The 55,992-nt window shown below is 72.5% G+C and carries 53 protein-coding genes (2 of these 53 only partly in view); 32 read left to right on the forward strand and 21 right to left on the reverse strand.

The genetic code is table 11. From position 1 onward, the window contains the following. From FB563_RS16530 to FB563_RS16545, 4 genes are all read left to right on the forward strand, one after another. On the forward strand, positions 1–298 hold the 3' portion of the coding sequence (locus tag FB563_RS16530) for a 4-coumarate--CoA ligase family protein (protein ID WP_142218743.1). It extends 1,274 nt beyond the left edge of the window; 298 of the gene's 1,572 nt are visible here — the last part of the coding sequence; the start codon falls outside the window, past its left edge; its stop codon occupies positions 296–298. Next, entirely contained in the window at positions 295–1,029 is a 735-nt protein-coding gene (locus FB563_RS16535) for an enoyl-CoA hydratase family protein (RefSeq protein WP_055710649.1), read from the forward strand. Before FB563_RS16530 ends, FB563_RS16535 begins: the two co-directional genes overlap by 4 nt. Positions 1,030–1,033: 4 nt before the next feature. After that, positions 1,034–1,660: a TetR/AcrR family transcriptional regulator gene (locus FB563_RS16540; RefSeq protein WP_055710648.1), complete on the forward strand. Its 627-nt coding sequence runs from the start codon at positions 1,034–1,036 to the stop codon at positions 1,658–1,660. 232 nt (positions 1,661–1,892) lie between these two features. Further along, positions 1,893–2,942, forward strand: a complete 1,050-nt coding sequence (locus FB563_RS16545) for an isopenicillin N synthase family dioxygenase (RefSeq protein ID WP_142218744.1) — start codon at positions 1,893–1,895, stop codon at positions 2,940–2,942. Between the two features lie 108 nt (positions 2,943–3,050). Here the strand turns inward: FB563_RS16545 and FB563_RS16550 are convergent, their stop codons facing one another. Further along, positions 3,051–4,151: a citrate synthase 2 gene (locus FB563_RS16550; protein WP_055710348.1), complete on the reverse strand. Its 1,101-nt coding sequence runs from the start codon at positions 4,149–4,151 to the stop codon at positions 3,051–3,053. A gap of 166 nt (positions 4,152–4,317) precedes the next feature. Between FB563_RS16550 and pdxH the strand changes: the two genes are divergently transcribed. Continuing rightward, positions 4,318–5,004 (forward strand): pyridoxamine 5'-phosphate oxidase, encoded by a 687-nt coding sequence (gene pdxH, locus FB563_RS16555; protein WP_055710349.1) that lies wholly within the window; start codon positions 4,318–4,320, stop codon positions 5,002–5,004. Positions 5,005–5,465: 461 nt separating this feature from the next. Beyond that, a complete protein-coding gene (locus tag FB563_RS16560) occupies positions 5,466–6,221 on the forward strand; it encodes an SIS domain-containing protein (RefSeq protein ID WP_055710350.1) in 756 nt (251 codons plus the stop codon). 15 nt (positions 6,222–6,236) lie between these two features. Here FB563_RS16560 and FB563_RS16565 read toward each other — a convergent pair whose 3' ends face one another. Further along, positions 6,237–7,670 carry a PAS domain-containing protein gene (locus tag FB563_RS16565; protein ID WP_055710353.1) on the reverse strand — a complete coding sequence of 478 codons (1,434 nt, stop codon included), beginning with the start codon at positions 7,668–7,670 and terminating at the stop codon, positions 6,237–6,239. A gap of 273 nt (positions 7,671–7,943) precedes the next feature. Here FB563_RS16565 and FB563_RS16570 point away from each other — a divergent pair, with 273 nt between their 5' ends. Then, the gene (locus tag FB563_RS16570) at positions 7,944–8,636 is read left to right on the forward strand and encodes an iron-dependent transcriptional repressor DtxR (RefSeq protein ID WP_055710351.1); all 693 of its coding nucleotides are present in this window, start codon (positions 7,944–7,946) and stop codon (positions 8,634–8,636) included. Positions 8,637–8,968: 332 nt separating this feature from the next. After that, positions 8,969–9,868, forward strand: coding sequence for an alpha/beta fold hydrolase (locus FB563_RS16575; protein ID WP_167528491.1), 900 nt, complete (start codon positions 8,969–8,971; stop codon positions 9,866–9,868). A gap of 152 nt (positions 9,869–10,020) precedes the next feature. Here FB563_RS16575 and FB563_RS16580 read toward each other — a convergent pair whose 3' ends face one another. The 3 genes from FB563_RS16580 to FB563_RS16590 all read right to left on the reverse strand — a co-directional run bounded on the left by FB563_RS16580 (position 10,021) and on the right by FB563_RS16590 (position 13,178). Continuing rightward, the gene (locus tag FB563_RS16580) at positions 10,021–11,607 is read right to left on the reverse strand and encodes a hypothetical protein (protein ID WP_055710611.1); all 1,587 of its coding nucleotides are present in this window, start codon (positions 11,605–11,607) and stop codon (positions 10,021–10,023) included. Continuing rightward, positions 11,604–12,380, reverse strand: a complete 777-nt coding sequence (locus FB563_RS16585) for an ABC transporter ATP-binding protein (protein WP_055710612.1) — start codon at positions 12,378–12,380, stop codon at positions 11,604–11,606. The genes FB563_RS16580 and FB563_RS16585 overlap by 4 nt, the downstream gene beginning before the upstream one ends. Positions 12,381–12,512: 132 nt before the next feature. Then, positions 12,513–13,178: a bifunctional DNA primase/polymerase gene (locus FB563_RS16590; protein ID WP_055710613.1), complete on the reverse strand. Its 666-nt coding sequence runs from the start codon at positions 13,176–13,178 to the stop codon at positions 12,513–12,515. A gap of 262 nt (positions 13,179–13,440) precedes the next feature. On the opposite strand from FB563_RS16590, the gene FB563_RS16595 reads away from it, so the two are divergent. Continuing rightward, the gene (locus tag FB563_RS16595) at positions 13,441–14,826 is read left to right on the forward strand and encodes an NsdA family TPR-like regulatory protein (protein WP_142218745.1); all 1,386 of its coding nucleotides are present in this window, start codon (positions 13,441–13,443) and stop codon (positions 14,824–14,826) included. 199 nt (positions 14,827–15,025) lie between these two features. Further along, positions 15,026–16,666: a hypothetical protein gene (locus tag FB563_RS16600; protein ID WP_142218746.1), complete on the forward strand. Its 1,641-nt coding sequence runs from the start codon at positions 15,026–15,028 to the stop codon at positions 16,664–16,666. Between the two features lie 29 nt (positions 16,667–16,695). Here FB563_RS16600 and FB563_RS16605 read toward each other — a convergent pair whose 3' ends face one another. Then, positions 16,696–18,021, reverse strand: coding sequence for an ABC transporter substrate-binding protein (locus FB563_RS16605; RefSeq protein WP_055709800.1), 1,326 nt, complete (start codon positions 18,019–18,021; stop codon positions 16,696–16,698). A gap of 117 nt (positions 18,022–18,138) precedes the next feature. On the opposite strand from FB563_RS16605, the gene FB563_RS16610 reads away from it, so the two are divergent. Then, positions 18,139–18,639 carry an SCO4402 family protein gene (locus tag FB563_RS16610; RefSeq protein ID WP_079049082.1) on the forward strand — a complete coding sequence of 167 codons (501 nt, stop codon included), beginning with the start codon at positions 18,139–18,141 and terminating at the stop codon, positions 18,637–18,639. Positions 18,640–18,772: 133 nt separating this feature from the next. Further along, a complete protein-coding gene (purU, locus tag FB563_RS16615; RefSeq protein WP_055709798.1) occupies positions 18,773–19,651 on the forward strand; it encodes a formyltetrahydrofolate deformylase in 879 nt (292 codons plus the stop codon). Positions 19,652–19,689: 38 nt separating this feature from the next. Here purU and FB563_RS16620 read toward each other — a convergent pair whose 3' ends face one another. After that, the gene (locus FB563_RS16620) at positions 19,690–21,120 is read right to left on the reverse strand and encodes a zf-HC2 domain-containing protein (protein ID WP_107100775.1); all 1,431 of its coding nucleotides are present in this window, start codon (positions 21,118–21,120) and stop codon (positions 19,690–19,692) included. Beyond that, positions 21,117–21,686, reverse strand: a complete 570-nt coding sequence (locus tag FB563_RS16625; protein WP_055709797.1) for a sigma-70 family RNA polymerase sigma factor — start codon at positions 21,684–21,686, stop codon at positions 21,117–21,119. Before FB563_RS16625 ends, FB563_RS16620 begins: the two co-directional genes overlap by 4 nt. A 342-nt stretch (positions 21,687–22,028) precedes the next feature. Here FB563_RS16625 and FB563_RS16630 point away from each other — a divergent pair, with 342 nt between their 5' ends. The 3 genes from FB563_RS16630 (at position 22,029) to FB563_RS16640 (ending at position 24,054) form a co-directional block, all read left to right on the forward strand. Then, entirely contained in the window at positions 22,029–22,403 is a 375-nt protein-coding gene (locus FB563_RS16630) for an STAS domain-containing protein (RefSeq protein WP_055709796.1), read from the forward strand. A gap of 186 nt (positions 22,404–22,589) precedes the next feature. Further along, positions 22,590–23,132, forward strand: coding sequence for an EF-hand domain-containing protein (locus FB563_RS16635; protein ID WP_055709795.1), 543 nt, complete (start codon positions 22,590–22,592; stop codon positions 23,130–23,132). 172 nt (positions 23,133–23,304) lie between these two features. After that, positions 23,305–24,054, forward strand: a complete 750-nt coding sequence (locus tag FB563_RS16640) for an alpha/beta hydrolase family protein (protein ID WP_055709794.1) — start codon at positions 23,305–23,307, stop codon at positions 24,052–24,054. Here the strand turns inward: FB563_RS16640 and FB563_RS16645 are convergent. Beyond that, positions 24,051–25,559, reverse strand: coding sequence for a class I adenylate-forming enzyme family protein (locus FB563_RS16645; protein ID WP_142218747.1), 1,509 nt, complete (start codon positions 25,557–25,559; stop codon positions 24,051–24,053). The two genes, FB563_RS16640 and FB563_RS16645, sit on opposite strands and share 4 nt — an antisense overlap. Before the next feature lie 118 nt (positions 25,560–25,677). Between FB563_RS16645 and FB563_RS16650 the strand changes: the two genes are divergently transcribed. From FB563_RS16650 to FB563_RS16670, 4 genes are all read left to right on the forward strand, one after another. Continuing rightward, positions 25,678–26,871 carry an amidohydrolase family protein gene (locus FB563_RS16650; protein WP_055709433.1) on the forward strand — a complete coding sequence of 398 codons (1,194 nt, stop codon included), beginning with the start codon at positions 25,678–25,680 and terminating at the stop codon, positions 26,869–26,871. Beyond that, positions 26,871–28,004: an acyl-CoA dehydrogenase family protein gene (locus FB563_RS16655; RefSeq protein WP_055709432.1), complete on the forward strand. Its 1,134-nt coding sequence runs from the start codon at positions 26,871–26,873 to the stop codon at positions 28,002–28,004. Before FB563_RS16650 ends, FB563_RS16655 begins: the two co-directional genes overlap by 1 nt. Before the next feature lie 3 nt (positions 28,005–28,007). After that, on the forward strand, positions 28,008–28,883 hold the full coding sequence (locus tag FB563_RS16660) for an acyl-CoA dehydrogenase family protein (protein ID WP_055709431.1): 876 nt from the start codon (positions 28,008–28,010) through the stop codon (positions 28,881–28,883). Between the two features lie 553 nt (positions 28,884–29,436). Next, entirely contained in the window at positions 29,437–30,030 is a 594-nt protein-coding gene (locus FB563_RS16670; RefSeq protein ID WP_055709430.1) for an ATP-binding protein, read from the forward strand. 252 nt (positions 30,031–30,282) lie between these two features. On the opposite strand, the gene FB563_RS16675 is transcribed toward FB563_RS16670, so the two are convergent. Beyond that, entirely contained in the window at positions 30,283–31,209 is a 927-nt protein-coding gene (locus FB563_RS16675) for a cyclase family protein (protein WP_055709429.1), read from the reverse strand. Between the two features lie 86 nt (positions 31,210–31,295). Between FB563_RS16675 and FB563_RS16680 the strand changes: the two genes are divergently transcribed. From FB563_RS16680 to FB563_RS16690, 3 genes are read left to right on the forward strand one after another with little or no spacing between them, the layout of a single operon-like run. Further along, entirely contained in the window at positions 31,296–32,210 is a 915-nt protein-coding gene (locus tag FB563_RS16680) for an SDR family NAD(P)-dependent oxidoreductase (RefSeq protein WP_055709428.1), read from the forward strand. A 31-nt stretch (positions 32,211–32,241) separates the two neighbouring features. Beyond that, positions 32,242–33,390: an acyl-CoA dehydrogenase family protein gene (locus FB563_RS16685; protein ID WP_055709427.1), complete on the forward strand. Its 1,149-nt coding sequence runs from the start codon at positions 32,242–32,244 to the stop codon at positions 33,388–33,390. Next, positions 33,390–34,439: a Zn-dependent alcohol dehydrogenase gene (locus tag FB563_RS16690; protein ID WP_055709426.1), complete on the forward strand. Its 1,050-nt coding sequence runs from the start codon at positions 33,390–33,392 to the stop codon at positions 34,437–34,439. The genes FB563_RS16685 and FB563_RS16690 overlap by 1 nt, the downstream gene beginning before the upstream one ends. Here the strand turns inward: FB563_RS16690 and FB563_RS16695 are convergent. Beyond that, positions 34,429–35,427: a GlxA family transcriptional regulator gene (locus FB563_RS16695; protein WP_055709425.1), complete on the reverse strand. Its 999-nt coding sequence runs from the start codon at positions 35,425–35,427 to the stop codon at positions 34,429–34,431. The genes FB563_RS16690 and FB563_RS16695 overlap by 11 nt on opposite strands. 71 nt (positions 35,428–35,498) lie before the next feature. Here FB563_RS16695 and FB563_RS16700 point away from each other — a divergent pair, with 71 nt between their 5' ends. Further along, positions 35,499–36,806 (forward strand): MFS transporter, encoded by a 1,308-nt coding sequence (locus FB563_RS16700; protein ID WP_199832988.1) that lies wholly within the window; start codon positions 35,499–35,501, stop codon positions 36,804–36,806. 68 nt (positions 36,807–36,874) lie between these two features. Here FB563_RS16700 and FB563_RS16705 read toward each other — a convergent pair whose 3' ends face one another. From FB563_RS16705 to FB563_RS16725, 5 genes are all read right to left on the reverse strand, one after another. Continuing rightward, entirely contained in the window at positions 36,875–37,468 is a 594-nt protein-coding gene (locus tag FB563_RS16705; RefSeq protein WP_055709423.1) for a flavin reductase family protein, read from the reverse strand. A 186-nt stretch (positions 37,469–37,654) separates the two neighbouring features. After that, entirely contained in the window at positions 37,655–38,158 is a 504-nt protein-coding gene (locus tag FB563_RS16710; protein ID WP_055709422.1) for a nucleoside deaminase, read from the reverse strand. Between the two features lie 224 nt (positions 38,159–38,382). Continuing rightward, positions 38,383–39,390 (reverse strand): enoyl-CoA hydratase/isomerase family protein, encoded by a 1,008-nt coding sequence (locus tag FB563_RS16715; RefSeq protein ID WP_244329022.1) that lies wholly within the window; start codon positions 39,388–39,390, stop codon positions 38,383–38,385. Beyond that, complete coding sequence (locus FB563_RS16720; protein WP_055708416.1) at positions 39,387–41,609, reverse strand: acetate--CoA ligase family protein; 2,223 nt, start codon at positions 41,607–41,609, stop codon at positions 39,387–39,389. The genes FB563_RS16715 and FB563_RS16720 overlap by 4 nt, the downstream gene beginning before the upstream one ends. A 95-nt stretch (positions 41,610–41,704) precedes the next feature. Next, entirely contained in the window at positions 41,705–42,892 is a 1,188-nt protein-coding gene (locus FB563_RS16725) for a flavin-containing monooxygenase (RefSeq protein WP_055708415.1), read from the reverse strand. 371 nt (positions 42,893–43,263) lie between these two features. Between FB563_RS16725 and FB563_RS16730 the strand changes: the two genes are divergently transcribed. Genes FB563_RS16730 through FB563_RS16740 form a run of 3 tightly spaced genes read left to right on the forward strand, consistent with a single transcriptional unit; the run spans position 43,264 to position 45,036 of the window. Beyond that, positions 43,264–43,716 (forward strand): DoxX family membrane protein, encoded by a 453-nt coding sequence (locus FB563_RS16730; protein WP_055708414.1) that lies wholly within the window; start codon positions 43,264–43,266, stop codon positions 43,714–43,716. Then, a complete protein-coding gene (locus FB563_RS16735) occupies positions 43,695–44,111 on the forward strand; it encodes a Zn-ribbon domain-containing OB-fold protein (protein ID WP_055708413.1) in 417 nt (138 codons plus the stop codon). Before FB563_RS16730 ends, FB563_RS16735 begins: the two co-directional genes overlap by 22 nt. 55 nt (positions 44,112–44,166) lie before the next feature. After that, the gene (locus FB563_RS16740; protein WP_055708412.1) at positions 44,167–45,036 is read left to right on the forward strand and encodes a GNAT family N-acetyltransferase; all 870 of its coding nucleotides are present in this window, start codon (positions 44,167–44,169) and stop codon (positions 45,034–45,036) included. A 42-nt stretch (positions 45,037–45,078) separates the two neighbouring features. Here the strand turns inward: FB563_RS16740 and FB563_RS16745 are convergent, their stop codons facing one another. After that, positions 45,079–45,744 carry a pyridoxine/pyridoxamine 5'-phosphate oxidase gene (locus FB563_RS16745; protein WP_055708411.1) on the reverse strand — a complete coding sequence of 222 codons (666 nt, stop codon included), beginning with the start codon at positions 45,742–45,744 and terminating at the stop codon, positions 45,079–45,081. Between the two features lie 136 nt (positions 45,745–45,880). Here FB563_RS16745 and FB563_RS16750 point away from each other — a divergent pair, with 136 nt between their 5' ends. Next, entirely contained in the window at positions 45,881–46,855 is a 975-nt protein-coding gene (locus tag FB563_RS16750; protein WP_234357883.1) for a magnesium transporter CorA family protein, read from the forward strand. Between the two features lie 10 nt (positions 46,856–46,865). Here FB563_RS16750 and FB563_RS16755 read toward each other — a convergent pair whose 3' ends face one another. Beyond that, entirely contained in the window at positions 46,866–48,035 is a 1,170-nt protein-coding gene (locus FB563_RS16755; protein WP_142218749.1) for a thiolase C-terminal domain-containing protein, read from the reverse strand. Between the two features lie 75 nt (positions 48,036–48,110). On the opposite strand from FB563_RS16755, the gene FB563_RS16760 reads away from it, so the two are divergent. Together FB563_RS16760 and FB563_RS16765 are read left to right on the forward strand one after the other, a co-directional pair. Further along, a complete protein-coding gene (locus FB563_RS16760) occupies positions 48,111–49,316 on the forward strand; it encodes an acyl-CoA dehydrogenase family protein (RefSeq protein WP_055710015.1) in 1,206 nt (401 codons plus the stop codon). Next, entirely contained in the window at positions 49,313–49,786 is a 474-nt protein-coding gene (locus tag FB563_RS16765) for a nitroreductase family deazaflavin-dependent oxidoreductase (RefSeq protein WP_055710014.1), read from the forward strand. The genes FB563_RS16760 and FB563_RS16765 overlap by 4 nt, the downstream gene beginning before the upstream one ends. A 78-nt stretch (positions 49,787–49,864) precedes the next feature. Here the strand turns inward: FB563_RS16765 and FB563_RS16770 are convergent, their stop codons facing one another. Then, positions 49,865–50,482, reverse strand: a complete 618-nt coding sequence (locus tag FB563_RS16770) for a LysE family translocator (RefSeq protein WP_055710013.1) — start codon at positions 50,480–50,482, stop codon at positions 49,865–49,867. Positions 50,483–50,564: 82 nt separating this feature from the next. Between FB563_RS16770 and FB563_RS16775 the strand changes: the two genes are divergently transcribed. Next, entirely contained in the window at positions 50,565–51,017 is a 453-nt protein-coding gene (locus FB563_RS16775) for an Lrp/AsnC family transcriptional regulator (RefSeq protein WP_055710012.1), read from the forward strand. Positions 51,018–51,113: 96 nt separating this feature from the next. Here FB563_RS16775 and FB563_RS16780 read toward each other — a convergent pair whose 3' ends face one another. After that, positions 51,114–51,761, reverse strand: coding sequence for a TetR/AcrR family transcriptional regulator (locus tag FB563_RS16780; RefSeq protein ID WP_199833022.1), 648 nt, complete (start codon positions 51,759–51,761; stop codon positions 51,114–51,116). A 122-nt stretch (positions 51,762–51,883) separates the two neighbouring features. Here FB563_RS16780 and kbpA point away from each other — a divergent pair, with 122 nt between their 5' ends. Both kbpA and afsK read left to right on the forward strand, forming a co-directional pair. After that, entirely contained in the window at positions 51,884–52,678 is a 795-nt protein-coding gene (kbpA, locus tag FB563_RS16785) for an AfsK-binding protein KbpA (RefSeq protein ID WP_167528492.1), read from the forward strand. 179 nt (positions 52,679–52,857) lie between these two features. Beyond that, positions 52,858–55,224, forward strand: coding sequence for a protein serine/threonine kinase AfsK (gene afsK / locus FB563_RS16790; protein WP_142218750.1), 2,367 nt, complete (start codon positions 52,858–52,860; stop codon positions 55,222–55,224). A gap of 186 nt (positions 55,225–55,410) precedes the next feature. Here afsK and FB563_RS16795 read toward each other — a convergent pair whose 3' ends face one another. Continuing rightward, on the reverse strand, positions 55,411–55,992 hold the 3' portion of the coding sequence (locus FB563_RS16795; protein ID WP_055710636.1) for an enoyl-CoA hydratase/isomerase family protein. 195 nt of this gene lie beyond the right edge of the window; only the last 582 of its 777 coding nucleotides appear in the window; the start codon falls outside the window, past its right edge; the stop codon is at positions 55,411–55,413.

Below are 55,992 nucleotides of genomic sequence, written 5' to 3' on the forward strand. Positions count from 1 at the left end.
CAAGTACAAGGGCTTCCAGGTGGCCCCCGCCGAACTGGAGGCCCTGCTGCTCACCCACCCCGGCATAGCCGACGCCGCCGTCATCGGCTCCTGCGACGACGACGGCAACGAGATCCCGCACGCCTTCGTCGTCCCCCGCGCGGATACCGCCGAGGAGCTGACGGAGAAAGAGATCATGCTGTACGTCGCGGAGCGCGTGGCACCCTACAAACGAATCCGCCGGGTCACCTTCATCGACACCGTCCCCCGCGCCGCCTCCGGCAAGATCCTGCGCCGCGAACTGAGGGAGCTGCCGTGACACTGATCAGCCGCACACGCGCGCGTGCCGTCGAAACCCTCAGCCTCGACGCCACCGCCACCCGCAACGCCCTCTCGGCGGCCCTCGTCTCCGAACTCGCCGGTGCCCTCACCGACTGCTGCAAGGACCCGGACGTACGCGCCGTCGTCCTCACCCACACCGGCTCCACCTTCTGCGCCGGCGCCGACCTGCGCGACCCGCCGCACCCCGACGCGCTCACCGGCCTGCTCCGCCAGATCCTCGAACTGCGCAAACCCGTCGTCGCCCGCGTCACCGGCCACGTCCGCGCCGGCGGCCTCGGCCTCCTCGCCGCCTGCGACATCACCGCCGCCTCCCTCGATGCCACCTTCGCCTTCACCGAGGTCCGCATCGGCGTCGCCCCCGCCGTGATCTCCCTCCCCGTGATCCCGCGCGCCGACCCCCGCGCCCTCGCCCGCTACTTCCTCACCGGCGAACGCTTCGACGCGCGAGAAGCCGTACGCGTCGGGCTCCTCACCGTCACCGGCGACGACGTGGACCACGCCCTCGCCCCGATCCTCGACGGCCTGCGCCGCTCCTCGCCCCAGGGCCTGGCCGAGACGAAACAGCTGCTCACAGCTAGGGTGCTGGAAACATTCGACCGGGACGCGGCGGACCTGACCGCGCTCTCGGCCCGGCTGTTCTCCTCCGCCCAGGCCCAGGAGGGGATGACGGCCTTCCTGGAAAGACGGGACGCGGCATGGGTGGTGTGACCGGATGAGCACGACGGCGGAAAGCGACCGCGCGACCAGGGAACGTGACCGGGCGCCCAAGCAGGACCGCAGCCGTGCCACCCGGCAGCGACTCCTGGAGGCCGCCGTGGCCTGCCTGGCCGAACACGGCTGGGCGGGCTCCACCGTCGCCGTCGTCGCCGAACGCGCCGGAGTCTCCCGCGGCGCCGCCCAGCACCACTTCCCGACCCGCGAGGACCTGTTCACCGCCGCCGTCGAATACGTCGCCGAAGAACGCTCCACCGCCCTGCGCGCACTCTTCCCGGCCGGCCCCGCCGACCGCCACGCCGTCGTCGCCGCCCTCGTCGACCTCTACACCGGCCCCCTCTTCCGCGCCGCCCTGCACCTGTGGGTCGCCGCCTCCAACGAGGACCAGCTGCGCACCCGCGTGACCGAGCTGGAGGCCCGCGTCGGCCGCGAGACCCACCGCATCGCCGTCGACCTCCTCGGCGCCGACGAGACCCGCCCCGGCGTCCGCGAAACCGTCCAGGGCCTCCTGGACATGGCCCGCGGCCTCGGCCTCGCCAACCTCCTCACCGACGACACCGCCCGCCGCGAGAAAGTCGTCGCCCAGTGGGCCGACCTGCTGGAACAGGCGCTTCCGGCCAAGTAAACCGCACCACAGGCGTTTCCCACGGCACCCAGTACCCTTGCCGCATGCCTCCGATGCTCGTCCGCCGCCGCCACGTGGACTACGTGCGCGTCACGAGCATGAGCTGTCGGCCTTCGGCCTGATTCAGCCTCTTTTCTCCTGCCTTCTTACGGCATCTTCTTACGGCATCCGGGGCGACGCCGCCCACACCCGCGGCGGCCTGCCCATGGCCCACACACCCCGTGGACGCACCATGACGACGCACACCGCATCGACGTACCAGCCCACGACGACCCCGTCGTACGACCAGCTTCCCGTCATCGACCTCTCGGCCGCCGACCACGGCCCCCAGGCCCGCGCCCTCCTGCACGCCCAGCTGCACAGCGCCGCCCACGACGTCGGCTTCTTCCAGCTCGTCGGCCACGGCGTGACCCGGACCGAGACCGACGCGCTGCTCACCGCCATGCGCGCCTTCTTCGCCCTCCCCGAAGCCGACCGCCTCGCCCTGGACAACATCAACTCGCCCCACTTCCGCGGCTACACCCGCACCGGCGACGAGCGCACCGCCGGCGCCCGCGACTGGCGCGACCAGCTCGACATAGGCGCCGAACGCCCCGCCCGCGTCCCCGCCCCCGGCGAACCCCCGTACTGGTGGCTCCAGGGCCCCAACCAGTGGCCCACCGCCCTGCCCGAACTGCGCACGGCCGCCCTGGCCTGGATCGACAAGCTCAGCACGGTGGCCGACCGCCTCCTGCACGAGCTCCTCGCCGCCATCGGCGCCCCCGCCGACTTCTACGACCCGATCTTCGGCACCCACGCCCACCCGCACCTCAAACTCGTCCGCTACCCCGGCAGCGCGGGCGACGGCACCGACCAGGGCGTCGGCGCCCACAAGGACTACGGCTTCCTGACCCTGCTCCTGCAGGACACCGTCGGCGGCCTCCAGGTCCAGCGCGAGGACGGCCTCTTCCACGACGTCCCGCCCATCGAGGGAGCCTTCGTCGTCAACCTCGGCGAACTCCTCGAGGTCGCCACCAACGGCTACCTCCTCGCCACCAACCACCGCGTGGTCAGCCCACCCGGAGCCACCGAACGCTTCTCCGTCCCGTTCTTCTACAACCCCCGCCTGGACGCCAGGGTCGAGCCCCTCCCCTTCCCCCACGCGTCGAAGGCCCCCGGCATCACCACCGACCCGGCGAACCCCCTGCACGCCGAGTACGGCTACAACGAGCTGAAGGGCAAGCTCAGGGCGCATCCGCTGGTGGCGGAGAGGCACCATGCGGAGTTGCTGACGCCTGCGTGAAAAAACTGGCCCGAAGGGCCGTTTTTTTCAGGGGCGCGGGGAACTGCGCGAGCAACCACACACGGCCCGCAGTCGCCACGCGCCCCTGGCCACCCCTCTCAGTGGGCGTCAGTGGGTGATCTCTCCGTACCCCTCGATGTCCTCCGGCCTTCGCGGCCCCGGCCCCACATACCGCGCAGAAGGCCGCACAAGCCGCCCCGTCCGCTTCTGCTCCAGAATGTGCGCCGACCACCCAGCCGTCCGCGCACACGTGAACATCGACGTGAACATGTGCGCCGGCACCTCGGCGAAGTCCAGCACGATCGCCGCCCAGAACTCCACGTTGGTGGCAAGCACCCGATCAGGCCGACGGTTGTGCAACTCCTCCAGCGCCGCCTTCTCCAACGCCTCGGCCACCTCGAACCGCGGCGCGCCCAGCTCCCGCGCCGTACGCCGCAGCACCCGCGCCCGCGGATCCTCCGCCCGGTACACCCGGTGCCCGAACCCCATCAGCCGCTCACCCCGGTCCAGGGCCTGCCTGACGTACGCCTCCGCGTCCCCCGTCCGCTCGATCTCCTCGATCATCCCCAGCACGCGCGAGGGCGCACCCCCGTGCAGCGGCCCGGACATCGCCCCCACCGCCCCCGACAACGCGGCGGCGACATCCGCACCCGTCGACGCGATCACCCGCGCCGTAAAAGTCGACGCATTCATGCCGTGCTCGGCGGCGGACGTCCAATACGCGTCCACAGCCGCCACATGCTTCGGATCCGGCTCACCCCGCCACCGGATCATGAACCGCTCCACCACCGACTTCGCCTTGTCGATCTCCCGCTGCGGCACCATCGGCAGCGTCTGCCCCCGCGCCGACTGCGCGACATACGACAGCGCCATCACCGCGGCCCGCGCCAGATCCGCCCGCGCCTGCCGCTCGTCGATGTCGAGCAACGGCTTCAGCCCCCACACCGGCGCCAGCATGGCGAGCGCCGACTGGACATCCACACGGATGTCACCGGAGTGCACCGGGATCGGGAACGGCTCGGCGGGCGGCAGCCCGGGATTGAAGGCCCCGTCGACCAGCAGCCCCCACACGTTCCCGAACGAGACATGACCGACCAGGTCCTCGATGTCGACGCCCCGGTAACGCAGGGCGCCGCCCTCCTTGTCCGGCTCGGCGATCTCCGTCTCGAACGCGACGACTCCCTCGAGTCCGGGTACGAAATCGGACATCAGGCGGCTCCTTGAGATGCTTCGGCGGCGGTCACCCCGGTGATGCCCCGTTCGACCGGTGGTCACCCAAACCGCAAGGGGACCTGCACGATAACTCCCGGTGCCAGACTTGGGGAGTCCACACGACACTGAGTGCCATCCGCGTTCGATACGGCAAGATGACCGCGTGACCGACCGCGACCCGCTCCTGGACCCCGCCATCGATCCCGCCGCCATGCGCAAGCAGTACCGGGCGGAAGGCCTCGCCGAACAGGATCTCGCCGCGCACCCCATGGACCAGTTCGCCCGCTGGTTCGAGGACGCAGCCCGGGCGGCACTGCACGGCACCATCTACGAACCCAACGCGATGGTCGTCTCCACCGCGGACGCGACAGGCCGCCCCAGCTCACGCACCGTCCTGATGAAGCAGTTCGACACCGAGGGCTTCGTCTTCTACACCAACTACGACTCCCGCAAGGCCCGCGAGCTCACGGAGAACCCGCACATCGCCCTGCTCTTCCCCTGGCACCCGCTGGCCCGCCAGGTCATCGTCACCGGCACCGCCCACCGCACCGGCCGCGACGAGACCGCCGCCTACTTCCGCACCCGCCCCCACGGCTCCCAGCTCGGCGCCTGGGCCAGCGCCCAGTCCTCGGTCATCGCCTCCCGCACCGAACTGGACACCGCCTACGCCGACCTTGAGTCCCGCCACCCCGAGGACGAACAGGTCCCGGTCCCCCCGCACTGGGGCGGCTTCCGCATCACCCCGGCGACCATCGAGTTCTGGCAGGGCCGGGTGAACCGCCTCCACGACCGCCTGCGCTACGTCGCCCAGCAGGGCGGACGCTGGCGGGTGGAGCGCCTCGCGCCCTGAGAGCGCCGGGAAACGCCGGGGAACCCCGGAAAACCCCGGGAGACGCCGAAAAACGCAGACGACCCGCGGGCTGGGTTCCTCAAGGAGGAGCCGGCCGGACGTACCGGCAGCCCGCGGGTCGGGTGACTGCGTTGGATTGGCCGGCTGCGTGTTTCGCACACACGCTGGTCCGGCACCGCACTGGGTGTGGTGGCGAGCCGCTAGCCCGCAGCCACCTCGCGCGTCCGGGTTTCACTCATGTACCGGATCACCTCCTTTCGTACGTGAGGCACAGCCTAAGAAGCGGTTGGAAGGAGCTCAACTGTTTTTCGGAGATCCTGGCGAAGGGGCTTCGGGACGGACGTCGTAGCCGTACCCGTCGCCCCGCTGGATCATCCGGGCGGTGGTAGGCGCCGTATTGACACCGCACTGGTCCAGACCGCACGGTGATCCGCGACACAGACGCTGCGAAGGGGCACCGCATGAGCGACGGCACGCCTGCCGACCTGTTCTTCGACGCCGCGATCGGCCTGCTGCAACGGGTCCGTGAGGAGGAGGCCGAGTCGATCGGGGCCGCCGGTGCCCTGCTCGCCGACACCGTCGCCGCCGGCGGCCGGCTGTTCGCGTTCGGCGCCGGGCACTCCTCGCTGGCCGCGCAGGACGTCGTCTACCGTGCCGGCGGTCTCGCCCTGATGAACCTGCTCGCCGTCCCCGGAGTCGTCGGTGTCGACGTCACCCCGGCCACCCTCGGCTCCGCCCTCGAACGCGTCGACGGCCTCGCGAGCGCCGTCCTCGACACCTCGCCGGTGCGGGCCGGCGACGCACTGGTGATCATCTCGCTGTCCGGCCGCAACGCCCTCCCCGTGGAGATGGCGCTGAACGCCCGCCGCCTCGGTGTGAAGGTCATCGGCGTCACCTCGGTGGCGTACGCCTCGCAGACCACGTCCCGGCATTCCTCCGGCACCTTCCTGAAGGACCACTGCGACATCGTCCTGGACTCGAAGATCGCCGTCGGAGACGCGGAGGTCACCCTGGACACCATTCCGGCGCCCTTCGCCCCCGCCTCCACGGTGGTCACCACCGCCCTGATGCAGGCCGTCATCGCGACCACCGCCGCCACCCTCGCCGACCGGGGCATCGAACCCCCGCTCCTGCGCTCCGGCAACGTCGACGGCGGACACGAGTGGAACGGCCGCGTGATGCGGGAGTACGGCGACCGGATCTTCTACCGGCACTGAGCCGCCGTGGCCCGCTCATCCGCCCCGCAGCGCGTCCGCCAGGTCCAGCGCAGCCGCGATGCGCACCGCCACGTCCTCCGCGTAGGCCGTGTCGAGCCGCTCGAAGCGGCTGCGGCCGGAGCCGCGCAGGAAGGTGACCACGCCCAGCGTCCGCCCCCGGCTGCGCAGCACCGCGCACAGGGCGTGCACGGCGTCTTCGGGCCACTGCCGGGCGAGCGCCCACTCCCGCGCCCGCTGGGCCGGGACCGACCCGGCGTCCGCGCGCACGAGTCCGGCCCGCTCCACGCACTGCAGCGCCGGGTGGCCGGGTTCGTAGCGCACGGGCAGCCCGGCCGCGCCGGTGAGCAGGCTCGGTCCCGGCGCTCCGGCGGGCGTCGCGGCGAGCCGTACCAGCCGTACGGGCGTCTCCTCGCCCTTCGAACCCTCCGCGGCCTCGGAGCCGGCCGGGCCCGCCGGGCCGGCCGAGCGCGGGGAAGGCACCGTGCGGTCGATCAGCGCGTGGTCGGCGAAGCCGGCGAGGGCGAAGTCCAGGTGGACGGTGGCAGCCTCGACCGGGTCCTCGCACTCGGCGGCGGCGCGCGCCGCGCGGTGCAGCTGGTTGGTGCGGAAGCGCAGCAGGGCCGCCTCCTGCTCGCCCTGCTTGGCCTCGGTGACGTCCTGGAACAGCCAGCCGACGCCGAGCGGCACCGGTTCCTCCGCGAGCGGTGAGGCCAGGCGCACGAAGCCGCTCCGCCAGCAGCGCCGCTGCTCGCCCTCCGGGGTGCGCACGGTCACCCACATCTCGGCGGGCGCGGGCGGCGCGCCCTCGGCCAGCACATGGGTGAGCGCGGCCTCCAGCTCCTCCACGCCCTGTGCGAGCAGTTCGCCGAGCGGCCTGCCCAGCGCGGACGTACGTCCGATGCCCAGGGCGCGGGCCGCGTGCGCGTTGACGACGGCGGGCCGCAGATCGGCGTCGATGAGTACGACTCCCCAGGCCGCGTCCTCGAACAGCGCCTCGCTCAGCGCGATCGACCGCTCCAGGTCGATCTGCGCGTGGACCTCACTGAAGGCGCAGTACACCCCGGCGGGCTTTCCGTCGGGTCCGCGCACGGCGGCGGACTGGGTCCGTACGAGCACCCGCCCGCCGCCCTTGGTGACCAGCGCGAACTCGTGCACCTGCCGCCCGGGCGCATGCATCGCCGACATCAGCCGGGCCTGCACCTCCTCGGCGTCGGCGCTGCGCACCGCCCAGCCGGCGAACCCGTGCCGCCCGACCGCCTCAGCGGCGGTCCACCCGAGGATCCGTTCGGCCTCCCGGTTCCAGTGCGTGACGATCCCGTCGGCGTCGAAGGCGCACAGGGCCGCGTCCATGCCGTCGAGCAGTGCGGCGAGCAGATCGGATCCACCCGACTCACCGGGCTCGTCCGGCCCCAGTTCGTCGGTGGTCCCACTCCGCCGGGAAGCACTCACCTGGACCCCCTGCAGGCTGCGTCGGCGCACGTACGGCGCACGGTTCGCTCAGTGGTCTTCATTCAACTGGAACGTGACCCAGCCCACATCCTGTTCCCGCAAGATTGATCCCACAAGATTGAGCCTCCCGAAGGGGTCGGGGCCGCACCACCGCCGCCCCGCGGCGGCCTCCCGTTTTCGGCGGGGCCCCCGCTTGTCAGTCGGATCCGGCAGAATTGGTGCCAGGGCCAGCGCACGCGCCGGGGTGCCGGCAGAGGTAATCGAGGGGCACGTATGTCCGGACTGATCGACACCACGGAGATGTATCTCCGCACCATCCTCGAGCTCGAAGAGGAAGGCGTCGTGCCCATGCGCGCCCGCATCGCGGAGCGGCTGGACCAGAGTGGGCCGACGGTGAGCCAGACGGTGGCGCGGATGGAGCGGGACGGGCTGGTCTCCGTGGCCAGTGACCGCCATCTGGAGCTGACGGACGAGGGCCGGCGGCTGGCCACGCGCGTGATGCGCAAGCACCGGCTGGCCGAGTGTCTCCTCGTCGATGTGATCGGCCTGGAGTGGGAGCAGGTGCACGCGGAGGCCTGCCGCTGGGAGCACGTGATGAGCGAGGCCGTCGAGCGGCGCGTGCTGGAGCTGCTGCGCCACCCGACCGAGTCGCCGTACGGCAATCCGATCCCGGGGCTGGAGGAGCTGGGCGAGAAGGACGGCGCGGACCCGTTCCTGGACGAGAGCATGGTCTCGCTGGCCGACCTGGACGCGGGCGCGGACGGCAAGACGGTGGTCGTCCGCCGGATCGGTGAGCCGATCCAGACGGACGCGCAGCTGATGTACACGCTGCGGCGGGCGGGGGTGCAGCCCGGTTCCGTGGTGAGCGTGACGGAGTCGGCCGGCGGTGTGCTGGTGGGCAGCGGCGGCGAGGCGGCCGAGCTGGAGGCGGACGTCGCCTCGCACGTGTTCGTCGCCAAGCGCTGAGCCGGGGAGGGCCCCGGCGCCGTTGGCGCCGGGGCCTGTCCTCCCCTGTGCTGACCCGGAGCCCCGAGCTCTCAGGGTCATCCCCCTCGGACCGTTTTTCCCCGAGCGGTCCGCCTCCCGCCAGAAGAGATCCCCTCGATGGCGGCGATCATTCCTTGCGGGGTGTCACTCGAATGAGGGGTGTTGTCCGCAGAGACGGATTTTTCGAATAGTCATTCGATGGATTCGGTAGTCTGCGGCGGCAGAACGAACACGACAGCGACAGCAGCGAGTACGAGCGAGTACGGCAGTACACCGGTACGAGGCAGGCGGAGCTGGGGGGTGCCAGGCCCATGGCACGGCGTATCGACGTGACGGGAGCGGGCGGGGTGCGCCTGGCCGCCTGGGAGTTCGCCGACCCGCCCAAGACGGGACCCGACCCGGCGGACGATCAGGTGGACGGCCGGGGGGACGCGTCGCCCGGCGCTCCGGGCGTCCTGTTACTTCACGGCCTGATGGGCCGTGCCTCCCACTGGGCCTCGACCGCCCGCTGGCTCGCCGCGCGCCACCGTGCCGTGGCCCTCGACCAGCGCGGTCACGGCCAGAGCGAGAAGCCCCCGAAGGCCGCCTACACCCGTGAGGCCTATGTCGAGGACGCGGAGGCCGCACTGGAACAGCTCGGCCTCGCCCCCGCGCTCCTCATCGGCCACGCCATGGGCGCGCTGACCGCGTGGCAGCTCGCCGCGAAGCGTCCCGACCTGGTCCGGGGCCTGATCATCTGCGACATGCGGGCCTCCGCCCTGGGGGCCGCCTCGCAGCGGGAGTGGGCCGACTGGTTCAGGGCCTGGCCCGTTCCCTTCGCCACGCTGGCCGACGTACGCAAGTGGTTCGGTGAGGACGATCCCTGGGTGGAGCGGCCGAATCCGGCGCGCGGGGAGTTCTACGCCGAGGTGATGCACGAGGGCCCCGACGGCTGGCGGCCGGTGTTCGAGCCGGAGCAGATGCTCAGGTCCCGGGAGACCTGGGTGTACGACGCGCACTGGGAGGAGCTGGCCCAGGTGCGGTGCCCGACGCTGGTGGTGCGGGGGGTGGACGGGGAGCTGGGGCGGGCGGAGGCGCAGGAGATGGTGCGGGTGCTGCCGGCGGGGGAGTATGCGGAAGTTCCCGATGCCGGGCATCTTGCGCACTATGAACTGCCGTTGGCCTGGCGGGGGGCTGTGGGGCCGTTTCTTGATCGGGTGCTCGGGGTTTGAGGGGCGGATTCGTCTGCGGGGTTGGGCTTTCGTCGGCGAGTGCGGGTCCTTCGTGGTTGATCGCGCAGTTCCCCGCGCCCCTGGGGAGCTGCAGGTCCCGGCGCCTCCCAGGCGGCTGCAGGTCCCGGCGCCTCCCAGGGGGCTGCAATCCGCTAACCCTTGCTCACAGCTGTCAGGATCTCCGGTAGCCGTGCTGCTGTCCGCGGAGCTGCCAGGCGCAGGCCCGTGAAGGTGAGCCCGGCGCCGTACGCCGCTCCCACCGGCAGGAGCAGCCACCGCCAGTCCGCCCCGTCCGCGCTCACGTGCAGCCAGATCGCGAAGGCGATGACCGGGGAGCAGAGCAGGGCCGCCGAGATCATGCCGCCGAAGATGGAGATCCAGGCGAGGCCGGCCTGGCCGGGCACGACGTTCTTGTGGCCCTCCTGGGGGATGGAGTAGGGGAAGCGGGCCGAGGTCCAGGCGCCGGTCGCGAGCATCGCCCCGAGCAGGGCGAAGGACAGGCCCAGTACCTCCGGCAGCCGGGACCAGGCGCCGAGCAGGGCGGTCGTCACCACGGTCACGAGCGCCGCGTACGGCAGGGTGATCAGCAGCAGCGCCAGGGCGCGGCCGCGCAGCTCGGCGTAGGCGTCCCGGGGGGCGGAGATGGTCATGGCCACCATCCAGAACGCGGAGGTGTCCTGCCCGAACTGGTTGTACATCTGGATGCCGAGCATCCCGGCGGCGAAGCACGCGAAGTAGATGGACCCGGTGCCCTGGACCGCGTTGAACACCGGCACGATCAGCCCGATCGCCAGCGAGGTCACCCAGGCGGCCTTGGTCTTGGGGTCCCGCCAGATGTAGCGCAGGCTGCGTTCCATGACCGTGCCCGTGCGGCCCTGGGGCAGCAGCCGGCCGAGTCCGGTGGCGGAGCGGCTGCGGACCGGGGCGTCGACCGGTTGCAGTGTGGAGGCGTCGGGTGCGGTCATCAGCCGGGTCAGGCTCCGCGCCCAGAGCGCGATCAGCGCCGCCAAACCGGCTGCGGTCACGGCGAGTTGGGCGGCAGCGATGCCGTACGACCCCTGGCTCGCCGTGTGTACCGCCGCCACCGCCGACGCCGGCGGCACCCAGGACAGCACGTCCGCGACCGGCTGCAGCTGCCCGAGCCCGGCCGAACCGAGCTGCCGGGCCGCGAAGTTGACCAGCTGTGCCCCGATCGCGATCACCAGTCCGCTCAGCACGGCGAGATCGCGGCCCTTCCGGCTGGTCAGCAGCCGTACGTTGGCCGTGGCGACGGCGCGTGCCAGCGCCACGCAGACCAGCAGGGCGAGGGCGACGGCGACGACGGAGACGACGTACCCGGCGGCGCCCCGGGCCAGCGACAGCGTGCAGCCCGCCAGTACCAGCAGGGTGAACAGCGGGCCGATGCCGACCAGGGAGGCCGCGAGCAGCGCGCGGACCAGCGGGCGGGGGCGCAGCGGCAGCATCACCAGCCGGGTGGGGTCCAGGGTCTCGTCGCCGGTCGGGAAGAACAGCGGCAGCACCGTCCAGCCCAGCGCCAGCACGGCCGTACCCGGTACGGCGACGGCGTCGGCGTGCGCGTGCCCGTGCAGCGCGAGCATGCCCAGCAGTTGCAGCAGGGCGAACAGGACCGCGATGATCGCCGAGACGACGAACGCGGCCCGGCGGCCCCCGGACTGCCGCAGCCCGTTCTTCAGCAGGGACAGTTTCAGCCGTACGACGGTGGAGGTGAGGTTCGTCATCGGGCCGCCCCGCCGCCCAGCCAGTCCAGATCGGACCCGGCGTCCCGGCCGCTCGCCCCGACCAGTTCCAGGAACGCCCCCTGGAGCGTCGGATGCGCGCCGCGCACCTCGGCGAGCGGGCCGGTCGCGCGGATCCGCCCGGCCGCCATCACCGCGACCCAGTCGCACAGCGACTCGACCAGTTCCATGACGTGGGAGGAGAAGACGACGGTGGCGCCGGAGGCGGTGTACCGCTCGAGGACGCCCCGGATGGTCTGCGCGGACACCGGGTCGACGCCCTCGAACGGCTCGTCCAGGAAGAGGACCTCCGGATTGTGCAGGAGCGCGGCGGCGAGTCCGATCTTCTTGCGCATGCCGGTGGAGTAGTCGACGACGAGCTTGTGCTGGGCGCCGGCCAGGTCGAGGACGTCCAGCAGCTGCGTGGCCCGCTTGTCGACCTCGGCCCCCGGCAGTCCGCGCAGCCGCCCGGAGTAGCCGAGCAGCTCTCGTCCCGACAGCCGCTCGAACAGCCGCAGCCCTTCGGGCAGGACGCCGATCCTCGCCTTGACGGCCACGGGATCCCGCCACACGTCATGACCGACGACCTCGACGGTCCCGCCGTCCGGTCGCAGCAACCCGGTCACCATGGAGAGCGTCGTCGTCTTCCCGGCCCCGTTGGGGCCGACCAGCCCGATGAACTTCCCGGCGGGCAGCTCGAGATCGATCCCGCCGACAGCGACCTGCTGCCCGAACTGCTTCCAGAGCCCCCGTACCCGCACTGCAACTTCGGTCATGCATGAAGGTTACGGCGGGGCAGCGCCGCAAAGGGGCGCGGGGCTGTGCCTGATATGCGGCTCCGCGCGAGAACCCACCACATGCCCGCACTGGCCAACGCACCGAAACCCCGCAGACGAGAAGGCGAACCGCTACCGGTCCCGCCCGCACGCATAGGCAAGCGGCGAGATCAGCTCCTCCGCGTCCGGCAGCCACCGATTCGCAGGAGTCGGCCGGCAGGCCCACTGCACGGCACCCCGGGACCCGAACCGAGTAGGGGGAGCGGCCACGTACGCCCCCTCGCCCAGCGCCACGAGATCGAGGGACGACAGCGTCCACCCGAGCTTCCGCACCAGGTCCGGCACTTTCGCGGCGGCCCCCGGCAGCACGAAGAACTGCATGCGCCGATCGGGAGCCAGAGTGACCGGGCCCAGGGTCAGCTCCATCCGTTCCATACGGGCGAGCGCCAGGAACCCCGCGCTCTCCGGGACGGACAACGCGTCGAACGTCCGCCCCGTCGGCAGCAGGATCGAAGCCGTCGGCTGCTTCTGCCACATCCGGCGTGCGACGGTCGCGCTGCCGGTCGCCTGCGTCGCCCAGTCGGGGCGCGTGGGGTGCGCACCCGGCGCAGGGCAGGAGGCGTCGCCGCACGAGCAGCGCTGCCTTCCGCCGACCGCTTCCAGCCAGGTGCCCGGGAACACGTCCCAGTGCCGTTCCTCGGCGTAGCGTACGGCGGTCTCCAGCAGCGATTCCCCGCGCTGCTGCGGAATCTGACCGGCAATCTGAGTGTTTTCGGCGCCCGCGATCGTCTCTTCCACGTCCCTCTCAACTCCCGCATCCACCTGGAGTTACGGCTGTGGCGCGCGCGGGGGTGGGGCATCGGTCCGGCAGTCGGGGCGCATGGGTGCACAGGCGGGGGCGCGCGGGAGGAAGCAGGGCGTGAGCTGGGTAGCCAGGGGTGGGGTTGGCATCCGTCGTTACCCCGGCAAACCGCGCATGTCGCGCATTGACGGTATGTCAGCTGGGCAGTGATCTTCCCGGAACGGTTACGCCCAGGGGACGCAACGCAGGGGGTAGCACATGGCCGCAAGGCCTCTCGTGGCGAGGCAGCCGAACGAACGGCTGCAGGCACTCATCCAGGAAGCGGGGTGCTCGAACGCCGGGCTGGCCCGGCGGGTCAACATGTGCGGTGCCGAGCACGGCCTCGACCTGCGCTACGACAAGACGTCCGTGGCCCGCTGGCTGCGCGGACAGCAACCCCGGGGCCGCGCCCCGGCGATCATCGCGGAGGCGCTCGGGCGCAAGCTCGGCCGTACGGTCACGATCGACGAGATCGGCATGGCCAACGGCAAGAACCTCGCCTCGGGGGTCGGTCTCCAGTTCTCGCCGACGGTACTGGGGGCCATCGAGCAGGTCTGCGAGCTGTGGCGCAGCGACGTGGGCCGGCGGGACTTCCTGTCCGGCTCCTCCGTCGCCGCCTCCGCGCTGGTCGAGCCCAGCCGGGACTGGCTGATCTCGGCGCCGGACGCGCAGGTGGCCCGGCAGGCGGGTCCGCGCGTGGGGCCGGCCGACGTGGCGGCCGTGCGGTCGATGACGCAGGCGCTGACCGACCTGGACCACCAGTTCGGCAGCGGGCATGTGCGTCCGGTCGTCGTGCACTACCTCAACAGTGTCGTCTCCGGGCTGCTCGCCGGCTCGTACCGGGAGACGGTCGGGCGGGAACTGTTCGCCACGGTCGCGCGGTTGACCGAGCTGGCCGGGTACATGGCCGTGGACACCGGTCAACCGGGGCTGGCCCAGCGGTACTACATCCAGTCGCTGCGGCTCGCACAGGCCGCCGGAGACCGGGGGTACGGCGGTTACGTCCTCGCCGCGTCCATGAGCCACCTCGCCGCCCAGCTCGGAAACCCGCGCGAGATCGCCCAGTTGGCGCGTGCGGCGCAGGAGGGGGCGCGCGGGCAGGTGACGCCGCGCGCGGAGGCGATGTTCCACGCTGCCGAGGCGCGCGGGCACGCCCTGCTCGGTGACGGGCGCGCGGCACAGGCGTCCATCGGGCGGGCGGTGACGGCGATGGAGCGGGCGGACGGCTCCTCCGGTGACGACCCGGTGTGGATCCGGCACTTCGACGAGGCGTATCTCGCCGACGAGTTGGCGCACTGCCACCGCGACCTCGGCCAGAGCGAGCAGGCGGCCCGGTACGCCGAGCAGTCGCTGGCCGGGCACCCGGAGTCCCGGGCCCGCCGGCGCGCCATCGGCTATGTGCTGCTCGCCACGGCCCAGGTTCAGCAGCGGGAGATCGAACAGGCCTGCAGCACCGGCCTGAAGGCGGTGGAACTGCTGGAGACGCTCCGCTCCAACCGGGGCGCCGAGTATCTGGAGGATCTCCAGCAGCGCCTGGAGCCCTTCCGGGAGGAGGCGGTGGTACGGGAGTTCGGGGCGCGCCTCGATCTCCAGCAGGCCGCGTGAACACCGGCCCCGCGGTCGCGTGAACGCACGGCGAACGGCACCCGGTGGCGGGAGGGTGCCCTATATCAGCGCCCCGCGGGGCGGTTTTGTTACCGCCGTCACAGGGAAGAAGGTTGCGCCCTGAGCTGCATGGCACCCGGCTCGGGGGACCCGGTAGCGTGAGCCCGATTCACAAGGTCCCCCATTAGTAGGAGTCCCGGTGACGCAGAGTGGACAGGGCGAGGAGCCCTCGGCGCGACCCGCGCGCGAAGGCATCGTGCTGCCCTCCGACGGAGGCGAGCCCTTGCTGCCGGGCATGACCGGCGCGCCCGTCCCCGCCTCCCCGGCCGGCGGGCAGGCCTGGGGCGGCTCCTGGGGGCCCGAGCAGCAGCCGCCCCAGCCGGGCCAGGGCTGGCCCCCGGCGGCGGCCCAGCAGTGGCACACCCCCGAGGCCCCGGCCCCGCAGCCGCCCGCCGGCAACCCCGGCCCGCTGCCCCCGGAGGGTGCCCAGGCACCGTCGTACGGCCCGACGGCGTCGTACGACCACTCCGGCGCGCCGGGCGGTGGCTACGGCGCCGGTCAGCAGCTCGGGTACGGCGCGGTACCCGAGCCGTACCACCAGCAGCCGCAGCAGTCTCTGCCGCAGCCGCCTCAGCAGGCGCCCCAGCAGCCGTACCCGCAGCCGCCGTCCGGTGCCGCGCCGCTTCCGCCGGTGGGCGCCTATCCGGCCGCCGCTGCCCCGCTGCCCCCGGCGGACGAGGGCGCGACCCAGTACATCCCGCCGGTGCAGGCCGCGGCCGCCGCCGAGGGCGCCACGCAGTACCTGCCGCCGGTGCAGGCGGCCGCCCCCGCCGACGAGGGCGCCACCCAGTACATCCCGCCGGTGGCGCCCGGCGCGCTGCCGCCCGAGGCGGGCGGCGAGGAGACGCGCTACCTCGGCCGTGTCCCGCAGCAGCAGCAGCCCGTGCCGGCCTCGTCCGACGCGGAGGCCACCCAGTACATACCGCCGTACGCCGCGCAGGCGCAGGACGCGCAGCGGCAGCCGCCGGCCGAGTTCGACAGCCTCTTCCGTGGCGGCCCGGCGGGCGGTGACGGCCCCGCCGGGGCCACCCAGCAGATGCCGCGCGTCCACCACCCGGAGAACCCCGGCCCGGCGTCGTACGGCGCGGGTCAGCCCTCCTACGGGGGGCAGCAGCCCGGGTACGACCCCGCGCACGACGACGACCGGCCGCGCGGCCGCTCGCGGGTGCCGCTGATCGCCGCGATCGGGGTCGGCATCGTCGTGATCGGTGTGGGCGCCGGCGCGCTGCTCAGCGGCGGCGGCAAGGACCAGGGCAACGACGGCAGGACGGTCGCGGCCGCGTCCCCGGCGCCCGGCCAGGGCTCCGGCTCGCCGGCCGGCGACCCGGCCCGGCAGCAGGCGGTCGCGCTGGACAAGCTGCTCGCCGACAGCGGCAGCAGCCGCGCCTCGGTGATCAAGGCGGTGGCCGACGTCAAGAGCTGCGACAACCTCGACGGGGCCGCCACCGACCTGCGCAACGCGGCGGGGCAGCGCAACCAGCTGGTCACCCGGCTCGGACAGCTCTCCGTCGACAAGCTGCCGGGCAACGGCGACCTCACCGCCGCGCTGACCAAGGCCTGGCAGGCGTCCGCCGCGGCCGACAACCACTACGCGGCCTGGGCCGGACAGGCCAAGAACCGCAAGGTCTGCCGCAAGGGCCACGCCCGCACCACGGGCGAGACCCAGGCCGGCAACCGGGAGAGCGGCACCGCCAGCGCGCAGAAGGTGAAGGCGGCGGCGCTGTGGAACGCGATCGCGCAGAAGTACGGCCTCACCCAGCGCCAGCCCACCCAGCTCTGAGCGACGGGCCGGGGACCCGCCGGCGGGCGTCACTGCACGTCGGCGTTCTCCAGCGTCCGCGTCATGTCGGTGGTGCCGTCGAGTCCGCCGACGCCCTTGCGGGCGGCGACCAGCCTGCCGTCCTGGACCACCTGCAGGGTGACGTCGGCGTTGACCATCCGCGGGAAGCCGACCGAGGCGAGCGGGCCGGCGTAGGTCCAGTGCAGCGTCGGGGTGAGACCGCCGGTGGAGACCCGCAGCCCGTCGTCGAGGGTGCGCCGTACGGAGTCGGCGGTCACGTCACCGGTGCCGATCTTGTCCAGGACGGCCTTCAGCACGGTGTAGGCGATCCAGGTCGTCTGCACTCCGGTGTCCGCGGGGTCGATGCGGGTGTCGCCGAAGGCCTCCTCGTTGATCACCTTCTTCATCGGGTCCCACCGGGAGTCCGACGCCGGCGGATACCAGCCGGTGATGTACGCCCCCTCGTACGGCCCGGACGCCCCGCCGGTGGCGTTGATCACGGTCTGGTCGACGCTGCCGAGCACGGTCGCGAGCCGTACCGAGGGGAAGCTCTCGCGTTCCCGGCGGAAGGAGTCCATGAAGGTGTCCGTGCGGTCCCCGAGCGCGGGGACCACGCAGCCCTTCCTCGTGACGTCCTTGACGGCGTACCGCAGCGCCTGGTCGGCCTGGTCGCCGTACTCGGTGGCGTCCTCCTGGGCCAGCTGGTCGCCCGCCTTGGCGTGCCCGCCCGCCTTCAGGCCGGAGTCGAGCAGCACCGGCAGCTCGTCGCCGGCGATGCTGTCGGGCCGGACCAGGGCGATGTTGCCGCAGGCACCCGCGAGGGCCTTGCCGAGGCCGGCGAGCAGGGCGGGCTGGCCGCCGTTGACCGGGTAGGACATCTGGCCGGTGAACTCGTCGTTGGTGACGCCGTAGCCGCCTATGTAGGGGATGCCGGCGCCCTCCAGCGGGGCGGAGTAGGAGTCCGTGAACTGGCTGTAGGAGCCGACGACCGCGACCACGTTCTCGTCGGCCGCGTACCGGGCGCACTTGGCGGCGCCCACGCTGTCGTTGTGGTCGTTGCAGGTCAGTACCTGGAGCTTGCGGCCGTTGATGCCGCCGTGCGCGTTGATCCACTTGGCGTAGGCGAGGGCCATCGCGGGCATGCCGGGCTTGTTGGTGGCGTCGGTGTCCTGCGGCGCCCAGGTCATGACCTTGACCGGGTCACCCCCCGAACCCCCCGTGGCACCGGGGATGACCCCGCATCCGGCGGTGAGCGACGCACAGAGGGCCACGGCGCCCGCGGTCAGGGCGGTGGCTCTGCCGGGGCGGGAGGAGCGGTGGAGGAATATACGAAATGTGCGTCGCCTGCCGGTCATGTACGAGCACGATTCCCTCACACGACTAACCGCCGAGTGACCCAGAGTCAACGAAGAGTGACATCGAGGTGAATTGCAGGGGCCTGTGAGGCCAGTGTGGCGAGGAACGTACGATCGATGACCGTGCAAGGTTCGGAGAACTCTTCCCGTCGTGGCCGTCGCTCCTCCACCATGGGCGGCATGCCCCTAAGCGACATGCCATGGTGGCGCTGGCGCAGCAATGTGCGCTCGGCGCTGCACATGCTCTCCGACCCGGTGTTCCAGCGGGACGTCTGGCTGGCCGGCGTGGACGGGTACGGCGACGTCACGGACGCCGTCTACCGGCTGGTGGAGGACACCTGGCTGGACAACTGGTCAGCCGAGAAGTACGTCGGCACGATATTCCGGGACTCGCAGGAGGCGGCGCTCGTGGACACCGCCGTGCTGCGGGTGCTGCGGATCATGCACCAGGTCGGCCCGGACGCGCCGGTCTCCGCCTACCTCGACCACCAGGGGTGGCCGGAGGCGGTGCGGGCGGCGCGGGACGCGCATGTCCGGATGGCCGCGAGCGACGGCGACGACCCCGACGCGCCGCCGCGGAGCCTGGAAGTGCTGCGGATCATGACGAGGACCGCGTAAGGGTCCGCGTAGGCGTTCCGGCGGGCGGTGCGCGGATCGCCGTCCGGTCGTCCCCTCCGGTAGTCCCGTCCGGTCGTCCCGTCCTGCGGAACGTCTGCCCACGGCGGCGGCGCCGTGTGGGAACCTGTAGTGCATGAACGAGCAGCCCGCGCCCGCCGCCCCGGCCGACCAGTACGTCCTCACCCTCTCCTGCCCGGACAAGCAGGGCATCGTGCACGCCGTGTCGAGCTACCTGTTCATGACCGGCTGCAACATCGAGGACAGCCAGCAGTTCGGCGACCACGACACGGGTCTGTTCTTCATGCGCGTCCACTTCTCGGCCGAGGCGCCGGTGACGGTGGAGAAGCTGCGGGCGAGCTTCGCGGCGATCGGTGACTCCTTCCACATGGACTGGCAGATCAACCGGGCCGACGAGAAGATGCGGATCGTGCTCATGGTCAGCAAGTTCGGGCACTGCCTGAACGACCTGCTGTTCCGGGCCCGGATCGGTGCACTGCCGGTGGAGATCGTGGGCGTGGTCTCGAACCACACCGACTTCGAGGAGCTGGTGGGCTCCTACAACATCCCCTTCCACCACATTCCGGTGACGAAGGACACCAAGGCGCAGGCCGAGGCGAAGCTGCTGGAGATCGTCCGCGAGGAGGGCGTCGAGCTGGTCGTCCTCGCCCGCTACATGCAGGTCCTCTCGGACGACCTGTGCAAGCAGCTCAGCGGCCGGATCATCAACATCCACCACTCCTTCCTGCCGAGCTTCAAGGGCGCCAAGCCGTACCACCAGGCGCACGCCCGGGGGGTCAAGCTCATCGGGGCGACCGCGCACTACGTGACCGCCGACCTGGACGAGGGGCCGATCATCGAGCAGGAGGTCGAGCGGGTCGGTCACGATGTGACGCCGGATCAGCTGGTGGCCCTCGGCCGCGACGTGGAGTGCCAGGCGCTGGCGCGGGCGGTGAAGTGGCATGCGGAGCGGAGGATCCTGCTCAACGGGCGCCGTACGGTGGTGTTCGCCTAGCAGCTCGGGGCGTTCGGCCGTCGGGCGGCGACCCACCCCTACAAGCGGCTCAACCCCGCCGTCGCGAACAGTACGTCCCTGATCGCCTCCCGGTCACCCACCTGCCCCACCGCGGCCTCCTCCGGCGACACCCGGCCGGCGGCCAACCGGCAGAACTCCACGCCGTCCAGCGCCACATGGGCCACTTCCAGGTCCGCGGAGGCCACCGCCGCGGGCGAGTCCAAGGGGATCAGCCACTCGCCGCCCGCCGCGCCCTCGATCTCCAGCCGCAGGCTGCGGCCGGGCTCGCCGGCGAGGCCGAGGTGGCGGCCGCGGGCCGGTGAGGCCAGCCCGGCCTGCCGGCGTCTCGCCAGCGCGACGGGCAGCGTCCGGGCGGCGAGGTCGATCATCTTGTTCAGATGGCGCGGCGCGGGCGGCTGGTACGGGTAGTCCACCGCCTCCGCGATGTCCTCGGCGTGCACCCAGCACTCGAAGGCCCGGTCCAGCATCGCGTCGTGCAGCGGCAGCTCGAAGTCGCCGTACGACACGGCCAGTCCGCCCGCGTGCCCGCCGGTGAAGGACACCGTCCGCACCAGGTCGTGGCTCTGCTCCCGCCAGGGCCCCCGCACCGAGCGGGTCGGCGGGAAGTGGGAGTTGCGCCAGAACGCCTCGGTGCGGGCCTCCGGGCCCACCGCGTCCTGCGCGGCCGCCTCGGCGACCTCCGCCAGCGGGTCCTCTAGGCCGAGCGCCAGCGCGACCAGCCCGTCCACGGACAGCAGGTGAGCGATCACCCCCGCCACGGTCGTACGGCGGCTCTTCGCCGCGTCGGCCTCGAACCACCGCAGCCGCACCGGCGCATGCCACTCCGCGTCCCCGAAGTCCTGCAGCAGGGCGTCCAGGCGCGCGGTCTCGGCGTCGTACGGCGCTGCCCACCCGGGGAGCGGGATGCGCGGCGGCCGGCGTTCCAGGCAGCCCTCCAGGACCCGGGTGCGCAGGCCGGGGTCCAGGTCGAGGCTCTCCGGCTGGTGCAGCAGGTCGACCGCCTCGCGCAGCCGGCGGGCCTCGTCGGCGCAGCTTCCGCAGGAGCCGAGGTGGTCCTCGACGGCGGCCGTCTCCGCTGCCGAGCAGGCGGCCAGCGCCCAGGCGCCGAGGAGCGATTTCAGGACGTCGTGCGGCAGGTCGAGCGGCACGGGCGGGAGGTCCCCCGGATCGGCGGGGCCGGGCAGCGGTCGCCCGCTGTCCTCGACGGAGGCGCGGGGCGTCGGTATGCGCGCCGGCCGGTCCGGCTCGGGTCCGCCGGCCCGGCGCGGGTCCTGCCCCGAGCCGCCGCCGGCGCCCTCGCCGGTGTGGCCGCTGTCACTCCGGCCGCTGTCACTCCGGCCGCTGTCACCCGGGCCGCCGTCGCCCTCGTACGGCCGGCCCTCGCGCCGCTCCTCGTCCCCCGGCCCCTCGTGCTCGTCGGCTGCCCCGAAACCGCCCGCTCCGCTCACACCGCACCCCCGGATCCCGGCGGGGTCCCGGCGTCATGGGCGGTGGAGAGCAGTTGGAGGCCGAGGCGGAGCCGGCGGCGGGCCTCGTCCTCGGTGACGCCGAGGTCGACGGCGGTCTGGCGGTAGTCGCGGCGCTGGAAGTAGGCCAGGTCGAGGGCGGCGCGCAGCGGGGCCGGCATGGAGTGGACGATGTAGTCGGCGCGGGCGGCGACCGAGGCGCGGCGCACCTTGCGCTCCAGTTCCGCCAGGGAGCCGCCGCCCCGCGGCAGCGCGGCGGTCTCGCTGTCGCGCAGCCGCTGCACGGCGAACCGGTTGGTCACGTCGGCGATCCAGGTGCGCAGCGGGCCCTTCTTGGGGTCGTAGGTCTCGGGGTGCTCCCAGAGGTGGGCGAAGACCTCGCGGGTGAGGGTGTCGGCCGCCCTCTCGTCGCCGAGGACGCGGTGGGCGAGGCCGTGCACGAGCGAGGCGAAGCGGTCGTACAGTTCGCCCAGGGCGGCCGCCTCACCACGGGCGAGCCGCTGCTGCATCTTGCGGTCCCAGCGGGGCGGAGCGTCCCTCGTGGCCATGCGGTCCCCTCCCCTCACCCGTGTCCGGTCGGTCCAGCCTGTCTGCGGCGTCTTCCCGAATGTAGTCGGCACGTCCGACAGTGCACGCCCCTTTGTGTCAATGCGCGCCCCTGGAAGGGCTGCAGGTGATAGTGCCCCCTTCACATAAACTTCACACAAGATGTGTGCATGTCTGATCGAACAGGATCGGTAGTGACCGAAACAAGCCCCTTGTCGATCACGCCCAGTTTGTGGCCCGACGTTTCAGGGAACGGCCGCTGGGCAGCCGCGCGGAAGCAAGCGTAGGAACTGCTTCCGTTTCCGGGCGGTTCCGGAACTTCCGGCGAGCGGAGGGGCAGGGACGTGGCATTCAAGGTGACCAGCGCCGAGCAGGGCGAGTGGGCCGTGCTCCGGGTGTCCGGGGAACTGGACCTGATGACCTCGCCGGTTTTGCGTCAACGTGTGCACGACGTCGTCGCCGAGGGGCACCACAGCCTCGTCGTGGACCTCTCCGACGTGTTCTTCTGCGACTCCAGCGGGGTCGGCGTCCTCGTCGCCGCCCGCCGGCTGATCCGCTCCTGTCAGGGCCGGCTCCGGCTCATCCTGCCCGACCGGGGGGCCGACGACGGCTCGCACGTCAACCGCGTCCTCGGCGCGCTCGGCGTCCGCCGGCTCTTCGACGTACGGCCCGACATCGAGGCCGCGACGACGGACGAGGCGGGCCCGCTCTCCGCCTGACGCGCCGCCGCGCCGCCCTGCTCCCTTGCGACACGGCCACACTGTTGTCGCAGAATTCCCCCGGTCTTGGCACAACCGCCGGGTTGCCGCCGTCCGGCGGCCACCCGCGTCATACGCTCCTGCCAGGTCGCTCACGCGCCCGTGGGACGACCCGAACGACGCACACGTAAGGCGGCCCGAACAGACATGGTCAGCACCGACTACGAGCGCAGGATCGCAGCCCGGTTCGCCACCTTCGACCAGGACGGCAACGGCTGGATCGACCGCGAGGACTTCAACGCGGCGGCCAAGGCACTCCTCGCCGAGTTCGCCGTGACCGCACGCTCCGACAAGGGGCAGGCGCTGTACGCCGGCGCGGAGGCCTTCTGGCAGGGCATGGCCGGCATCGCGGACCGGGACGGCGATCAGCGCATCACCCGCGAGGAGTTCGTCACCGGCGCGGTCAAGCGCCTGCGCGACAACCCCGAACGCTTCGCCGAGATCGCCCGGCCCTTCCTGCACGCGGCGCTGGCCGTCGCGGACGGCGACGGGGACGGCCTCGCCACGGTCGCGGACACCGTACGCGTGCTGCGGGTGTTCCACGTGCCGGAGGAGCTCGCCGGGGCGACGGCCGCCGCGCTGGACACCGACGGCGACGGCAAGGTGGGCGAGCCGGACATCGTCCCGGCGATCGCGCGCTACTTCACCATCCCGGAACAGGCACCGGAGCGGACCGGGAAAAGGGGTTGAAGGGAAGACGATCAAGCCGGTAGGTTCCAGTCGACCGTGACACCGCCCGAGGAGGTGAGACCCATGAACGCTGTATCGACGTGGGTGCTCCCCCTTCCCGTCACGGCCGGCGACTGACGCAGGTGTCGCCGGGAGCGCCTCGACCACAAGGCACTCCCGAAAGGCAACACCCATGTACTCACTTCGGTTCACCGCAGAGTCCTCGTCGAACGGCATGGTCGAACGCGACTTCACCGTGGGCGACGTCCCCGGCGTCCTGTGGTCGCCGGCCTCCGGCACCGGTCGCGCTCCCCTGGTCCTGATGGGACACGGCGGCGGCAACCACAAGAAGCATCCGGCGATGGCCGGCCGTGCCAGGCTCCTCGTGACCGGGTGCGGCTTCCACGTCGCGGTCGTCGACGCCCCCGGTCACGGCGACCGGCCGCGCACGGCGCACGACGAGCAGGAGATCGCCGCCCTGTTCGCGGCGAGGGCGGCGGGCGAGCCGGAAGGCCCGATCGTCGTCCGCTACAACGCCCACCTGGCGGAGCTGGCCGTGCCCGAGTATCACGCGACCCTGGACGCCCTCCAGGAACTCCCGGAGATCGGCACCGACGGGCCGGTCGGCTACTGGGGCATCAACATGGGTACGGCGATCGGTGTGCCGTTCGTGGCGGCCGAGCCCAGGATCACCGCCGCGGTCTTCGGCCAGCACTGGCCCGACGTCCTGGCCGAGCAGGCGAGGCGGATCACCATCCCGATCGAGTTCGACCTGCAGTGGGACGACGAGCACATCTCGCGCGAGGAAGGCCTGGCACTCTTCGACGCCTTCGCCTCGAAGGAGAAGTCCCTGCACGTGAACTCGGGCAGACACAAGGAACTGCCCAGGTTCGAGGCGGACAGCGCGGTCCGCTTCTTCGCCCGGCACCTCGTCCCGGCCTAAGGGGCGGCTCGGGAAAACCTCTCCCGGAGCTTGTACTTCAGTACTTTGCGCAGGGTGTCGTTCCGCGGCAGCGCCTGCACCACCTCGAGCCGTTCCGGCAGCTTGTGGACGGACAGGCCCGCCGAGCGCAGGTACGAGACGACCTCCGGCAAGGTCAACTCGGCCGCGCCCGGCGGCTGTTCCACGACCGCGCAGACCAGCTCCCCCCGTTCCGCGTCCGGCAGCCCGATCACCGCGACGTCCCCGACCGACGGGTGGGCGGCGAGGAGGTCCTCGATCTCCCTGGCCGAGATGTTCTCGCCCTTGCGGATGATCACGTCCTTCAGGCGGCCGGTGAGCACGAGGTGGCCGGAGTCCGTCACACGGCCCAGGTCGCCGGTGCGCAGGAAGCCGTCGGGGTCGAAGGCGGCGGCCGTCTGGGCGGGGTCCAGATAGCCCTGGCAGACGGCCTCGCCGCGGAGTCTGATCTCGCCGTCCACGATCCGGATCTCCATGCCCGCCGGCGGGCGGCCCTCGGTCGTGGCCAGGTTCTCCGGAGTGTCCCGGGGGTCGCCCATGGTGATCATCGGGACCTCGGTCATGCCGTAGCCGTGGGCGAGCTGGACGCCCATCTCGCGGACCACGCTGTGGTGGAGCTCGGCAGGCCTGGGCGCGCCGCCGCCCGCGAGCAGGCGCAGGCTCGGGATCAGCCTCTCGTGCGGCCGCTTGCGCTGCTCGGCGAGGAACAGGGAGTAGAAGGCCGTGGAGCCGCCGGCCACCGTCACACCGTGCCGCCGGTACTCGGTCAGCGCGTCCGGCAGCGCGAAGTGCTCGAACATCACCGCCGGGAAGCCGTACAGCAGGAGCATCACCAGGTAGTCCGGGCCGCCTATGTGGGCGTACGGGAAGGCGATCGAGCCGACGTCGTCCGGAGTCAGGCGCAGGGCGTGGGCGAGGCAGGAGCCGCCGGCGAGCAGCGAGCGGTCGGTGTGCAGCACGCCCTTGGGGTCGGAAGTGGTGCCGGAGGTCCAGTAGATCCAGCGGACCGAGGTGCCCTCGGCGGGCGGGGCGGGCAGCGTCGACGGGTCGCCCTCGGGCAGATCGCCGTACGCCTCGAAGATTCCCTTGGCGCCGAGCCGCCGCGCCATCTCCGTGTGGTCGTGACCGCGCCACACGCCCGGGACGGCGAAGAACTCCGCCCTCGACTCGCGGAGCGCGAAGCCGACCTCACGGTGCCGGTAGAAGGGGATCACCGGGGACTGGACGGCGCCCAGGCGGGCCAGGGCGAAGGACAGCAGGGCGGTCTCGATCCGGGTGGGCAGCTGCCAGGCGACCACCGTGCCGGGGCGTACGCCCATGCCGTACAGGCCGGCCGCCACCCGCTCGGCACGCCCGTGCAGCTCGCCGAAGGTGAGCGTGCGGTCCTGCTGGAGCAGCACCGGGCGGTCGGGCGTCAGGGCGGCGCGCCGGGCGACCAGGTCCCACAGGGTGCGGGCGGAGCTCAGGGCGTGCGGTGTCTCGTTCACGTGTGCCCCCTGACCGACTTGGCTGACGAACCGTCAGGTGCCATGCTATCTGACGGGTCATCAGATAAGTACTGTCCGGACGAACCGTCCCGGTGGAGCGGAACGCGGAGGGGAAACCATGACCGAACTGCCCCGCATCATCAGCGTCGACGACCATGTGATCGAGCCCGCCCACCTCTTCGAGACCTGGCTGCCGTCCCGGTACCGGGACCGCGGCCCCAAGCCGCTGACCGCCGGGATCGGGGAACTCGCCTACGTCGGCGGCAAGTACCGGATCACCATGGACCCGGCCGGCCAGCAGACCGACTGGTGGATCTACGAGGACCTCAAGTTCCCCTACAAGCGCAACATCGCCGCCGTCGGCTTCGACCGGGACGAGATGACGCTGGAGGGGATCACCCGGGAGCAGATGCGGCGCGGGTGCTGGGACCCGAAGGCGCGCCTCGCGGACATGGACCTCAACCATGTCGAGGCCAGCCTCTGCTTCCCGACCTTCCCCCGCTTCTGCGGGCAGACCTTCGCCGAGGCGCACGACAAGGAGGTCGCCCTCGCCTGTGTGCGCGCCTACAACGACTGGATGGTGGAGGAGTGGTGCGGGGACAGCGGCGGCCGGCTGATCCCCCTGTGCCTGATCCCGCTGTGGGACGTCGGACTGGCGGTCGCGGAGATCCGCCGGAACGCGGCGCGCGGGGTCCGCGCGGTGACCTTCTCCGAGATCCCCACCCACCTCGGGCTGCCGTCCATCCACTCCGGTTACTGGGACCCGTTCTTCGCCGTCTGCCAGGAGACCGGCACGGTCGTCAACATGCACATCGGCAGCAGCTCGCAGATGCCGGCCGCCTCGCCCGACGCCCCGCCCGCCGTCCAGGCGTCGCTGAGCTTCAACAACGCGATGGCGTCGATGATGGACTACCTCTTCAGCGGGGTCCTGGTGAAGTTCCCGCAGCTCAAACTCGCCTACTCCGAGGGACAGATGGGCTGGATCCCGTACGCCCTGGAGCGCGCCGACGACGTGTGGGAGGAGCACCGCGCCTGGGGCGGGGTCCGGGACCTGATCCCCGAGCCGCCGTCGACGTACTACTACCGGCAGATCTTCTGCTGCTTCTTCCGCGACAAGCACGGCGTCGCCTCGCTGGACGTAGTGGGCAGGGACAACGCCACCTTCGAGACCGACTACCCGCACGTCGACTCGACCTTCCCGCACACCAAGGAGGTCGCCCTGGACCATGTGAAGGGCCTGGACGACGAGACGGTGTACAAGCTGATGCGCGGCAACGCCATCCGCATGCTCGACCTGGACCTCGACAAGTGATGGACCTCTCCTGCACACCGGAAGAGGAGGAGTTCCGGTCCCGGCTGCGTGAATGGCTGGCCAAGGTGCTGCCGGCACTGCCACCGAAGCCGTCCCCGGACGACTGGCCCGCCCGCAGGGCGTACGACCTGGGCTGGCAGCGGATGCTGTACGACGCCGGGTACGCCGACATCCACTGGGACGCCTCGCCGACCACCCGGCTGATCTTCCTGGAGGAGACGGAGAAGGCGGGCGCGCCCTATGTGGGGGCGGGTTTCGTCGGGCTGCTGCACGCCGGACCGACCATCGCCGCCGAGGGCACTCCTGAGCAGCGGGCGCACTGGCTGCCGCCGATCCTGCGCGGCGAGGAGGTGTGGTGCCAGGGGTTCAGCGAACCGGGCGCCGGCTCGGATCTGGCGTCGCTGCGCACGCGCGCGTGGCGCGACGGCGACGACTACGTGGTCACCGGGTCCAAGATCTGGACCTCCCACGCCGAGGTCGCCGACTGGTGCGAACTGCTGGTCCGCACCGACCCGGACGCGCCGAAGCACCGGGGCATCACCTGGCTCGCGATGCCCATGTCCGCGGACGGCATCACCGTACGGCCCCTGCGCACGCTCGCCGGCTCGGCCGAGTTCGCCGAGGTCTTCCTCGACGAGGTACGCGTGCCGGTGGCCAACCGGGTCGGGGCGGAGAACGACGGCTGGCGCGTGACCATGGTGACCCTGTCCTTCGAGCGCGGCACGGCGTTCGTCGGCGAGGTGGTGGCCTGCCGCCGCGTCCTGGCCGAGCTGGCGGCCGAGGCGCGCCGAAGCGGCCGCTGGGACGATCCCGTCCTGCGCCGCCGGCTCGGCCGCCTGGACGCCGAGTTCCGGGCGCTGTGGCGGCTGACCCAGTGGAACGTGAGCGAGGCGGAGGCGAGCGGCGGGGTGCCCGGCGTCGGCGGCTCGGTCTTCAAGCTCCGCTACTCGCACGCCCGCCAGGAGCTGTACGACACCGCGGCCGACGTACTCGGCCCGACCGGCCTGGACCTGGACCGGCCGTGGGTCCTCGACCGCCTGTCCTCCCTGTCGTACACCATCGCGGCCGGTACCTCACAGATCCAGCGCAACATCGTGGCCGAGCGGATCCTGGGCCTGCCGAAGGGGAGATGAGGGGTGCGCTTCCAACTCACCGATGACCAGTGCGCGTTGAAGGCGGGCGTACGGGAGCTGCTGGACCGGCGGTTCGGGCGGGAGGCGTTGCGGGCGGCCGTCGACGCGCCGGGACGGCTCGACCGGGAGCTGTGGCGGGCGCTCGGTGACGCCGGGTTCTTCGCCCTGCGCCTGCCGGAGGCGGACGGCGGGGTCGGGCTCGGGCTGCCGGAGGCGGTGCTCGTCTTCGAGGAGGCGGGACGCGCCCTGCTGCCCGGACCGCTCGTGGCCACCCACCTCGCGGCGGGAACCGTCCCGGGAGCGGCCACCGGGGAGACGGTGGTGGCGGCCGTGGACGGGGAACTGGTGGAGTGGCTGGAGGCCGCGGACGTGGTGCGGGGTGAGGCGCGCGGCGCCGAACCCCTGAGGTCCGTCGACCCACTGACCCCGCTGCACCGGGTCTCCCCGGCCGTGGGCACGGATACGGCCGACCCCGTGGCCGCCCTCCTCACCGCCGCCGAGCAGCTCGGCACCGCTGGGCGTGTGCAGGAGATGGCAGTGCAACACGCCCGGACCCGGGAGCAGTTCGGGCAGCCGGTCGGTGCCTTCCAGGCGGTCAAGCATCTGTGCGCGGACCTGCTGGTGCGCACCGAGACCGCGCGCGTCGCCGTCTACGCCGCCGCCGTCACCGGCGACCGGGCCGACATCGCCGCCGCCCGGCTGCTCGCCGACGAGGCCGCCGTACGCGGGGCCGGGGACTGCCTGCAGGTGCACGGCGGCATGGGGTTCACCTGGGAGGCCGATGTGCACCTGCATCTGAAGCGGGCCTGGGTGCGGGCACGGCGTGCCGGCGGCGGCACGGAGAGTGAGGAACTGCTCGCCGCCCGGCTGGCGGTCTGAGGAGGCGCACCCGGCCTGGACAGCGGGAGCGGGAAAGCCTTGGCCTAGGATGTCGCGGATTGTGGCACGCCGGTATCACGGAGCGTCGATACCTGGTTGTGTCCTTCAAGGGGCTCGTCACGGCCCGGAGTCGGCCGTCCCCTCCGGTACCTTGTGTGGGATGCGAGTGGCTGCGAGCACGAGCCGGTCCTGCGGTGCCCCTGGGGCGGCACCGGGTCGCGCGGTGCGCGGCGCTGCTCGCGTGGCGACAACGGCCTCGGCCTACGCCTGTTCGACTCCCCGGCACGAGCGTCGCACAGTATGCCGTACGCGTACTCCTTCGCGCTGGAATATGCCCGAAGCGCTTGTTGGGGTGACTGTACGTCAACCATGCTGGTTTCCAAGGGAGTCACATTCCGTGACCCTTGCTCGGGCCGTTGTTCTGGCCATGCAGAAAATGGCTACGATCGTGGCCCTCGTGATCGTCGTCGCGGCCGCGGTGGCCGTGACGCCCGGGTGGCGTGGGGTCATGTGTCCGCCGGTTCGGATGGTGTGAGCGGTGCAGGTGCTTCAAGTGCAGCTGGAGATCCGGCCCGACCCCACGGAGGTGGGTCGGGCGAGGAGGTGGGCCCGCTCTCGGCTCGCCGGGCTCGGGATAGCGGCCGACGAGCCGCTGGCCGAGACCCTGATCCTGCTCGTCTCCGAGCTGGTGACCAACGCGGTCGTGCACACCGGCCACGCGGCGGTGCTCCGGCTCTCCCTGCCGAGTACGGCGGCCGACCTGCCGGGTGCGGCAGCCGACCTGCCGGGTGCGGCGGCCGACCTGCCGAGTACGGCGGCCGAGCCGCCGGACACGCCGTGCGCGACGGCCGAGCCCGCCGGGACCGCCGAGGCGCCACCGGCACCCGCGGCCGCCACCGTGCGCGTCGAGGTCGCCGACAGCAGCTCCCGCGCCCCCGTGCCGCGTTGCGCCGGAGGTGACGCCACCGGCGGCCGTGGTCTGGCCCTGGTGGACTGCCTGGCCGATCGCTGGGGCTGGAGCCCGGAAGGCGCCGGCAAGAGCATCTGGTGCGAACTGGACCGGTGTTCACCGCCCAGGGAGAGCGCAGGGATGGCGTACGGGGGCGGGCTGTCCGCGTACGAGGGTCTCGCCTTCGAGGCGGTGTAGCGCCCGGCGTAGCGGTGCGCCGGGGGTGCATCCGTGCGCGGGTGCCGCGAACAGGGCGTACGTAACAAATCCCCGTCCCGGCGTTGACGACCCGTGACGGCCTGAACACGCTTGTGGGCGACGATTCGCCGCGAGGGGACGACGAGGGCATGGGTGACGGCGGTCCTCGTCGAGTGTGGGTCGCATCCGGTGGGCGGCGCGTGCGCGCGACGGTGGGGGAGGCGCGCCGCCTGGCCGGTACACGGTCGGACTCTAGAGAACGGCCACGGGTGCCACCGGTGTCCCCGTCGCGCCGACGAACGGCTCGGGCATCGCCGACAGCAGGAACGTGTACCGCCCCTCTTCTCCACAGGCTGTGGACAACTCTTCGAGATTCCAGTTCTGGCCCTGGAGCATCCCCATCTCCACCAGGTCCAGGGCGTGCACGGGCAGCCACAGATTCTCCGACTCGGGCGGAAATATCTCAAAAGTGAGCGTGTCGTTCGCGACCGCCGCCACATCGCGCGCGTGGAACCACTCCGGCGTACGCAGGGACAGCCCCGGCGACGGATAGCCGTAGGCGTGCCTGTCCCCGGCCAGGTACACCTGCACCTGCCCGGTGCGGACCAGCACGATGTCACCGGCCCGGACCCGGACCCCGCCGAACTCCTCGGCCCGCTCCAGATCCTCCGGTGTCACCGCGTGGCCCCCCGCCAGCCGGTCCACGCCACGCGCGCGTGCCACGTCCAGCAGCACCCCGCGCGAGATGATGTGCCGCGCCTTGTCGATCCCCGCGAACCCGGCACCGCCGTGCGCGGTGACCGTGTGCGCCGGGCGGCCGTTGTAGAGCTTCCCGGAGTGCGACACATGGGTCAGCGCGTCCCAGTGGGTGCCCGCCTGCAGGCCCATGGTCACCGCGTCGTCGCTGCACGCCACCGTGCCCGGCCCGAAGAGCTCCTGGTTGAGCTGGACCATGACGTGCAGCGGGTTCACCCGCCCCGGGATCACGCCCGTCTGCACCCCGTCCTGCCGCAGGGGCAGCGCGAGGGGGACGCGGCGGCCGGTGCGGACGCCGGCGGCGGCCTCGCGGACGACCTCGTCGGTGATCAGGTTGAGGGTGCCGATCTCGTCGTCCGTCCCCCAGCGCCCCCAGTTGTTCACGCGCCCCGCGATCTCGTGGAACTCCTCCGGCAGTGCCATCCGGTGCCTCCCCGGGGCTTGTGTCCGCGCATCCGACGCGCCATAGAATCTAACGGACCGTCAGAAACCGCGGGAAGGGGCCGGGCGTGGGGAACTTCTTGGCAGGAAAGGTCGTCGCCGTGACGGGCGCCGGGCGGGGCATCGGCCGGGCGGTCGCGCGGGCGGCTGCCGCCGAGGGGGCGAAGGTCGTCGTCAACGACTACGGCGTCTCCATGGACGGCACCGCGCCGACGAGCGAGGTCGCCGAGGCAGTCGTCAAGGAGATCGAGGCGGCGGGCGGCGAGGCGGTCGCGGTCGCCGACGACATCTCCACGATGGCGGGCGGGCAGCGGGTGGTCGACGTGGCGCTGGCCTCGTACGGCCGGCTCGACGGGGTCGTGTGCGTGGCCGGGATCCTGCGCGAGCGGATGCTGTTCAACATGACCGAGGAGGAGTGGGACCCCGTGCTCGCCACCCACCTCAAGGGCACGTTCACCGTCTTCCGGGCGGCGTCCGCGGTGATGCGCAGGCAGCGCTCCGGCACGCTGATCGGCTTCACCAGCGGCAACCACCAGGGCTCGGTGTCCCAGGCCAACTACAGCGCGGCGAAGGGCGGGATCATCTCGCTCGTGCGCAGCGCGGCGCTCGGGCTGCACAAGTACGGGGTGACCGCGAACGCGGTGGCGCCGGTGGCCCGCACGCGGATGTCGGCAAACGTTCCCATGGAGCTGACGGAGATCGGCGAGCCGGAGGACGTGGCCGCGCTGGTGGTGTACCTGCTGTCCGACGGGGCTGCCGCGCAGGGCGTCACCGGGCAGGTGTACACCGTCGCGGGGCCGAAGATCGCGGTGTGGGCACAACCCCGTGAGCTGCGCTCGGCGTATGCCTTTGGCGGCTGGACGCCGGAAAGGATCGCGGAGATTCTTCCGGGGTCTGTGGGGGTGGATCCGATGCCGATGCTGTCCCAGCTATTGGCGATGGAGTCTGCGGCGCGTTCTGGGACTCGGCCGAACGCCCAATAGCTCGGGGCGCGTCAACCTAAGGCGGTCTTCAATGGATTTCGGGTTCAGCCAAGAGGACGACACGTTTCGTGCGGAGGCCCGTGACTGGCTCGCAGTCAACGTCACCCCCACTGCAGACCGCCGTGCCTGGGAACGCACCCTCGGTGCCGCCGGCTGGATCGGGCTCGGCTGGCCGGAGTCGGGTTACGGCAACCGTACGGCCACGCTCACGCAGCAGGTTGTCTGGGCCGAGGAGTATGCCCGGTCGCCCGCGCCTCCGCGCTCGGGGCACATCGGGGAGAACCTGCTCGCGCCCACGCTCATCGCTCACGGCAGCGAGGAGCAGAAGTCCCGCTTCCTGCCGCCGGTCGCGGCCGGCGAGGAGCTGTGGTGCCAGGGGTACAGCGAGCCCGGCGCGGGGTCGGACCTGGCCGGGGTGCGCACGTCGGCGGTCCGTGAAGGGGACCGTTACCGGATCAGCGGGCAGAAGATCTGGACCTCGCTCGCCCATGAGGCCGACTGGTGTTTCGTACTGGCCCGTACCGACCCGGAGTCCAGGCGCCACCACGGGCTCAGCTTTCTGCTCGTTCCCATGGACCAGCCCGGCCGCATCGAGGTCCGTCCCATCCGGCAGATGACCGGGACCAGCGACTTCAACGAGGTCTTCTTCGACGGGGCGCACGCGCGCGTGGAGCACGTGGTGGGAGGGGAGGGGCGCGGCTGGGCCGCGGCGATGAGCCTGCTCGGGTTCGAGCGAGGGGTGTCCACCCTTGCCCAACAGATCGGGTTCGCCGAGGAGTTGGCCGACGTGGTGCGGACCGCCGTGGAGACGGGAGCGGCGGCGGACCCTGTCGTACGGTCGCGGCTCGTGCGGCAGTGGGCCGAGCTGCGGACCATGCGCCGGCACGCCCTGCGCACCCTCGGCGGCTCGGCCGGCCCCGGCGCGCCCAGCGTGGCCAAGCTGCTGTGGGCCGGCTGGCACCAGCGGCTCGGGGAGCTGGCGATGCAGGTCAGGGGGGCGGCGGCCGCCGTCGGACCGGTGGACTGGTCGGCTACGGCGCCGTACGAATTCGGCGCCGACCAGCACCTGTTCCTCTTCTCCCGGGCCGACACCATCTACGGCGGCTCGGACCAGGTCCAGCGCACGATCATCGCCGAGCGCGTGCTCGGTCTGCCCAGAGAGCCCAAGGGGGCCGTGTGATGCGTGGAGTGGTGTTCGACGGCACGCAGGTGCAGGTGGTCGACGATCTCGCGGTGCGGGAGCCGGGGGCCGGAGAGGTGCTGGTGGCGATCGCGGCGGCCGGGCTGTGCCACAGCGATCTGTCCGTGGTGGACGGCACCATTCCGTTCCCCGTGCCGGTGGTGCTGGGCCATGAGGGGGCCGGGGTGGTCGAAGCGGTCGGTGCGGGCGTCACCCATGTGGCGCCCGGCGACCATGTGGCGCTGTCCACGCTCGCCAACTGCGGCATGTGCGCGGAGTGCGACCGGGGTCGGCCGACGATGTGCCGGCAGGCCATCGGGCGCCCGGGGAAGCCGTTCACGCGGGGTGCGGGTCCGGTGCACCAGTTCGCCTCCAACTCGGCCTTCGCCGAGCGCACGGTCGTCAAGGCCGTGCAGGCGGTGCGGATCCCCGAGGACATCCCGCTGGAGTCCGCCGCGCTGATCGGATGCGGGGTGCTCACGGGGGTGGGCGCCGTGCTGAACCGGGCCCGGGTGGACCGGGGGGACAGCGTCGTCGTCATCGGCACCGGCGGGATCGGGCTGAACGTGCTCCAGGGCGCGCGGCTCGCGGGGGCGCTCAGGATCGTCGCCGTGGACGCCAACCCGGACAAGGAGGAGGTGGCCCGGCGGTTCGGCGCGACCGACTTCCTGACCTCCACGGAGGGCGTGCGGGACATCCTGCCCACGGGCGCCGACCACGCCTTCGAGTGCGTCGGCCGGGTGGAGCTGATCCGGCAGGCGATCGACCTCCTCGACCGGCACGGCCAGGCCGTCCTCCTCGGCGTGCCGCCCGCCACCGCCGAGGCGTCCTTCCTGGTCTCCTCCCTCTACCTGGACAAGTCCGTCCTGGGCTGCCGCTACGGCTCCTCCCGCCCTCAGCGCGACATCGCCCTGTACGCCGACCTGTACCGCCAGGGCCGCCTGCTGCTGGACGAGTTGGTGACGGCGGTCTACCCGGTGGAGGACTTCGCCAAGGCCCGCGCGGACGCGGAGGCGGGGCGGGTGGCGCGGGCGGTGCTCACGTTCTGACGCCTGCCCGGAAGGTGCGGCGGTAGGCGGTCGGCGTCACCCCGAGCGCCTGCTGGAGGTGCTGGCGCATCGACTGGGCGGTGCCGAAGCCCGCCTCGTGGGCCACCTGGTCGATGGACAGGTCGGTGGTCTCCAGCAGATGGCGGGCGCGTTCGACGCGCTGCTGGGTGAGCCACTGGCCGGGGCTGATCCCGACCTCCTCGCGGAAGCGGCGGGTGAAGGTGCGCACCGACATGGCCTCCCGCTCGGCCATGTCCCGCAGCTGGATCGGCTCGTGGAGGCGGCCGAGCGCCCAGGCGCGGGCGGCTCTCGTCGTGGCCAGCTGCGGGTCCGGGACCGGGCGGTGGATGTACTGGGCCTGGCCGCCGTCCCGGTGCGGCGGTACGACCGTGACCCGGGCGACCTCGTTGGCGACCGCCGTACCGAAGTCGCGGCGCACCATGTGCAGGCACAGGTCGATCCCGGCGGCCACCCCGGCCGAGGTGAGCACGTCGCCGTCGTCGATGAACAGCACGTCCGCGTCCACCCTGATCTTCGGGAACATCCGCTGGAAGCGCTCGGCGTCCCGCCAGTGCGTGGTCGCCGGGCGGCCGTCGAGGTGTCCGGCGGCGGCGAGGACGTAGACGCCGGTGCAGATGGAGGCGAGCCGGGTGCCGGGGCGGATCCGGGCGAGGGCGGCGGACAGCTCGTCGGTGAGCCGGCCCTCCTCGAAGACCGGGCCGAGCTCGTACGACGCCGGGACGATCACCGTGTCGGCGCCGGCCAGCGCCTCCGGGCCGTTCGGGACGTGCACGGCGAAGTCGGCGTCGGTCTCGACCGGGCCGGGCGGCCGTACCGAGCAGGTCACCACCTCGTACAGGTGCCGGCCCTGCTCGTCCTTCGGGCGGCCGAAGATGCGGTGCGGGATGCCCAGCTCGAAGGGGAGCAGCCCGTCGAGGGCGAGCACGACGACCCGGTGCGGACGGAAGGCGTCAGTGTCAGCGGCCATGGCCCGATCCTAGCGAACACTGACTCTCGGGCCACTCGATGTGTGCTCATGGAAAAAGCACGCTGGATGACGTGACTCAGACAAGCCCAGCCGCAGCCCCCGTCCAGGCCGCCCCGCCCGCCCGGCGCCGCCGTGTGCACCGGGCGTGGTTCGTCGCCGCCGTCACCTTCGTCACGATCATCGGCGCGGCCGCCTTCCGTTCCCTGCCCGGCCTGCTCATCGACCCGCTGCACCAGGAGTTCGGCTGGTCGCGCGGCACGATCGGCGCGGCCGTCTCCATCAACCTCGCGCTCTACGGCCTCACCGCCCCCTTCGCCGCCGCGCTGATGGACCGCTTCGGCATCCGCCGGGTGGTCGCCGGCGCGCTGACCGTGATCGCGGCCGGCTCGGGCCTGACCGTGTGGATGACGGCGGCCTGGCAACTGTGGCTGTGCTGGGGCCTGCTGGTGGGTCTGGGCTCCGGATCGATGGCCCTCGCCTTCGCCGCGACGGTCACCAACCGGTGGTTCACCGAGCGGCGCGGACTGGTCAGCGGCATCCTCACCGCCGCGTCCGCCTCCGGCCAGCTGATCTTCCTGCCGGTGCTGTCCTGGCTGACCGAACACCACGGCTGGCGCCCGGCCGCCGTCACGGTCGCCCTGGCGGCGCTCGCCGTCGTCCCCTTCGTCTGGATCCTGCTGCGCGACCACCCGGCCGACGTCGGCCAGAAGCCCTACGGCGCGCGCGAGTTCGTGCCCAAGCCGCCGCCGGTGACCGGTGCCGCCCGCCGCACGCTGAAGGTGCTCTCGACCTCCGTCCGCACGGGCACCTTCTGGCTGCTCGCCGGCACCTTCGCGATCTGCGGCGCCTCCACCAACGGCCTGATCCAGACCCACTTCGTGCCCGCCGAGCACGACCACGGCATGCCGGTCACGACGGCGGCCTCGCTGCTCGCCGTCATCGGCGTGTTCGACGTGGCCGGCACGATCGCCTCCGGCTGGTTCACCGACCGCTTCGAACCGCGCCGCCTGCTCGCGGTGTACTACGCCCTGCGCGGCATCTCCCTCGTCTTCCTCCCGATGCTGCTGGGCCCGGCGGTCCACCCCCCGATGCTGTTCTTCATCGTCTTCTACGGCCTGGACTGGGTGGCCACCGTGCCGCCGACCCTCGCCCTGTGCCGCGAGAACTACGGCGAGGACAGCGCCATCGTCTTCGGCTGGGTGCTCGCCTCCCACCAGGTCGGCGCGGCCCTCGTCGCCTACCTCGGCGGCCTCGCCCGTGACGTCTTCGGCTCCTACGACCTCGTCTGGTACGCCTCCGGCACGCTGTGCGCGGCGGCGGCCCTGATGGCCCTGGTGATCCGCAGGACGCCGACGGCGGCACTGCCCGCAGTATCCTGAACCAGGTTTCAGGGGAAGTTGATGACACACGGCACCGTGTCCCTGGACCGGGAACGCCCCCCTGTTCCCTAGGAGCTGATCCGGGCAAACCGCCCCCGGTGGAACAGCAGCGGTTCGTCCCGCTCCTGGGCGCCGAGGGCGTTCACCCGGCCCACGACGATCAGGTGGTCGCCTCCGGGGTGCACGGCGTGGACGGTGCAGTCGATCCAGGCGGCGGCGCCGGTCAGGCGCGGGGAGCCGGAGGCGGGTGCCGGGTCGTACGCCACCCCGGCGAACTTGTCCGCGCCGCTGACCGCGAAGGCCCGGCACAGTTCGTCCTGGTCGGCGCCGAGCACGTTGACGCAGAAGACCCCCGCGCGGGCGATCCGGGGCCAGGTGGCCGACGTACGGCCCACCATGAAGCAGACGAGGGGTGGTTCGAGGGAGAGGGAGGCGAAGGACTGGCAGGCGAAACCGGCGGGGCCCGGCTCCCCGTCGGCGGCCGGTGCCGTGATCACCGTCACCCCGCTCGCGAAGCTTCCCAGTACCCGCCGGAACTCGGCCGGTTCCACCGGGGTCCGCTCGTCCTCCCGCACACACCGCAAGTCCGGCCGTGGCAACGGCTCCACGGGCCTGCGCCCCAGATACCGGACGGCGGCGGCCGCCGCCCCTGCGTGTCCCATCACGCCATCCATTGAAGCTGACGGTGCGTCAGATAGGAAGCCTGGCGGAGCGCCCCGTACAGGCACTTCATAGGCTGCGGCCATGGGGTGGGAGAAGGCGCGCGAGCGGGTCCGGGAAATCCACCGCGCCGAGGACTGATCCACGCCGCCGGGCCGACCGGGTCGCGCGCCTCCGCGAAGCCGCCGTCAGTAGTCGATGCGGTCGGACTTGGCCACCCACGCGTCGAACGGCGCCGTGCGGTTCGGCAGGTTCAGGTGCTCGACGGACATCGGCCACATCGACTCGGGCTTCTTGTCGAACAGGTCGTAGAACTTGCGGTCGTCGAAACCGGCCACCGCGGCGTCGTGCCGGTCGGCGGAGTAGACGAGCCGGTCGACGCGCGCCCACAGCGCGGCGGCGAGACACATCGGGCACGGCTCGCACGACGTGATCAGGACGCAGCCCTCGAGGGAGAAGGTGTCCAGTGCCCTGCAGGCGGCGCGTATCGCGCTCACCTCGGCGTGCGCCGAGGGGTCCAGCGTCGCGGTGACCTGGTTGTTGCCCAGCGCGACGACCTCGCCGTCCTTGGCGATGAGCGCGCCGAACGGGCCGCCGCCGTGCAGCACGCTGTCGGTGGCCAGGCTGATCGCCTTCTCCATCCAGACGCGCTCGGACTCCTGGGCGCTCGTCTCCTGGGTGTGCAGGGTCATGGGTGGGTCACTCCATAGGGTCTTGAGCGGCCCGGAGGGCCGGAGGTGGCTGTCTGGCACGCCTTGACCAGGTACAACGTGCACGACGAGTACACAGCCGGCCGAGTGGAATCGGCCAGGAAAGGAAGACATGAAAGCGGCCGCCGGCCGGGAACGGCTCTTTGTGGATTTCTACAAGAACCGGTCCGCCCGACGGCGGTCGTGAACTCCCGGGCCGCGGGGTCTCACCGCCCCCGGAACACCGCCCCCCGGCGCTCCGCGAACGCCCGCAGGCCTTCCTGGGCGTCCTCGGTCGTCATGTTGAGCTCCTGGGCCCAGGCCTCCGCGGCGAAGGCGGTGGCCCGGTCCGATTCCAGGGAGGTGTTCACCAGCTGCTTGGTCAGGGCCAGGGCGCGGGTCGGGGCGGCGGCCAGACGGGTGGCCCACTCGCGGGCCGTCTTCTCCAACTCGCCGTCCGGAACGACCCGGTTGACCAGACCCAGGCGGGCCGCGTCCGCCGCCGGCACCGCGTCGCCGAAGAACATCAGCTCCTTCGCCCGGTGCGGGCCCAGCAGGCGCGGGAGCAGGTACGCGCCGCCGGCGTCCGGCACCAGACCCCGCCGTACGAACACCTCCACGAAACGGGCCGACTCGGCGGCCAGGACCAGGTCGCAGGCGAACGCCAGGTGCGCGCCGAGGCCCGCCGCCGTGCCGTTCACGGCGGCGATCACCGGCTTCTCGCAGTCCAGGACGGCCCCGATCAGACGCTGGGCGCCCTGGCGCAGCATCCGGGCCACGTCGCCGGGGAGCCGGGCGCCGGGGCCGGGGCCGGAGTCGGAGCCGGAGCCCGAGCCGGGGCCGGAGTCGGAGCCGGCAGCGGAGCCCGCGCCCGAGCCGGAGCCAGAGTCGGAGCCCGCAGCGGAGCCCGCGCCCGAGCTGGAGCCCGCGCCCGAGCCGGAGCCAGAGTCGGAGCCCGCGCCGGAGCCGGAGCCTGCAGCGGAGCCCGCGCCCGCGCCCGCGCCGGAGCCCGCGCCCGAGCCGGAGCCCGTCCCGCCCCGCAGGTCCGCGCCCGCGCAGAAGCCCCGCCCCCTGCCGGTCAGCACCACCGCCCGGACGTCCGGGTCGGCCGACGCCTGCGCGAGCAGGTCGATCAGCCGGTCCCGCAGCGCCGGGGTGAGGGCGTTGAGGGACTCGGGGCGGTTCAGGGTGAGGTGGGCGACCTGGTCGCGCCGCTCGGTCTCCAGCTCGCTCACCGGCACACCACCAGCGCGTCCAGCGCCACCGCGCCCTGCCCCCGGGGCAGCACCAGCAGCGGGTTGATGTCCAGCTCCGCGATGAAGTCGCCCAGTTCGAGCGCCATGCGCTGGACCCGCAGGACCACCTCCACCAGCGCGTCCCGGTCGGCCGGCGGGCGGCCCCGGACACCGTCCAGCAGGGCCCGGCCGCGGAGCTCGGTGAGCATGGCGCGGGCCTGGTCCTCGCCGAACGGCGGAACACGGACCGCCGCGTCGTGCAGGACCTCCACCAGCACCCCGCCGAGCCCTACCGTCACCGTCGGGCCGAACAGGTCGTCGTGGCTCATCCCGAGGACCATCTCTACGCCCTGCTCGACCATCTGGCACACCAGGATCCCGTCCAGCGCGACACCCTCGTAGCGGGCGATGTCGGTGAGCTCGCGGTAGGCGTCCCTGACCTGGCTGGCCGACGTCAGACCGATCTTCACCAGGCCCAGTTCGGTCTTGTGGGCGATCTGGGCCCCGGAGGCCTTCATCACCACCGGGTAGCCGACCTGGGCCGCCGCCCGTACGGCCGCCGCCGCGCTGGTCACCAGCTGCTCGCGTGGCACCCGGATGCCGTAGGCGCGCAGCAGCTGCTTGGCCGCGTGCTCGCTCAGCTGCTGGCCCGGGCGCATCAGCGCCTCCGCCTTGCGGTACGACGGCGAGGGCGTGCGCGGGGCCTCGTCGAAGGGCGAGCGGTAGTCGCTCACGAAGCGGTGGTGGTCCAGCCAGGCGCGGACGGCCCTGAGGCAGTTGCCCAGCGTGCGGAAGGTGGCCACCCGCGAGGAGCCGAGCAGGACCTCGCGGTACGCCGCCTCCGTGCCCACCGGCGAACCCCACACCACGCACACCAGCTTGTCCGTCTCCTCCGCCGCCTCGACCAGGTCCGCCACCAGCTTGTCGCTCAGCGGCGGGAACGGGCCCGTGACCGGGCAGATCAGGACGCCGACCGACGGGTCGGCGAGGATCGCGTCGATGATCTTCCGGCCGCGCGCGTCGCCCACGGGATGCCCGCCGTTGTCCACCGGGTTGGCGACGCTCAGGTACTCCGGTATCCACTGGTGCAGCTCGGCCTGCCTGGCCTGCGACAGGCGCGGCAGGTGGAGCCCGGCCGCGGTGGCGAGGTCGGCCGCGTGCGCGCCGGTGCCGCCGGAGATCGAGTACACCGCGACCCCGTCCGCCAGCGGCGCCCGCGCCCGCGCCAGCAGGGCCGCGGTGTCCTGGAGTTCGTCGAGCCCGTCGACCCGTACCACCCCGAACTGCCGCATCGCCGCGTCCACCACGTCGTCGGCGCCGGTGAGCTTGCCGGTGTGCGAGGCCGCCGTACGCGCGCCGGCCTCGGTGCGGCCGACCTTCACCGCGACCACCGGCACCCCGCGGCGGGCGGCGCGGTCGGCGGCCAGCAGGAAGGCGCGGCCGTCCTTCAGGCCCTCCACGTAACAGGCGACGGTGCCGACCTCGGGCTGCTCGGCGAACCAGGAGAGGAAGTCGGCGGTCTCCAGGTCGGCCTCGTTGCCGGTGGGCGCCCAGTGGGAGAGCCGGATGCCCAGCTCCTGCAGGGCGAAGACCGGCCGGCCCTGGTGGCCGGACTGGGTGATCAGGGCGATCGCCGGGCCGGTCAGATCCTCCCGGAAGTGCTCGAAGGCGTTGAGGTTGGTGTTCGGGCCCAGCAGGCGCAGGCCCGAGCGCCGTACGGCGTCCGCGAGCCGCGCTTGCGCCTCGGCGCCCGCCTCGCCCGTCTCGGCGAACCCGGAGGCGAAGGCGACCGCGAACCTCACCTTGGCGTCGGCCAGTTCCTCGACCACCGGCAGCGGGTCGGCGACCAGCAGTACGGCCAGGTCGATCTGCCCGGGCGGCAGTTCGGCGACGGAGGCGGCGCAGGGGATGCCGAAGACCGAGGGGCGGGTCGGGTGCACCGGATACACCCGCGCCCCCACCCGCTCGGCCCAGGCCAGCAGCTGCCGGGTGATCCCGGTGTTGGGGCGTCCCTCCGCGTCCGAGGCGCCGATCACGGCGACCGACTCGGGCCGGAAGAAGCGGGTCAGGTCGGGGACGTCCGCGTACAGCGGCCGCCCGCTGACGTCCAGATCGTCGACCCGGTCGTGGACGACGGGTCCGGGCCGCCGCTCGCCGCACGCGATGACCCGGGCCCGGCGGGAGTCGGTGGTGAGGGTGCCGTGGGTTGATCCAAGCATCGGTCCGCCCGCTCCTGTGAGACAGCACAAGTAAACTGACGCTCTGTCAGATTACTGAACTGACGCAATGTCAGGAACTGGTCCGGCCGGAGAAGTTACCGGCTGGTGTGCAGGTGCCGGGCCACCGCCTTGGCGATCCTCCCGGCGTCGAGCGCCATCTCCCGGAACATCCCGCTGATCGGGTTGGTGTAGCCGGTGAAGAACAGGCCGGGCGCCTGCGCGGGCGTACGGCCGCCGTGCACGACGGGCTTCCCGCGCCCGTCCAGCACCCCGAGATGCCCGACCAGGCCCTCCAGCGCCCGCGTGTACCCGGTCGCCGCGATCACCGCGTCCGGCTCGATCCGGCTGCCGTCGGCGAGGATCACCTTCCCGTCCTCGAAGGACTCGACGGCGGCCACGACCTCCACCTTGTCCGCGCGCACCGCGTCGATCAGGCCGACGTCCTGGACCGGGATGGCGCCCTCCTTGACCCTGCTGTACATCCCGGTGTCCGGGCGCGGCAGTCCGTGGGCCGACAGGTCCGGCACGCCGAGCCGGGCCGCCGACCTGGCGAGCCGGTCCACCAGCCGTACCGGCAGCCGCCGTACCAGCACGCCCGAGTACTGCGCGGGCCAGCCGAGCGTCGTACGGCGCACGAGGTGCGGGACGGTGCGCACGGCCAGCCGCACCCGGGCCGCCCCGCCCTCCACCAGGTCCACGGCGATCTCGGCGCCGGTGTTGCCGACGCCGACGACCAGCACGTCCCGGCCTGCGTACGGCCCGGCGTTGCGGTAGGCGCCGGCGTGCAGGAACTCCCCGCCGTACTCCGTGAGGCCCGGCCAGTCGGGGATGCGCGGGGTGTGGTTGTAGCCGGTGGCGACGACCACCGCGCTGCCGGTCAGCTCGCGCCCGCCGGAGGCGTGCAGCAGCCAGCCGCTGCCGTCCGCGGACCGCTCGACGCGGAAGACCTCCACGCCGGTGACGATCTCCAGCTCGTGGTGCTCGGCGTACCTCTCCAGGTAGCGCACCACGTCGTCGCGGGAGACCCAGCGCCCGAACTTCCGGGGGATCTTCAGGCCCGGCAGCGCGGACAGCCGCCGGGTGGTGTGCAGCCGGAGCCGGTCGTAGTGGCCGCGCCAGGAGGCGCCCACGTGGTCGGCCTTCTCCAGCACCACGGCCCGTATGCCCCGTGCCCGCAGCGCGTACGCGGCGGCCAGACCGCCCGGACCGGCGCCGATGACGTAGACCGGGCGGTCGGCGGGCGTGGCGGAGAGCTGCACGGAAGCGGAACGGGAGTCGGTCATGCTCGGGAGCGTAATCACGCACCCGGTTGATGGGTCTCGGTCAAGACCGGAATTGGTTGCGGATTGATCACGGGTGTAGGAGGAGTGGGTGGGACCGGTGACGTAGGCCGCCTGGTTGTGGCGGTACGGCGATCGGTCCCACCCCGCGTGTCACGTGCGGGCCCTGTGCCCGGTCACCTTCGCGATCCATGCGATGAAGTCGAGTAGAGGTGGTCGACCTCGTCGCGGAGGCCTCGGCGGGCTCCTGACCTTTCGTCGGCGAACGTATTTAGACGCCAACAAAATCGTCAACAATCTGTGTGCGGTGCTGGGGTGATTCAGGGCCTGCTCACAGGTGGGCTTCAGCGGGCATCTGACGTACCGTCAGATACATGGACTCCATATGGCTGGACGGCGCTCAGTGGCTGGCGGTGCTGCGGATCGGCCTCGGGCTGTGGTGGCTGGAGAGCTGGCGGCACAAGGACAAGAAGGCCTGGTTCGAGCGGGGCAGCGGCATCGCATGGGCGGCGGAGATCGCGGAGAAACACCGCTGGACGCCGGTACGGACCGGGTTCGAGGCATGGGTGAAGCCGCACCCGAAGCTGATGGCGTACGTAGTCGCCTACGCCGAACTCTCCCTGGGCCTCGGCCTGATCCTCGGCTTCCTGACCCCGGTCGCGCTGCTCGGCGGCCTGCTGCTGAACGCGATCTACTTCGTCCTCATGATCCACGACTGGGCGGAACAGGGCCAGAACTCGATGATGGCGCTGATCTCGCTCGTCGGGTTCTTCGGGATGGCATGGCAGACCTGGTCGATCGACGCATGGCTGGGGTGGTTCCGCTGACCACGGTGACGCGTTACGACCTCCCCGAGCCGGACGCCTTCACCCGCCCCTACTGGGAGGCGGCCCGGCGCGGCCGGCTGCTGATCCGCCGCTGCGGGGCCTGCGGCCGGGCCCACCACTACCCGCGCGAGTTCTGCCCGCACTGCTGGAGCGAGGAGGTGACCTGGGAGGAGGCGAGCGGCCGCGCCGTGCTCTACACCTGGTCCACCGTCCACCGCAACGACCTGCCGCCCTTTGGCGAGCGCACGCCGTACGTGGCCGCGGTGGTCGATCTGGCGGAGGGCCCGCGGATGATGACGCAGGTGGTGGGCTGCGCGGCGCAGGATCTGCGGGCCGGGCTGCCGCTGCGGGTGACGTTCGAGGAGGGGAAGCCGGTGTTCCGCCCGGAGGGCTGAGCGTGCGGGGGAAAACCGGTGTCCCGTCCGGAGGTTCGCGCCGACCATGGGCCGTATGCGCCCCGACACCTGGTACCTCACCGAAGACCTGGACGAGTTCCTCTCCCGCGCCGGCGACTTCCTGCGCTCCCGCCCCGCCCTGCACACGGTCCCGCTGACGGTGACGGACGCGCTGCGCCGCCGCGGGCTGCACCTCTACGGCGAACAGGACCCCCTCTTCGGCCTGCTGGAAGCGGGCGACGGCACGGTGCGGACGGTGCGGGCCGCCCTGCTCCACACCCCGCCCTTCCACCTCCACGTCACCGCGCTCACCCCGCAGGCGGCCGACGCCCTGGCGGTCCGGTGGGCGGAGCTGGGCCGCCCGCTCCCCGGGGTCTCCGGGCCGCGGGAGACGGCGGAGACCTTCGCGGCGGCCTGGCAGCGGCACACCGGCACGACGGTCGCCGTCGACAGACGGCAACGGCTCTACCGGCTGGGCGAGTTGACCGTACCCGCGCCCCGGCCGCAGGGGCGGGCGCGGATCGCCGGGCCGGCCGACCGGGATCTGCTGATCCGCTGGTTCGAGGAGTTCCAGGAGGTCACCGGCGGCGCCGGGCAGGAGGCGGGCAACTGGGCCGACGCCCGTATCTCCTACGGCGGCGTCACCCTCTGGGAATCCCGTGACGGCACCCCGCTCGCCATGGCAGGCGCCACCCCCGAGACGGCCGGCCAGGTCCGCATCGCCCCCGTCTACACCCCCGCCGACCTGCGTGGACGCGGCTACGCGGGTGCGGCCACCGCCGAGGTCAGCCGCGCCGCGCGCGACGCCGGGGCCACCGAGATCCTCCTCTTCGCCGACCTCGCCAACCCGACGAGCAACGGGCTGTACCAGCGGATCGGATACCGGGCGGTGGCGGACTTCGCGGTGTGGCGGTTCGGGGACTGAGCAGGCGGGGGCGGGTGCCCGGAGTCCGGGGCAGGCGCCCCGCTAAGGCCAGAGCAGCGTCTTGCTCCAGCCGAACTCCGTGCTCCGGTACTCCAACCGCACGTGCCGCCGCTCCGCGTCGCCCTGGAAGAACTCCACCGTCTCCGGGCGGAGCCGGTACAGGGTCCAGGTGGGCGACGGCTCGGTCGGGTTCTCCCGGGCCCGCTCCCACGCGGCCTGGGACGCCCGCCGCAGCTCGTCCAGTGAGGACAGCTCCTCGCTCTGCCGCCCGGTGAGCGCCGCGGCCAGCGCCCCCGTCGAGCGGGCGTGCAGGTCGGCCTGGCTCTCCCGGGACGGCGCCGCGGTCACCGTTCCGCGCACCCGGACCTGGCGGCCCAGCACGGGCCAGTAGAAGGCCAGGGCGGCGTGGGGGTGTGCGCTCAGGGCCCGGCCCTTGCGGCTCGTGGCGTGCGTGGCGAAGGACCAGCCGTCCACGTCGGCGCCGTGCAGCATCACGATCCGTACGTCCGGCCTGCCCTCCGCGTCCACCGTGGCCAGCGACATCGTGTGCGGCTCCGGCTGCCCGGCCGCCACCGCCTCCGCCAGCCAGCTGGTGAACAGGGGCAGCGGGGTCGGCGGGGCGGTGTCCGGCGCGAAGGGGCGCAGGTCCGTGACGTCCGGGTCCCATACCCGCAGCGACCTGAGAGTTGCCTGGAGATCCGTTTCCATGCCCCGAGTATCGCCACCGGCCCCGTCATCCGTTCGGCAGCCGTCCCGCGACGCACACGAGTGCCTCCGCGTGCGGGAACACCGCAAGCCGGGGACGCTCGGAGCCACGGGCTTCGGGAAATGACGGTGAGGGGCGATGATCGTAACGGTGGTGTCGATGCCCGAGATGACCATCACCCGTACGGACGTCTCGGGGGCGCGTGAGCGGCTGGCCGCCGAGTCCTTCCTGCTCGTCGACGTCGAGCTGCCGGAGGACGCGCCGGCGCCGCGGACGCCGATCGCCGGTCAGCTGGGCCTGCAGGACGAGGAACTGGACTGGTTCGGCAGGGAGGGTGAGGCCGCGCGGGCGGAGTTCCTGGGGGACCGGGCCGCCTTCGTCGTGCCGGTGGTGCACGGCGACGTGATCGCCCACCTCCACGTCGTGGTGACCGAGCGGTTCCTGGCCACCGTGCACCGGGGGCAGGCCGGACTGGCGCAGAGCCTCACCGCGGCGCTGCGGCACGAGCGGCCCGGCGACACCGTGGCCGTGCTCTTCCTCCTGCTCCAGGAGGCCCTGGACACCTTCCGCCGGGCGGCCGTGCAGGCCCTGCTGGAGTCCGAGGAGCTCGAGGACGACATGTTCGAGAACCGGCGCCCCGAGCAGGTCTACCGGCTGGCGCAGCTGCGGCGGCGCTCCGCGCTCCTGCACCACTCCCTGCGGCCCTACCTCCAGGCGATCGACGAGATCCTCACCCGCCGGATGATGAGCCCCACCTTCCCCGAGGACCGGCAACGGCGTGCCCAGGGGTTCCAGACCGCCGGCAGGCTGGTGCTCGCCGACGTCGAGTCCCTGCAGGACGCCACCCGCCGGGCCTTCGCAAGTTACTCCTCGCTGGTGGCGGGCGAGCAGAACGGCGTGATCAACCGGCTGGCCATCGTGTCGGTGATCTTCCTGCCGCTGACGTTCATCACCGGGTTCTTCGGCATGAACTTCACGTTCCTGACGAACAGGCTGGAGACCAGGGACGAGTTCTGGCTGCTGGCCGTGGGACTGCAGGTGGTCGTCCTGCTCGGCTCCCTCTACGTCCTGCACCGCACCCGCGTCTGGCGCCGGCTGCTGGACGAGGACTGAACCGGAGCCCTCAACGGCCCAGCACCACCGTCCCCGACGAGCAGAACCAGCCGCCCGTCCCGGACGCCACCCCCAGCCCCGGCAGCCGCCCGTCCCGCGTCCGCACCTGCCGCTCCCCGGCCTCCCCGCGCAGTTGCCGCACCGCCTCCACCAGCAGGAACAGCCCCCGCATCCCGGGGTGCTGGGCCGAGAGCCCGCCCCCGTCGGTGTTCACCGGCAACTCCCCGCCCCGCACCAGCAGCCGGCCCTTCTCCACGAACGCCCCGCCCTCGCCCTTCCCGCAGAACCCCAGGTCCTCCAGGGTCACCAGGGTCATGTAGGTGAAGGCGTCGTAGATCTCGGCGAAGTCCATCTCCTGGGGCCCCACCCCGGCCCGCTCGAAGGCCAGCCGCCCGCTCACGGCCGCCGGGGACACCGTGAAGTCCGGCCACTCGGACATCGCCGCGTGCGAGACGTGCTCGCCGGTGCCGAGGATCCAGACGGGGGCCGTACGGCAGTCCCGTACGTACTCCTCGGCCGCCAGCAGGACCGCCGCGCCGCCGTCCGAGCGCAGGCAGCAGTGCAGCTTGGTGAAGGGGTCGGCGATCACCGGGCCGGCCAGGACGTCGTCGACGGTGATCGGGTCGCGGAACATCGCCTCCGGGTTGAGCGCCGCGTTGGCCCGGGCCTGGACCGCGACCTCGGCCAACTGCTCGATCGTCGTGCCGTGTTCGATCATGTGGCGGCGCGCGGCCATCGCGTACTTGGCGATCAGGGTGTGACCGTAGGGGACTTCGAACTGCAGGGGCCCCCGGGCGCCGAAGGACAGGTCGCCGGTCCTGCGGCCCGCTCTGATGTCCGCGCGTGCCGTGGAGCCGTAGACGAGGAGGACGGCGTTCGCGTGGCCCGCCGCTATCGCGTCCGTCGCGTGTGCCGCCATGACCTCCCAGGTCGAGCCGCCGACCGAGGTGGAGTCCACCCAGGTGGGGCGCAGACCCAGGTACTCGGCGACCTCGACGGGTGCCAGGGTGCCGAGCCCGGCGGAGGCGAATCCGTCCACCACCTCACGGCCGAGACCCGCGTCCGCGAGGGCACGGCGGGCCGCCTGCGCGTGCAGGGCGTACGGCGTGGTGTCGGCCAGGCGTCCGCATGCGGAGAGGGCCACGCCGACGACGGCGACTTTCCGGGTGCCACGGCTCATGCGAGGGCTCCTGCCTCTGTGCATCTCATTCCGGCCCCCCTAATATGACGCCCCGTCAGATAGGGAGGGAAGGCCATGGACACCCGCCTCACCGCCGAGCAGGACGAGATCCGCCGCACCCTGCGTGAGCTGCTGCACAAGCGGTGCGGCTCGCCCGAGCTGCGGACCGCCGTCGACAGCCCGGCCGGACACGACCCCCTCCTGTGGTCGGCCCTCGCCGACCAGCTCGGCCTGCCGGGACTCGCCCTGCCCGAGCGGTACGGCGGTGTCGGCTGCTCGGTCACCGAACTGGCCCTCGCCTGCGAGGAGACCGGCCGGGCGCTGGCGCCCTCCCCGCTGCTCGCCACCTCCGTCCTCGCCGCCCCGCTGATCCTCGCCCTCGGCACCGAGGCCCAGCGCGCCGACCTGCTGCCCCGCCTGGCCGCCGGCACGCTCACCGCCGCCCTCGCCGTCCCCGGCCCGGCGCTGACCAAGGCCCTCGCCCTGACCTGCGACAACGGCACCTTCACCGCCGGCGGTGGACGGGCCGGAGGCGTCCAGGCACGGTGCACGGACGGCGACTGGCGGCTGTACGGGCAGGTCGACCAGGTGCTCGACGGACACAGCGCGGGGCTGCTGCTCGTCGCCGCGCACACCGGGGGCTTCGCACGGTCCCGGACCCTGCTGTTCCTGGTGGCGGGGGACGCGCCCGGTGTCGTACGGGCCCGGCAGACCGCCCTCGACGCCACCCGGGCGCAGGGGCGCGTCCAACTGCGCGATGCGCGGGCCGAGTTGCTCGGGGAGGAGGACGCGGAGGTGCTGCCCGCCCTCGCCGCCCTGGGGGACCAGGTCGCCGCCGTGCTCGCATGTGAGGCCGTCGGGGCGGCGGAACGGGTGCTGGAGCGGACCGTGGAGTACGTCGGGCAGCGCGAGCAGTTCGGGCGGCCGGTGGGCTCCTTCCAGGCGGTGAAGCATCGGCTGGCCGACGTGTATGTGGGGGTGCAGGCGGCTCGGTCCGCAGCGTGGTACGCAGCGTGGGCCGCCGCCTCGGCTTCGCCGTCGGCGGCCGGCGGCTTGTGCTCCGGCGGGCTTGCGCTCGCCCAGGCGCTGGAGGCCTTGCGGGGGGCCGCCGGTGAGGGGATCCAGTTGCACGGGGGGATCGGGTTCACCTGGGAGCACGACGCCCAGCTGTACTTCAAGCGGGCCGCCGGGGACGAGCTGCTGTTCGGGCCGGTGCACCGGCTGCGGGACCGGGCCGCCGAGGTCGCCGGGCTCTTCACGGGTGGGGCGGTGACGGTGTGATCGGCGTCCGGATGGTGCAGAAGGTGTCCTCGACGCGCGGGTTCGCGAAGGTCGCGCCCCATGTGATCCCGGCCCTCGACCGGGCGGTCCACCGGCTCACCGGGGGACGGTACCTGCTCAGCACGCAGATGCTGCCCGGCCTGATCCTCACCTCCACCGGCGCCCGCACCGGCCTGCCCCGCCGCACCCCGCTGGCCTGCATGCCGGAGGAGCACGGCAAGACCTGGCTGCTGGTGGGCTCCAACTTCGGGCGGCCCGGGCATCCCGCCTGGAGCCACAACCTACTGGCCCATCCGGAGGCTTCGATCAGCTGGAAGGGCCGCGACATCCCGGTCACGGCTCAACTGCTGGAGGCGGAGGAGCGGGCGGCCGCGTGGACCGCACTCCTGGAGTTCTGGCCACCGTACGCCACCTACCAGGCCCGGGTGACGAGGCAAATCCGCCTGTTCCGGATCACTGCGACACCCTAAGGGGCGCGGGGAACTGCGCGACCAGCCACAACGCACCCGCAGACGCCCGACGGTATCCAGCGGCCACCCCCTACTGCGCTAAACCGCGGCAAGCCGCTCCGCCAGGAGCACCGCGCCGATCCCCAGCATCGCCGCCCCCGACGTCCGCGTCACCGCCCGGGCCGCGGCCGGCCGCGCGGAAAGCAGCGCACGCGACAACGCGCCGACGGTGAGGTAGACCGCCGCGCAGCAGGCCATGTGGAGCAGGCCGAGGGCCGCCGTCTGGGCGGGGACGGGCAGGTGGGCGCCGCGCAGGGTGAGGAACTGGGGGAGGACGGAGAGATAGAGCAGCAGGCCCTTCGGGTTGAGGCCGCTGATCGTGGCCCCCCGCAGGAAGAGGCGCTCCTCGCCGGCCGCCGTGTCCCCCGCACCCGGCACTGCCGGCCGGCGCAGCACCCCCCAGCCCAGCCACAGCAGGTAGCCCGCGCCCGCCACCGTCAGGACCGTCAGCAGCTTCGGCGAGCCCGCCACCAGGACCGCGAGGCCCGCCGTCGCCAGGGCCGTGTGCAGGGCGTAGCCGCAGACCAGGCCGGCCACCGCGCGCGGCACCGAGCCGCGGCGCAGGGCGGTCGCGATCACGTACGCCCAGTCGGCGCCCGGCACGCACACCAGCAGCAGGTCCACGGCGAGGAAGGAGAAGAGCAGTCCCGAGTCCATGTCGGGCACATTAGGCGTGAATGGCCCGAAAGTGTTCCCGAAGTTTGCCCGCGGCCAGCGATTGTGGGGGAAGATCTTCCACATGGACGACGTAGACCGGAAAATCCTTGCCGAGCTGCAGCAGGACGGGCGGCTGACCGTGACCGAGCTGGCCGCGCGGGTGCGCCTCAGCGTCTCGCCCTGTCACCGCCGGCTGCGCGAGCTGGAGCGCTCCGGTGCCATCCAGGGCTACCGGGCGGTGGTGGACGCGGCGGCGCTCGGGCTGAACTTCGAGGCGCTGGTCTTCGTGTCGATGCGGCAGGAGGACCGGGACACGGTCGCCGAGTTCGAGCGGGCGGTCGGCGAGCTGGAGCACGTGCTGGACGCCCAGCGGCTGTTCGGCGAGCCCGACTACCTGCTCCGGGTGGCGACCGCCGACCTCGCGGCCTTCCAGCGGCTCTACGACGAGCGGCTGGCGACCCTGCCGGGAGTGCAGCGGCTGACCTCGACGCTGGTGATGAAGCACGTCGTACGGGACCGTCCGCTGCCGGCATAGCAGTGCAGGCGGTGGCTCACCGCGAGTGCGACGCGTGAACCACCGCCTGCCAGACAGGACTTGGGTATGGAAAAAGGGGGCTGCCGTGGCCGTGGGTTACTTGCTCGGCTTCTTCCCCGTCACGCCCAGGTGGACCAACAGGGCTAGGTTCGGCTTGAGTTCGGCCTGCTTCACGCCCCAGGACGAGAAGCCCTTCTGGTGCGCCGCCACCGCCGCGAGCATCGCGACCAGCGAGCCGGCCACCGCCGCCGGGTTCACGTCCTTGTCGACCCTGCCCTTGGACTGCAACTCGGTGATGGAGTCCGCCAGGGAGTTGTTCACCGAGTTCAGGATCTTCATGCGGATCTTGTAGAACCGTTTGTCCCCCTCGGCCGCGCCGAGGTCGACGACCCGCAGGATCGCGTCGTTCTTGCGCCAGAACTCCAGGAAACCGTCCACGAGTTCCTGGGCGGTCTGCCATCCCGACTTGCCGGCCCAGGACCGCCCCTGGACCAGCTCGGTCAATCCCGCGCCCTCGGCCGCCATTTGCTCGGCGATCTCCAGGACGGCGCCTTCGACGTCGGGGAAGTACTGGTAGAAGGTCGCGGGTGAAGTTCCCGCCTTCCGGGCGACATCGATGACCTTGACGTCCCGGTAGGGGGAGGAGCTGAGCATCTCGCTGAGGCAGTCGAGCAGCTTCTGCCGGGTCGCCTGCCCACGCCGGCCGGCCACGCGGCCGTCGACGGTACGCACTTGTCCTGTCATGCCGTCAGCTTACCGAGGGGTGATCGGAGCGCGATTCGGCCGACTGCAAATGGGGTGCACGGGTGCTCCGAGGATGGTGTGCCTGGTCTGCGCGGTGCGCGTGGCCCGGTTACTTTGACGGCATGGCCGAAAACAGGGCATCCGAGTACGAAGGGGCCGAAGGGGAGGGAGAGGCGGAAGAGGTGGTGGACGCGGAGGTGGTGGAGGCGGAAGAGGCCTATGGGGAAGGTGTGCCCTGCTGGGTGGACGCCCGCCTCTCCGACGTCGAGGCGGGCAAGCGGTTCTACGGTGAGCTCTTCGGGTGGACCTTCGAGGACGCCTACGGCTCCTCGGTGTGGGCGCGGCTGCGGGGGGAGCTCGTCGCCTCGCTGGCGCCCAAGACCGACGGCCGTATGCCCACCGTCTGGACGGTCTCCTTCGCCACCCCGGACGTCGAGGCCCTCGGCCGGCGGATCACCGCGGCCGGCGGGCAGGTGGTCATGGCCCCGTTCCCGGTGGGCGACCTCGGCGTCGCCGCCCTCGCCGCCGATCCCGAGGGCGCGGTGTTCGGGCTGTGGCAGCCGGGCCGGCACCGTGGCTTCGGCCGCCGGCACGAGCCCGGCACCTTCGTCTGGGCCCAGCTGTACACCCGGGACACCGGCGCCGCCAACGCCTTCTACGGCAGCCTCTTCCACGACGCCCTGTTCGGCGCGGGCGCGCGGCCCGACTTCGGCCGGGCCGAGGTCACCGAGGTCTTCCCGGCCGAGATGCCCCCGCACTTCCTCGCCCACTTCCGCGTCGCCGGGCTGGACGACGCCCTCGGTGCCGTGCAGCGGCTCGGCGGGCGGGTGCAGGCGCCACCCTTCGAGACGTCGTACGGACGAGTGGCCGTCGTCACCGACAATCAGGGGGCGTCGTTCGCACTGCTGCAGCGGTGATTCATCCTTTTTGGGTGGATTAAGTATGAGACACCCCTAATGTCACCGGGTTCGCAACCAGCCGTCCGGCCAGGAAGAATCTGGGGTGCGTGCCGCCACGGCGGTGCGGTGGTGAGACGCTGCACTTCGGTCGCGTACATATGTGGATGGCGCGGCTCGTACGGGGAGGTGGCAGGCAAGTGGTGGATCAGCTGACGCAGCACGATCCGCGGCGGATCGGGCCGTTCGAGGTGCTGGGCCGGCTGGGTGCCGGCGGCATGGGGCTGGTCTATCTCGCGCGCTCGGCGTCCGGCCGGCGCGTGGCGATCAAGACGGTGCGCACCGAGCTGGCCGAGGACCAGCTGTTCCGGGTCCGCTTCACCCGCGAGGTGGAGGCGGCCCGCGCGGTCTCCGGCTTCTACACGGCGGCCGTGGTCGACGCCGACCCGCGCGCCGCGGTGCCGTGGCTCGCGACCGCCTACGTCCCGGCGCCCTCGCTCGAGGAGATAGTGAACGACTGCGGGCCGCTCCCGGCCCAGGCCGTGCGCTGGCTCGCCGCGGGTGTGGCGGAAGCCCTGCAGTCCATCCACGGCGCGGGGCTGGTCCACCGCGACCTGAAGCCGTCCAACGTGCTCGTGGTCGAGGACGGCCCCCGGGTGATCGACTTCGGTATCGCCTCCGGCGTCTCCAACACCCGCCTGACCATGACGAACGTCGCCGTCGGCACCCCCGCCTACATGTCCCCCGAGCAGGCCAAGGACTCCCGCAGCGTCACCGGCGCCAGCGACGTCTTCTCGCTCGGCTCCACCCTGGTCTTCGCGGCCACCGGCCACCCGCCCTTCCACGGCGCCAACCCGGTCGAGACCGTCTTCATGCTGCTGCGCGAGGGCCCGGACCTCACCGGCCTGCCCGATGAGCTGCGCCCGCTGATCGAGGCGTGCATGCAGATGGAGGCCGCCGCCCGGCCCACCCCGGCCGACCTCCAGGCCCAGCTCGCGCCCCATCTCTTCGGTTCCGGCTCCGACGACAGCGGCACCGCCTCCGCCTGGCTGCCCGAGAAGGCCGTCGCCCTCATCGAGGCCCGGGGCCGTGGCGGCCGCCCCGCCGCCAAGCCCGCCCCGGCACCGACCGGCGGCCCGAGGAGCGGCGGCCGCGCGGCCGTACCCCCGCCGCCCCCGTACGACCCACCGGCCCCCGCTCCGGCCCCCGTCCCCGTCGGCGCCCCCTCCGCCGCGCCCGACGCCGGCCCGGTCCGGCTGGCCGGCGCCCAGGTGCCCATCGGCCCCGGCCCGCGCGTCGCCGACGCCCGCGCCGCCGCCGTCAAGGCACCCCCGCCGGAGGCCGGCCTGGTCGCCAGCTGGTCCCGCCCGCGCCCCGGCGTCACCGGCCCCGACCCGAGCGTCCCGTCCGCGCCGCCGCAGCCCCCGGAGACCGCGAGCGGCTGGCGGCCCTGGAGGTTCCGCATGTCCAACGAGGTCTGGGGCACCCCCGCCGTCGACGGCGACCTGGTCTACGTCACCTCCTTCGAGGTGCACGCCCTGGACGTGGCCACCGGCCGGCGCCGCTTCAAGACGCGGGACGTCGCCTGGTCCATGGCGGTGTCGGACGGCCGTATCCACGCCTCCGACGGGCCGACCCTGTTCGCCCTGGACGCCCGCCAGGGCACCGACCTGTGGCGGCTGTCCACGGACGCCTGGGTGTACTCCCTGAACGCCGACCACGGCACGGTCGTCACCGGCACCCGGGGCGGCGGTGTGCAGGCCTGGGAGGCCACCAACGGGCAGAAGCTGTGGGAGATCACCGGCTGCCAGACCGACTTCGAGTCCCCGGAGGCGGGCCCCCTCGTCCACGACGGCACGGTCTACGTCTGGCAGGACGCCCGGCTGCGCGCCCTGGAGGCCCGCACCGGCGAGGAGCGCTGGTCGTACCCGGTCGGTGACGCGGCCTCCTGCGGTGGGGTGCCGGTCCGCCTGGCCCCCGCCGCCGACGGCTACGTGTACGTCTCCGCCGGCACCCGCGTCCTCGCCGTCGAGGCGGCGAGCGGCATGGTCCGCTGGCACTTCGAGGCACCCGCGGTCTTCCTCAGCCCGCCGGCCTTCGCCCCGGGCCCGGCGGTCACGGGCGGCGGCGTCTACCTGGCGGACTACCTGGGCACCGTCTACGCCCTCGACGCCACCGACGGCCGCGACCGCTGGCGCATCGCCACCGAGGCGCGTTCGTCGATCGAGCCGGTGCTGGTCGCCGCCGGGCATGTGCACGTGGGCAGCGGCAAGGGCCTGTACACCCTGGACGCCGTCACCGGCACGCCCAAGTGGCGCTTCCAGGCGGGCGGCGACGTCGTGGGCGCCCCGGCGGTGGCCGAGGGCCGTATCCACTTCGGCTCCACCGACCATCTGCTCTACACCCTGAAGGCCGACGACGGCCGCCTGCGCTGGAAGCTGGCGACCGGCGGCGAGATCACCGGCTCGCCGGTGGTCAAGGACGGTGTGGTGTACGCGTGCAGCAAGGACCGCTGCGTGTACGCGCTGGACGCGGAGAAGGGGACGGGCACGGCCCGCACGGCGTGATGCCGCGACGGAGTCGTGCGACGGCCGTCGTACCGGTGTGTCACGGAAGGGCTCCAGACGGCGGCCGTCCCAGGCCTGACGCTACCCCGGGCGCCGGACCCCCGCCACGCAGGTGACCCGGCCGCCCCGCGGACCACGAAGTGAGTAACGGTCCCCTACGCCGATCGGACCCCTCGGCGGAAAGCCCTAGCGCACCCGGAACCCGCCCCTGGGCCGCCCGGCGAACAGCTCCGCCTGCCGCTCGGCCGGCAGATTGCCCAGGGTGACGAGGTGCGGCGCCTGCGCGAACGCCTGGGCCAGGCCGGCCTCCCTGGCCGCCCACAACGCCCGCACGGTCCCCTGCACCCCGGCCGGCGGATACCCGGCGATGACGGCGGCGCAGCGTACGGCGGCCGCCAAGGCCCCGCCGTCCTCGGTGACTTCCGACACGAGCCCGATCTCATGGGCCCGCCGCGCGGAGATCCGCTCGGCGTTCCCCATGAGCGCCATCCGGGCCGCCTCCCCGTACGGCATCCGGGCGGCCACCAGTATCGACTCGTAGGCGCTGACCATGCCGTACGAGGTGTGCGGATCGAAGAAGACGGCCGTCGGGTCGGCGACGACGAACTCGCACTCGCCCAGCAGGTAGAAGGCACCCCCGCAGGCCATTCCGCGCACGGCCGCGACGACCGGCTTCCAGAGGTCATTGGCCTTCGGCCCGACGGTCAGCAAGGGATCGTCCTGCATGTACGGCGACGAGGGCTGCGGCACCACGGCGTCCCGGTCGAT

This window comes from Streptomyces puniciscabiei, from assembly GCF_006715785.1.
GTDB lineage: Bacteria > Actinomycetota > Actinomycetes > Streptomycetales > Streptomycetaceae > Streptomyces > Streptomyces puniciscabiei.

Excerpts from the sequence above, each read along its gene's own strand:
- FB563_RS16540 (WP_055710648.1), top strand. The coding sequence starts at position 1,034 with ATGAGCACGACGGCGGAAAGCGACCGCGCGACCAGGGAACGTGACCGG.
- FB563_RS16545 (WP_142218744.1), top strand. The coding sequence starts at position 1,893 with ATGACGACGCACACCGCATCGACGTACCAGCCCACGACGACCCCGTCG.
- FB563_RS16550 (WP_055710348.1), bottom strand. The coding sequence starts at position 4,151 with ATGTCCGATTTCGTACCCGGACTCGAGGGAGTCGTCGCGTTCGAGACG.
- FB563_RS16560 (WP_055710350.1), top strand. The coding sequence starts at position 5,466 with ATGAGCGACGGCACGCCTGCCGACCTGTTCTTCGACGCCGCGATCGGC.
- FB563_RS16570 (WP_055710351.1), top strand. The coding sequence starts at position 7,944 with ATGTCCGGACTGATCGACACCACGGAGATGTATCTCCGCACCATCCTC.
- FB563_RS16575 (WP_167528491.1), top strand. The coding sequence starts at position 8,969 with ATGGCACGGCGTATCGACGTGACGGGAGCGGGCGGGGTGCGCCTGGCC.
- FB563_RS16580 (WP_055710611.1), bottom strand. The coding sequence starts at position 11,607 with ATGACGAACCTCACCTCCACCGTCGTACGGCTGAAACTGTCCCTGCTG.
- FB563_RS16585 (WP_055710612.1), bottom strand. The coding sequence starts at position 12,380 with ATGACCGAAGTTGCAGTGCGGGTACGGGGGCTCTGGAAGCAGTTCGGG.
- FB563_RS16595 (WP_142218745.1), top strand. The coding sequence starts at position 13,441 with ATGGCCGCAAGGCCTCTCGTGGCGAGGCAGCCGAACGAACGGCTGCAG.
- FB563_RS16605 (WP_055709800.1), bottom strand. The coding sequence starts at position 18,021 with ATGACCGGCAGGCGACGCACATTTCGTATATTCCTCCACCGCTCCTCC.
- FB563_RS16610 (WP_079049082.1), top strand. The coding sequence starts at position 18,139 with ATGACCGTGCAAGGTTCGGAGAACTCTTCCCGTCGTGGCCGTCGCTCC.
- purU (WP_055709798.1), top strand. The coding sequence starts at position 18,773 with ATGAACGAGCAGCCCGCGCCCGCCGCCCCGGCCGACCAGTACGTCCTC.
- FB563_RS16625 (WP_055709797.1), bottom strand. The coding sequence starts at position 21,686 with ATGGCCACGAGGGACGCTCCGCCCCGCTGGGACCGCAAGATGCAGCAG.
- FB563_RS16635 (WP_055709795.1), top strand. The coding sequence starts at position 22,590 with ATGGTCAGCACCGACTACGAGCGCAGGATCGCAGCCCGGTTCGCCACC.
- FB563_RS16640 (WP_055709794.1), top strand. The coding sequence starts at position 23,305 with ATGTACTCACTTCGGTTCACCGCAGAGTCCTCGTCGAACGGCATGGTC.
- FB563_RS16650 (WP_055709433.1), top strand. The coding sequence starts at position 25,678 with ATGACCGAACTGCCCCGCATCATCAGCGTCGACGACCATGTGATCGAG.
- FB563_RS16655 (WP_055709432.1), top strand. The coding sequence starts at position 26,871 with ATGGACCTCTCCTGCACACCGGAAGAGGAGGAGTTCCGGTCCCGGCTG.
- FB563_RS16675 (WP_055709429.1), bottom strand. The coding sequence starts at position 31,209 with ATGGCACTGCCGGAGGAGTTCCACGAGATCGCGGGGCGCGTGAACAAC.
- FB563_RS16685 (WP_055709427.1), top strand. The coding sequence starts at position 32,242 with ATGGATTTCGGGTTCAGCCAAGAGGACGACACGTTTCGTGCGGAGGCC.
- FB563_RS16690 (WP_055709426.1), top strand. The coding sequence starts at position 33,390 with ATGCGTGGAGTGGTGTTCGACGGCACGCAGGTGCAGGTGGTCGACGAT.
- FB563_RS16695 (WP_055709425.1), bottom strand. The coding sequence starts at position 35,427 with ATGGCCGCTGACACTGACGCCTTCCGTCCGCACCGGGTCGTCGTGCTC.
- FB563_RS16705 (WP_055709423.1), bottom strand. The coding sequence starts at position 37,468 with ATGGGACACGCAGGGGCGGCGGCCGCCGCCGTCCGGTATCTGGGGCGC.
- FB563_RS16710 (WP_055709422.1), bottom strand. The coding sequence starts at position 38,158 with ATGACCCTGCACACCCAGGAGACGAGCGCCCAGGAGTCCGAGCGCGTC.
- FB563_RS16720 (WP_055708416.1), bottom strand. The coding sequence starts at position 41,609 with ATGCTTGGATCAACCCACGGCACCCTCACCACCGACTCCCGCCGGGCC.
- FB563_RS16725 (WP_055708415.1), bottom strand. The coding sequence starts at position 42,892 with ATGACCGACTCCCGTTCCGCTTCCGTGCAGCTCTCCGCCACGCCCGCC.
- FB563_RS16730 (WP_055708414.1), top strand. The coding sequence starts at position 43,264 with ATGGACTCCATATGGCTGGACGGCGCTCAGTGGCTGGCGGTGCTGCGG.
- FB563_RS16735 (WP_055708413.1), top strand. The coding sequence starts at position 43,695 with ATGGCTGGGGTGGTTCCGCTGACCACGGTGACGCGTTACGACCTCCCC.
- FB563_RS16740 (WP_055708412.1), top strand. The coding sequence starts at position 44,167 with ATGCGCCCCGACACCTGGTACCTCACCGAAGACCTGGACGAGTTCCTC.
- FB563_RS16745 (WP_055708411.1), bottom strand. The coding sequence starts at position 45,744 with ATGGAAACGGATCTCCAGGCAACTCTCAGGTCGCTGCGGGTATGGGAC.
- FB563_RS16750 (WP_234357883.1), top strand. The coding sequence starts at position 45,881 with ATGATCGTAACGGTGGTGTCGATGCCCGAGATGACCATCACCCGTACG.
- FB563_RS16755 (WP_142218749.1), bottom strand. The coding sequence starts at position 48,035 with ATGAGCCGTGGCACCCGGAAAGTCGCCGTCGTCGGCGTGGCCCTCTCC.
- FB563_RS16760 (WP_055710015.1), top strand. The coding sequence starts at position 48,111 with ATGGACACCCGCCTCACCGCCGAGCAGGACGAGATCCGCCGCACCCTG.
- FB563_RS16770 (WP_055710013.1), bottom strand. The coding sequence starts at position 50,482 with ATGGACTCGGGACTGCTCTTCTCCTTCCTCGCCGTGGACCTGCTGCTG.
- FB563_RS16775 (WP_055710012.1), top strand. The coding sequence starts at position 50,565 with ATGGACGACGTAGACCGGAAAATCCTTGCCGAGCTGCAGCAGGACGGG.
- FB563_RS16780 (WP_199833022.1), bottom strand. The coding sequence starts at position 51,761 with ATGACAGGACAAGTGCGTACCGTCGACGGCCGCGTGGCCGGCCGGCGT.
- kbpA (WP_167528492.1), top strand. The coding sequence starts at position 51,884 with ATGGCCGAAAACAGGGCATCCGAGTACGAAGGGGCCGAAGGGGAGGGA.